At 43.9% G+C, this 57,671-nt stretch carries 57 protein-coding genes, 1 tRNA gene and 1 pseudogene (2 of these 59 cut by a window edge); 32 read left to right on the top strand and 27 right to left on the bottom strand.

Translation table 11 applies throughout. The features are described from left to right. Nucleotides 1-527 carry the 5' portion of an ROK family protein gene (locus tag GA0116948_RS12885; RefSeq protein WP_089712797.1) on the bottom strand. The gene continues 328 nt to the left of window position 1, outside the view, so only the first 527 of its 855 coding nucleotides appear in the window; its start codon is at nucleotides 525-527; the stop codon falls past the left edge of the window. A gap of 292 nt (nucleotides 528-819) precedes the next feature. On the opposite strand from GA0116948_RS12885, the gene GA0116948_RS21070 reads away from it, so the two are divergent. The 4 genes from GA0116948_RS21070 (at nucleotide 820) to GA0116948_RS12865 (ending at nucleotide 4,945) form a co-directional block, all read left to right on the top strand. After that, nucleotides 820-1,011, top strand: coding sequence for a hypothetical protein (locus GA0116948_RS21070; RefSeq protein WP_123891787.1), 192 nt, complete (start codon nucleotides 820-822; stop codon nucleotides 1,009-1,011). A 1,524-nt stretch (nucleotides 1,012-2,535) separates the two neighbouring features. Continuing rightward, nucleotides 2,536-3,165, top strand: a complete 630-nt coding sequence (locus tag GA0116948_RS12875; RefSeq protein WP_123891788.1) for a TetR family transcriptional regulator C-terminal domain-containing protein — start codon at nucleotides 2,536-2,538, stop codon at nucleotides 3,163-3,165. 64 nt (nucleotides 3,166-3,229) lie between these two features. Then, complete coding sequence (locus tag GA0116948_RS12870) at nucleotides 3,230-4,549, top strand: ABC1 kinase family protein (RefSeq protein ID WP_089712791.1); 1,320 nt, start codon at nucleotides 3,230-3,232, stop codon at nucleotides 4,547-4,549. A 93-nt stretch (nucleotides 4,550-4,642) separates the two neighbouring features. Further along, nucleotides 4,643-4,945, top strand: a complete 303-nt coding sequence (locus GA0116948_RS12865; RefSeq protein ID WP_089712789.1) for a hypothetical protein — start codon at nucleotides 4,643-4,645, stop codon at nucleotides 4,943-4,945. Between the two features lie 185 nt (nucleotides 4,946-5,130). On the opposite strand, the gene GA0116948_RS12860 is transcribed toward GA0116948_RS12865, so the two are convergent. The 4 genes from GA0116948_RS12860 to GA0116948_RS12845 form a co-directional block, all read right to left on the bottom strand. Next, nucleotides 5,131-5,481: an RNA polymerase sigma factor gene (locus tag GA0116948_RS12860; RefSeq protein ID WP_089712787.1), complete on the bottom strand. Its 351-nt coding sequence runs from the start codon at nucleotides 5,479-5,481 to the stop codon at nucleotides 5,131-5,133. Nucleotides 5,482-5,612: 131 nt separating this feature from the next. Beyond that, nucleotides 5,613-6,254, bottom strand: coding sequence for a Crp/Fnr family transcriptional regulator (locus GA0116948_RS12855; RefSeq protein ID WP_123891789.1), 642 nt, complete (start codon nucleotides 6,252-6,254; stop codon nucleotides 5,613-5,615). A gap of 187 nt (nucleotides 6,255-6,441) precedes the next feature. Continuing rightward, on the bottom strand, nucleotides 6,442-6,951 hold the full coding sequence (locus GA0116948_RS12850) for a DUF4251 domain-containing protein (protein WP_089712783.1): 510 nt from the start codon (nucleotides 6,949-6,951) through the stop codon (nucleotides 6,442-6,444). A gap of 847 nt (nucleotides 6,952-7,798) precedes the next feature. After that, on the bottom strand, nucleotides 7,799-8,056 hold the full coding sequence (locus GA0116948_RS12845) for a hypothetical protein (protein WP_089712782.1): 258 nt from the start codon (nucleotides 8,054-8,056) through the stop codon (nucleotides 7,799-7,801). A 146-nt stretch (nucleotides 8,057-8,202) separates the two neighbouring features. Here GA0116948_RS12845 and GA0116948_RS12840 point away from each other — a divergent pair, with 146 nt between their 5' ends. Next, nucleotides 8,203-8,724 (top strand): DinB family protein, encoded by a 522-nt coding sequence (locus GA0116948_RS12840; protein WP_089712779.1) that lies wholly within the window; start codon nucleotides 8,203-8,205, stop codon nucleotides 8,722-8,724. A 142-nt stretch (nucleotides 8,725-8,866) separates the two neighbouring features. After that, nucleotides 8,867-9,223 (top strand): annotated as a pseudogene (locus GA0116948_RS12835) (DUF6377 domain-containing protein); the annotation flags it as partial. A 35-nt stretch (nucleotides 9,224-9,258) separates the two neighbouring features. Here GA0116948_RS12835 and GA0116948_RS12830 read toward each other — a convergent pair. Continuing rightward, nucleotides 9,259-9,897 (bottom strand): pseudouridine synthase, encoded by a 639-nt coding sequence (locus GA0116948_RS12830; RefSeq protein ID WP_089712775.1) that lies wholly within the window; start codon nucleotides 9,895-9,897, stop codon nucleotides 9,259-9,261. Between the two features lie 119 nt (nucleotides 9,898-10,016). Between GA0116948_RS12830 and GA0116948_RS12825 the strand changes: the two genes are divergently transcribed. Further along, complete coding sequence (locus GA0116948_RS12825) at nucleotides 10,017-10,382, top strand: hypothetical protein (protein ID WP_089712773.1); 366 nt, start codon at nucleotides 10,017-10,019, stop codon at nucleotides 10,380-10,382. A 219-nt stretch (nucleotides 10,383-10,601) separates the two neighbouring features. On the opposite strand, the gene GA0116948_RS12820 is transcribed toward GA0116948_RS12825, so the two are convergent. Then, nucleotides 10,602-11,132: a GNAT family N-acetyltransferase gene (locus GA0116948_RS12820; RefSeq protein WP_089712771.1), complete on the bottom strand. Its 531-nt coding sequence runs from the start codon at nucleotides 11,130-11,132 to the stop codon at nucleotides 10,602-10,604. 5 nt (nucleotides 11,133-11,137) lie between these two features. After that, on the bottom strand, nucleotides 11,138-11,884 hold the full coding sequence (rluF, locus tag GA0116948_RS12815; RefSeq protein WP_089712769.1) for a 23S rRNA pseudouridine(2604) synthase RluF: 747 nt from the start codon (nucleotides 11,882-11,884) through the stop codon (nucleotides 11,138-11,140). A gap of 158 nt (nucleotides 11,885-12,042) precedes the next feature. On the opposite strand from rluF, the gene GA0116948_RS12810 reads away from it, so the two are divergent. Then, nucleotides 12,043-12,115 (top strand) — tRNA-Lys (locus GA0116948_RS12810). A 169-nt stretch (nucleotides 12,116-12,284) separates the two neighbouring features. Here GA0116948_RS12810 and GA0116948_RS21475 read toward each other — a convergent pair. The 5 genes from GA0116948_RS21475 to GA0116948_RS12795 all read right to left on the bottom strand — a co-directional run bounded on the left by GA0116948_RS21475 (nucleotide 12,285) and on the right by GA0116948_RS12795 (nucleotide 14,446). Continuing rightward, entirely contained in the window at nucleotides 12,285-12,800 is a 516-nt protein-coding gene (locus GA0116948_RS21475; protein ID WP_205686130.1) for a hypothetical protein, read from the bottom strand. Nucleotides 12,801-12,902: 102 nt separating this feature from the next. Further along, the gene (locus GA0116948_RS21470; RefSeq protein WP_205686131.1) at nucleotides 12,903-13,349 is read right to left on the bottom strand and encodes a recombinase family protein; all 447 of its coding nucleotides are present in this window, start codon (nucleotides 13,347-13,349) and stop codon (nucleotides 12,903-12,905) included. A gap of 59 nt (nucleotides 13,350-13,408) precedes the next feature. Next, nucleotides 13,409-13,582, bottom strand: coding sequence for a hypothetical protein (locus GA0116948_RS21465; protein ID WP_205686132.1), 174 nt, complete (start codon nucleotides 13,580-13,582; stop codon nucleotides 13,409-13,411). Between the two features lie 338 nt (nucleotides 13,583-13,920). After that, nucleotides 13,921-14,247 (bottom strand): hypothetical protein, encoded by a 327-nt coding sequence (locus GA0116948_RS21460; RefSeq protein ID WP_205686133.1) that lies wholly within the window; start codon nucleotides 14,245-14,247, stop codon nucleotides 13,921-13,923. Further along, the gene (locus tag GA0116948_RS12795) at nucleotides 14,216-14,446 is read right to left on the bottom strand and encodes a hypothetical protein (RefSeq protein WP_089712767.1); all 231 of its coding nucleotides are present in this window, start codon (nucleotides 14,444-14,446) and stop codon (nucleotides 14,216-14,218) included. The genes GA0116948_RS21460 and GA0116948_RS12795 overlap by 32 nt, the downstream gene beginning before the upstream one ends. A gap of 207 nt (nucleotides 14,447-14,653) precedes the next feature. On the opposite strand from GA0116948_RS12795, the gene GA0116948_RS12790 reads away from it, so the two are divergent. From GA0116948_RS12790 to GA0116948_RS12760, 7 genes are all read left to right on the top strand, one after another. Next, the gene (locus GA0116948_RS12790) at nucleotides 14,654-15,946 is read left to right on the top strand and encodes an AAA family ATPase (protein WP_089712765.1); all 1,293 of its coding nucleotides are present in this window, start codon (nucleotides 14,654-14,656) and stop codon (nucleotides 15,944-15,946) included. Further along, complete coding sequence (locus GA0116948_RS12785; protein ID WP_089712763.1) at nucleotides 15,931-16,620, top strand: RloB family protein; 690 nt, start codon at nucleotides 15,931-15,933, stop codon at nucleotides 16,618-16,620. Before GA0116948_RS12790 ends, GA0116948_RS12785 begins: the two co-directional genes overlap by 16 nt. Before the next feature lie 21 nt (nucleotides 16,621-16,641). Next, nucleotides 16,642-16,989: a hypothetical protein gene (locus tag GA0116948_RS12780; RefSeq protein ID WP_123891790.1), complete on the top strand. Its 348-nt coding sequence runs from the start codon at nucleotides 16,642-16,644 to the stop codon at nucleotides 16,987-16,989. A gap of 146 nt (nucleotides 16,990-17,135) precedes the next feature. Continuing rightward, complete coding sequence (locus GA0116948_RS12775; protein ID WP_089712759.1) at nucleotides 17,136-18,560, top strand: DUF3375 domain-containing protein; 1,425 nt, start codon at nucleotides 17,136-17,138, stop codon at nucleotides 18,558-18,560. A 1-nt stretch (nucleotide 18,561) separates the two neighbouring features. Then, a complete protein-coding gene (locus GA0116948_RS12770) occupies nucleotides 18,562-19,131 on the top strand; it encodes a DUF4194 domain-containing protein (protein WP_089712757.1) in 570 nt (189 codons plus the stop codon). Between the two features lie 9 nt (nucleotides 19,132-19,140). Then, entirely contained in the window at nucleotides 19,141-22,545 is a 3,405-nt protein-coding gene (locus tag GA0116948_RS12765) for an ATP-binding protein (protein ID WP_089712756.1), read from the top strand. Next, nucleotides 22,542-23,714, top strand: a complete 1,173-nt coding sequence (locus GA0116948_RS12760) for a Wadjet anti-phage system protein JetD domain-containing protein (protein ID WP_089712754.1) — start codon at nucleotides 22,542-22,544, stop codon at nucleotides 23,712-23,714. The genes GA0116948_RS12765 and GA0116948_RS12760 overlap by 4 nt, the downstream gene beginning before the upstream one ends. A gap of 530 nt (nucleotides 23,715-24,244) precedes the next feature. On the opposite strand, the gene GA0116948_RS12755 is transcribed toward GA0116948_RS12760, so the two are convergent. Next, nucleotides 24,245-25,816 carry a carboxylesterase/lipase family protein gene (locus GA0116948_RS12755; protein ID WP_089712752.1) on the bottom strand — a complete coding sequence of 524 codons (1,572 nt, stop codon included), beginning with the start codon at nucleotides 25,814-25,816 and terminating at the stop codon, nucleotides 24,245-24,247. A 308-nt stretch (nucleotides 25,817-26,124) separates the two neighbouring features. On the opposite strand from GA0116948_RS12755, the gene GA0116948_RS12750 reads away from it, so the two are divergent. The 4 genes from GA0116948_RS12750 (at nucleotide 26,125) to GA0116948_RS21705 (ending at nucleotide 29,928) form a co-directional block, all read left to right on the top strand. Next, entirely contained in the window at nucleotides 26,125-27,015 is an 891-nt protein-coding gene (locus GA0116948_RS12750) for a LysR substrate-binding domain-containing protein (RefSeq protein WP_089712750.1), read from the top strand. 637 nt (nucleotides 27,016-27,652) lie between these two features. Then, a complete protein-coding gene (locus tag GA0116948_RS12745; RefSeq protein WP_089712860.1) occupies nucleotides 27,653-29,467 on the top strand; it encodes a beta-N-acetylhexosaminidase in 1,815 nt (604 codons plus the stop codon). 193 nt (nucleotides 29,468-29,660) lie between these two features. Further along, nucleotides 29,661-29,813 (top strand): hypothetical protein, encoded by a 153-nt coding sequence (locus GA0116948_RS21280; RefSeq protein ID WP_165798452.1) that lies wholly within the window; start codon nucleotides 29,661-29,663, stop codon nucleotides 29,811-29,813. Continuing rightward, the gene (locus GA0116948_RS21705; protein WP_262487132.1) at nucleotides 29,800-29,928 is read left to right on the top strand and encodes a hypothetical protein; all 129 of its coding nucleotides are present in this window, start codon (nucleotides 29,800-29,802) and stop codon (nucleotides 29,926-29,928) included. Before GA0116948_RS21280 ends, GA0116948_RS21705 begins: the two co-directional genes overlap by 14 nt. Nucleotides 29,929-29,987: 59 nt before the next feature. On the opposite strand, the gene GA0116948_RS12740 is transcribed toward GA0116948_RS21705, so the two are convergent. From GA0116948_RS12740 to GA0116948_RS12730, 3 genes are read right to left on the bottom strand one after another with little or no spacing between them, the layout of a single operon-like run. Further along, entirely contained in the window at nucleotides 29,988-30,659 is a 672-nt protein-coding gene (locus GA0116948_RS12740) for an ATP-binding cassette domain-containing protein (RefSeq protein WP_089712748.1), read from the bottom strand. Beyond that, nucleotides 30,638-30,919, bottom strand: a complete 282-nt coding sequence (locus tag GA0116948_RS12735; protein ID WP_089712746.1) for a hypothetical protein — start codon at nucleotides 30,917-30,919, stop codon at nucleotides 30,638-30,640. Before GA0116948_RS12735 ends, GA0116948_RS12740 begins: the two co-directional genes overlap by 22 nt. Next, nucleotides 30,906-31,163, bottom strand: a complete 258-nt coding sequence (locus tag GA0116948_RS12730) for a hypothetical protein (RefSeq protein ID WP_089712744.1) — start codon at nucleotides 31,161-31,163, stop codon at nucleotides 30,906-30,908. The genes GA0116948_RS12735 and GA0116948_RS12730 overlap by 14 nt, the downstream gene beginning before the upstream one ends. Nucleotides 31,164-31,319: 156 nt before the next feature. Between GA0116948_RS12730 and GA0116948_RS12725 the strand changes: the two genes are divergently transcribed. After that, nucleotides 31,320-31,853: a class I SAM-dependent methyltransferase gene (locus GA0116948_RS12725; RefSeq protein ID WP_123891791.1), complete on the top strand. Its 534-nt coding sequence runs from the start codon at nucleotides 31,320-31,322 to the stop codon at nucleotides 31,851-31,853. A 93-nt stretch (nucleotides 31,854-31,946) separates the two neighbouring features. After that, a complete protein-coding gene (locus GA0116948_RS12720; RefSeq protein WP_089712740.1) occupies nucleotides 31,947-33,128 on the top strand; it encodes a metallophosphoesterase in 1,182 nt (393 codons plus the stop codon). A 162-nt stretch (nucleotides 33,129-33,290) separates the two neighbouring features. Here the strand turns inward: GA0116948_RS12720 and GA0116948_RS12715 are convergent, their stop codons facing one another. From GA0116948_RS12715 to GA0116948_RS12705, 3 genes are all read right to left on the bottom strand, one after another. After that, nucleotides 33,291-33,878, bottom strand: a complete 588-nt coding sequence (locus GA0116948_RS12715; RefSeq protein WP_089712739.1) for a hypothetical protein — start codon at nucleotides 33,876-33,878, stop codon at nucleotides 33,291-33,293. Nucleotides 33,879-34,132: 254 nt separating this feature from the next. Continuing rightward, the gene (locus GA0116948_RS12710; RefSeq protein WP_089712737.1) at nucleotides 34,133-34,888 is read right to left on the bottom strand and encodes a hypothetical protein; all 756 of its coding nucleotides are present in this window, start codon (nucleotides 34,886-34,888) and stop codon (nucleotides 34,133-34,135) included. A gap of 64 nt (nucleotides 34,889-34,952) precedes the next feature. Beyond that, a complete protein-coding gene (locus tag GA0116948_RS12705) occupies nucleotides 34,953-35,663 on the bottom strand; it encodes a DUF3592 domain-containing protein (protein ID WP_089712735.1) in 711 nt (236 codons plus the stop codon). A gap of 271 nt (nucleotides 35,664-35,934) precedes the next feature. Here GA0116948_RS12705 and GA0116948_RS12700 point away from each other — a divergent pair, with 271 nt between their 5' ends. The 7 genes from GA0116948_RS12700 to katE all read left to right on the top strand — a co-directional run bounded on the left by GA0116948_RS12700 (nucleotide 35,935) and on the right by katE (nucleotide 42,481). Continuing rightward, a complete protein-coding gene (locus tag GA0116948_RS12700; protein ID WP_089712732.1) occupies nucleotides 35,935-36,231 on the top strand; it encodes a P-loop NTPase family protein in 297 nt (98 codons plus the stop codon). Between the two features lie 30 nt (nucleotides 36,232-36,261). Continuing rightward, nucleotides 36,262-37,392: a TlpA disulfide reductase family protein gene (locus GA0116948_RS12695; protein ID WP_089712730.1), complete on the top strand. Its 1,131-nt coding sequence runs from the start codon at nucleotides 36,262-36,264 to the stop codon at nucleotides 37,390-37,392. Nucleotides 37,393-37,642: 250 nt separating this feature from the next. After that, nucleotides 37,643-37,873 (top strand): hypothetical protein, encoded by a 231-nt coding sequence (locus tag GA0116948_RS12690; protein WP_089712728.1) that lies wholly within the window; start codon nucleotides 37,643-37,645, stop codon nucleotides 37,871-37,873. A gap of 219 nt (nucleotides 37,874-38,092) precedes the next feature. After that, the gene (locus tag GA0116948_RS12685) at nucleotides 38,093-38,674 is read left to right on the top strand and encodes a PhnA domain-containing protein (protein WP_089712726.1); all 582 of its coding nucleotides are present in this window, start codon (nucleotides 38,093-38,095) and stop codon (nucleotides 38,672-38,674) included. Nucleotides 38,675-38,815: 141 nt separating this feature from the next. Further along, entirely contained in the window at nucleotides 38,816-39,499 is a 684-nt protein-coding gene (locus GA0116948_RS12680; RefSeq protein ID WP_089712724.1) for a DUF6348 family protein, read from the top strand. 130 nt (nucleotides 39,500-39,629) lie between these two features. Next, nucleotides 39,630-40,229 (top strand): YciE/YciF ferroxidase family protein, encoded by a 600-nt coding sequence (locus GA0116948_RS12675; RefSeq protein WP_089712722.1) that lies wholly within the window; start codon nucleotides 39,630-39,632, stop codon nucleotides 40,227-40,229. Nucleotides 40,230-40,273: 44 nt separating this feature from the next. Then, complete coding sequence (gene katE / locus GA0116948_RS12670; protein WP_089712720.1) at nucleotides 40,274-42,481, top strand: catalase HPII; 2,208 nt, start codon at nucleotides 40,274-40,276, stop codon at nucleotides 42,479-42,481. A 170-nt stretch (nucleotides 42,482-42,651) separates the two neighbouring features. On the opposite strand, the gene GA0116948_RS12665 is transcribed toward katE, so the two are convergent. From GA0116948_RS12665 to GA0116948_RS12635, 7 genes are all read right to left on the bottom strand, one after another. Then, entirely contained in the window at nucleotides 42,652-43,851 is a 1,200-nt protein-coding gene (locus GA0116948_RS12665; RefSeq protein ID WP_089712718.1) for an acetate/propionate family kinase, read from the bottom strand. Next, the gene (pta, locus tag GA0116948_RS12660; RefSeq protein WP_089712716.1) at nucleotides 43,848-45,941 is read right to left on the bottom strand and encodes a phosphate acetyltransferase; all 2,094 of its coding nucleotides are present in this window, start codon (nucleotides 45,939-45,941) and stop codon (nucleotides 43,848-43,850) included. Before pta ends, GA0116948_RS12665 begins: the two co-directional genes overlap by 4 nt. Nucleotides 45,942-46,137: 196 nt before the next feature. Beyond that, nucleotides 46,138-46,653, bottom strand: coding sequence for a DUF5118 domain-containing protein (locus GA0116948_RS12655; RefSeq protein WP_089712714.1), 516 nt, complete (start codon nucleotides 46,651-46,653; stop codon nucleotides 46,138-46,140). A 53-nt stretch (nucleotides 46,654-46,706) separates the two neighbouring features. Then, the gene (locus GA0116948_RS12650) at nucleotides 46,707-48,149 is read right to left on the bottom strand and encodes a RagB/SusD family nutrient uptake outer membrane protein (RefSeq protein ID WP_089712712.1); all 1,443 of its coding nucleotides are present in this window, start codon (nucleotides 48,147-48,149) and stop codon (nucleotides 46,707-46,709) included. A gap of 12 nt (nucleotides 48,150-48,161) precedes the next feature. Further along, entirely contained in the window at nucleotides 48,162-51,548 is a 3,387-nt protein-coding gene (locus GA0116948_RS12645; RefSeq protein ID WP_089712710.1) for a SusC/RagA family TonB-linked outer membrane protein, read from the bottom strand. Nucleotides 51,549-51,724: 176 nt separating this feature from the next. Next, nucleotides 51,725-52,867, bottom strand: a complete 1,143-nt coding sequence (locus GA0116948_RS12640) for a FecR family protein (protein WP_089712708.1) — start codon at nucleotides 52,865-52,867, stop codon at nucleotides 51,725-51,727. Nucleotides 52,868-53,035: 168 nt separating this feature from the next. Continuing rightward, nucleotides 53,036-53,608: an RNA polymerase sigma factor gene (locus GA0116948_RS12635; RefSeq protein ID WP_240619201.1), complete on the bottom strand. Its 573-nt coding sequence runs from the start codon at nucleotides 53,606-53,608 to the stop codon at nucleotides 53,036-53,038. 647 nt (nucleotides 53,609-54,255) lie between these two features. Here GA0116948_RS12635 and GA0116948_RS12630 point away from each other — a divergent pair. The 4 genes from GA0116948_RS12630 to GA0116948_RS12615 all read left to right on the top strand — a co-directional run. After that, complete coding sequence (locus tag GA0116948_RS12630) at nucleotides 54,256-54,480, top strand: hypothetical protein (protein WP_089712706.1); 225 nt, start codon at nucleotides 54,256-54,258, stop codon at nucleotides 54,478-54,480. A gap of 241 nt (nucleotides 54,481-54,721) precedes the next feature. Beyond that, nucleotides 54,722-55,231, top strand: a complete 510-nt coding sequence (gene msrB / locus GA0116948_RS12625; RefSeq protein ID WP_089712855.1) for a peptide-methionine (R)-S-oxide reductase MsrB — start codon at nucleotides 54,722-54,724, stop codon at nucleotides 55,229-55,231. 152 nt (nucleotides 55,232-55,383) lie between these two features. After that, nucleotides 55,384-56,127 carry a peptidase associated/transthyretin-like domain-containing protein gene (locus GA0116948_RS12620; RefSeq protein ID WP_123891792.1) on the top strand — a complete coding sequence of 248 codons (744 nt, stop codon included), beginning with the start codon at nucleotides 55,384-55,386 and terminating at the stop codon, nucleotides 56,125-56,127. A gap of 232 nt (nucleotides 56,128-56,359) precedes the next feature. After that, on the top strand, nucleotides 56,360-57,671 hold the 5' portion of the coding sequence (locus GA0116948_RS12615; RefSeq protein WP_089712702.1) for an alpha-L-rhamnosidase-related protein. Its footprint extends 1,040 nt past the window's final position; 1,312 of the gene's 2,352 nt are visible here — the first part of the coding sequence; it begins with the start codon at nucleotides 56,360-56,362; its stop codon lies off the right edge, out of view.

Below are 57,671 nucleotides of genomic sequence, written 5' to 3'. Positions count from 1 at the left end.
TGGCCACTGGCGTAATATTCGTAAAACTGATCCAGGTAAGCCACCATTCCAAACTCACCGGCGCCGCAGTTGGTACCGGAAAACAACTTGTCCTTCACTACAATACCGGCTCCCATACCGGTGCCAATGGCCAGGCCCACTACAGCGTGTACTCCTTTAGCTTTACCGAAATATTTTTCGCCCAACACAAAGCAGTTGGCATCATTATTCACCAGCACCGGCACCTTGTACCGCGCCTCCATGTGGGCTTTCAGCGGCACTTCCCGCCAGGAAGGAATATTTTGCACATCATACACAATACCTTCCTCCACATCCACCACGCTAGGTACCCCTATGCCTATAGCGGAAATACCCGGATGAAATAACTGGTCGGTAACGGAGTAAATATCTTCAAGTACGTGTTCCACCGGGCCGTTGGCCCTGATGCGAGTGGAGGCCAACTGTAACTCCTGCCCAGGCCCGGTCAGGCCTGCTCTTACATTGGTGCCACCGAGGTCTATCCCCAGGATGGTTTGTGATGTTTTCATGTCTTGTTAGTAAATAGAAGGGAACAAGATAGGCGTAATTAGTGAAAAAATATAATCACAGCCTCGCTGTATGTCCTTTTACATAGCATTCCGCCCATTTAGCGCATCATGTTGGGGTAAAAAGCGGTGCATGCTCCCCATATAGATGAATATGCCCCAGCGCCCCTGCCCACAGGCGGCGGGCTGCCACGGCAGGGAACGGCATTTTAACATTTCCTACCGCATCCCTTGGCACAACGCTTGCATAAATATTGACAACGCAACAATATCTTCTCACTATAAAATATACATTATGAAAAAGATTCTTCTCGCATCCCTCTTAGTAGGTGTGGCCGCAGCTGGTGTGATTATCTACCTCTCTAAAAATACGGATGCCCTCGACGAAATTGAAGATGCCGCAGACAGCGCCGAAGGAAAAATTAGCCGGCATGCCCGCAAAGCTGCCCGCACCGCAAAACGCGCGTTGAACGGTGCCTTAAACTAGGATGCGGGTATACTACAGGCATCATCCATCAGCATATAGCCAGTGTACATCTACAGGGATGTTGCTGGCTTTTTTTATGTCATTCCTTTTCTTGTACCTCCCCGAAATTTTATAGCATTTCAGGAAGCTATGATAATGGATTTTAAAAAACGACATGCGTAATAAGCGATCTCATCAAATAGGTAAGCCTCGCTGGCCTGCTTTCTGTTTTCCCGTAAAGTGCTGAATAATTGCTGGCTGCGGGGTCTTCACTGAAAATGGCTATATATTAAGTTTCAAAGCAATTTGTAGGTAGGATAATTTTTCTTCCTTGACCATCTTTAGTATAATGGCCTGGCGCGGGGGTTATTTCAGGAGGGCCTTCCGCAGCAGTTCTGCATACTGGGCGTTTCTTATTTATATTCTGTAGTATTTTATGAGGCTATTGGCTGACGGGCGTACTGATGAGAGACTTTCCATTTTATGGCCAGGTATTGTACCTGATCCAGGATCATGTTCCTAGCTTCACTGTATAGCCAGGATTCAAACCTGATTAAAAAAAGATGCTTCCGGTTTAACCACACTTTCAACAACACTCCTGAAGAATTTCTTCCGCAGTGGTGGTAGATTTTGCATACACTATGGCTACCCGGTAGATGTGGTCTTTATATCATTCAAACAACAGTTGAAAGGCCGAGTGGCTATCTTCAGAAAGCATCGCCAATAATTGATGTACACCCCGGTATACGCCAGAAGTTTTCAATTGTACGATTGCCGGTCTGCCACGTTTCTTGTTAATAGCAATTACATGTTGAAGCTAAAAATTTACGCCTGCCTGCTTTGGGGGTAATTGAATGACATAATGACTATCTGTTTTACAGGTTGCCCCTGATCAAATAAGGATGAACTGAAAGCAATCTTTTTAACTTTATAAATTTCAGGTAACTTCTCAGTACTTTTTATCAATACGCTTAAAATTGTAACGAAGACCCTGCTGCCAGTTGCAGCCGGGCCACCGTTACTTTCCTTCTCTTGTTGGCATGTGTCTTCTGCTGTTTTCAGCTAGTAATCTCTAAGTTGGCTGGCAAATCATCTCTTGTTCACATCATTCTCTCGTTGGCATTCATCTCATGTTGGCATCTGCACGGTTACGATATAGTGGTTGGCATTTGATCAATTCTATTTCCTAATAAAACCCAGTCGAAAGGCAGTAGTGATAAGCACTCTGTACTATTAAAGAACCTTCTAATAAAAAGCGTTCCAGGATAAGCGTTCTCCCAGACTTTTTCCGGATTCGTTGCGGGTAGGTTGTACCCTCTTTAACGCCCTGGTTACTTCTATAACAGGAAACACTAAAAAAAGGGTGATCCCATTTCCCCGTTTTCTGATTTTCTGGCAAAAAATCTTTAAAGAGGCCTCAAAATCCCCGTTTTTATCCAAACAACCTCCTAAAAACACCCTTATTTTAACATCCCGGTAACCAAAACAGCCTTAGCTTTGTATAGCACCCAAGCCTCCCACACCATCCACCGAAAAAATATTCTTATGGAGAAAAAACTCATTCGCGACGCATATAAAATGTATTGGCTGGAAAACGGCAATGCGCCGGTGTCCGTATTCGCACTCAGTAAGAGCCTGAACATACCGGAATCGGAGTTCTACGATCAATATTCTTCCCTGGAGGCTATTGAAAAGGATATCTGGCTGGCCATCTTTAATGATACGCTGGAACAATTGCAAAGTGACGAAACCTACCAGCAGTACAGTGCCTCCGAAAAACTCCTGGCTTTTTACTTCCTATGGGTACAAAATCTGAAAGAAAACCGCAGTTACCTGCTGCTACAAGAACGCCGCATTAAATTGCCCATCCTGCAATATGATCAACTGGACAGTTTCCGCAAAGCCTTCAAGGATTTTGCCGCCGGTATCATTAAAACCGGTTATGTTACCAATGAGATACAGGAACGTAAATACATTTCCGACAAATATGTACACGGCTTCTGGCTGCAAGCACTGTTTGTCTTGAAATACTGGCTGGACGACACCAGCGATCGTTTTGAAATGACAGATGCAGCCATCGAAAAAGCAGTAACCTTGAGCTTCCAGCTCATCGGCACTAACACGCTGGACAGCATCCTGGATTTCGGAAAATTTATCTTCTCCGGCAAACAATAGCCCGGCCCGCTTTTGTGTTTCATGTGACCTTTGCCAGCCGGCCCACGCCAACGCAGTTTGAATTATGAAAGAACAATCCAGCATTCCCACTTCCAAAGTAGAGCGCGCCAGCCGCTTTGTGAGTACCGGCCTTAAAGTAGGCACCAATTATATAAAACATTACACCCGCAAACTCATAGATCCTTCCACGACGAAGGATGCGCTGCATGAAGATAATGCGGAAGATATTTATAATACCCTCAGTAACCTCAAAGGAAGTGCCCTGAAAGCTGCACAAATGCTGAGTATGGACAAAGGCCTGCTGCCAAGGGCCTACACCGATAAGTTTGCCATGTCGCAATACAGCGCTCCGCCCCTGTCCGGACCACTGGTGGTAAATACCTTTCAAAAAACACTGGGCAAAACACCTTCCGCCCTGTTCGACACCTTTGAGCTGAAGGCCAGTAATGCTGCCTCTATTGGACAGGTACACAAGGCTACACTAGCCGGCAAAACCCTGGCGGTAAAGATCCAATACCCGGGAGTTGCCCATAGCGTACGCTCCGATCTTCGCCTCATAAAACCCTTTGCCATGCGTATTGCCGGGCTGAGCGAAGTAGATATGGATCAGTATTTTGAAGAAATTGAGAGCAAACTGCTAGAGGAAACGGACTACCACCTGGAACTAGAACGCTCTATAGAACTTTCTGCCCATTGCGCCCATATCCCTAATTTGGTATTTCCGCGTTACTACCCTGCACTTTCCTCCGACCGAATTATTACCATGGACTGGCTGCCGGGCCTGCACCTGAAGGAATTTTTGCAAACCAACCCCAGCCAGGAGGTACGCAATAAAATAGGACAGGCGTTGTGGGACTTTTACCAATTCCAAATGCACAGCCTGCGCAAAGTTCATGCAGACCCCCATCCCGGCAATTTCTTAATGCAGCCAGATGGAAGGCTGGGTATTTTCGACTTTGGCTGTGTAAAGGAAATTCCTGAAAATTTTTATTATAATTATTTCCAACTCACCGATCCCGAGGTATTGAAAGATGAAACGCGGCGCCGCAAAGTGTATCGCGAATTGGAAATGATACACGATAACGATTCCGAACAGGACATCCTGTTTTATGCAGGCCTGTTCCAACACCTCATTGACCTGCTGACCATCCCTTTCCGGCAGGAGCATTTCGACTTTGGCAACGATGCGTATTTTCAGGAAATGTATGATTATGTAGAATACCTGTCTAACTTGAAGGAATTAAAAGAATCAAAAGTAGCCAGGGGCAGCCGGCATTCACTCTATGTAAATCGCACTTATTTCGGACTGTACACCTTGCTCAACGACCTGCGGGCGCAAGTAATCACTGGTCAGGAACGGATTGGGAAATTCATGCAGCGATAGGCCTACCACCTTACAGGTGCTGCAATGCTATACCTGCTTAAAGCGGGCAAGTAAAAGGCAAATGGCCACTTACTTGCCCGCATATTTTATGGAATGATGATTGCACCATTTGCCAAAAGCAATCTCATGGCACAGGATATACAACAGGTAAGCCAGCGCATCGATGCCCTGCTGGAGCAGGTAAATGCGCAATTTGCGGCGCAGTTTCCAGGCTTGGATGCGCGCAAGCAGGTAAAATACTGGCCGGAAACCTTGGGTGAAAATGAACAAAGAGATACCCTGAACTACACTTTTGCAGCAACTTGTCCTCCCCAGGAAGCATTGCGCATGGCTATCCGTACTGCCCTGGCAGAAGGGGCCGCCCCGGATTATGGCCTGGCATCCACGCATTCCTAGCACACCTTTTATAAGGCTATTCAACAAGGCTCAAACCCAGGCATCCAAAAGATTCAGCAAGATTTTCTTCCTTACTTACAGGGGAAACGCTACGGCACTACTTAGCAAGCAAAATTCGGGGTGTTAGGCGATAAAGGATAGTGACGGTTATAAAATTCCGGATGCACGGACGCCTCAGCCTTAACTTAACTACCACCTGGCAACCCATGTGCCATGGGCGGCAGTTCAAATCCTTCTCCGGTTTGCCGGATCATTTCCAAGTGGGTAATCCGTAACATCCAGGTAAATAATCGTACATCTCCCGGTACAAAGTCACCAATGCCTTTTATAATATGTAAGAAAGCCGCCGACAGGATGGGTGCGGCTACCGATTCAGTTTTAACGGTTTTCAGGATATACCCGTAGAGGGCAGGCGCATACCGGTCGTAACACAGCGCAATCACCGTATGATCGCGTGCGGTAAGTCCGGCTATCCAATCCGCTTCAGTGAATTGCGCCGCATCGTTATATTGTTTGTAATGGTCAGCACCTGACATAGTTGAACATTGGGATAGTTCCCACCAGGCTAGAGCCGGGATAGTGGAACAGGATTTTTACTGTGTAATGTATCTATATTAAAAGTAAATGCTTCTTCCGATGATTTAATGTGACATTGGTCACACAGGCATTAATTATTGGAAGGTTTAACAAGCGAAATGCGACTCCTCGCCATACGCACCAGCCCTTGCCGCTCCATTTGTTTCAGCAGCCGGGATACTACTTCCCGCGATGTATTCATCTCGCGTGCCAACTCCTGGTGCGTCATCGTAATAAAGTTATTGCCAGCGGTTTTGCAGGATTCGCGGATATAATCCAGCAGGCGCTCGTCAAGCTTTTTAAATGCCAGGCTGTCGATGGCTCTAAAAAGGTCTTCAAACTTCTTCTCGCAGGTGTGCAGAATAAACCGGCGGAAAACTACTTGGTTTTCCATCCAGTTTTCCACAAAACTAGACGGGATGGCCAGTAAATGCGTTTCGGTTTCTGTTACCGCCTTAATCTTGCTTTTGTCGCCACCCAGACAGGCCAGTACCGACATGGCGCAGGTTTGCGACTGCTCCACATAATAAAGAAAAATTTCCTTGCCTTCTTCATCTACCCGGTAAATTCTGATAGACCCTTCCAATACAAAGGGTAATATTCTTACGTAGGCATCCGGCACCAGGATCACCTCGTCCGGCGGAATGGTCATGGGAGTGGCGTGTTGTTCAATAACCGATGTCATTTGGTCACCGAAAATGCGAATCAATTGTTGTTGAGTTGTGCTTCTCACGATACTAATGTTGAAGGGGTAAGTTGTGGTGTAAGGTTTTTAAAATTAGCTATAAGGCAATCATCACTCGTTAATATATTGTAATTACTATTATTACTGCAAAATAATCAGAAGTCCAATCTTCCCTAGAAACCCGGCTGGTACCGGAGGGTAATTCGTGTTCTTATACACTTTTCATAGCGGATATTTATTGTTTTATCACCGGCTTAAGATAGCCGTTATAGGAAATAGGCTGCCGGTTTGTACTGGCCACCTGCAAACTGGTACTCCCGTTAGTAAATACAGTTAATACGTATTGCTGCACATCCATTGATTCAATAGGTTTCAAAATGATAGTCCACCCACCCTTTTTGCGACTTTGCTGATCATAGGTTACCGTGGTGGTAAAGTCCAACGGACCTTTACTTGCATCTACCGGAGCCAAGTAGGAACGGCCCACATAAGGTAGGTAAGATATTAAGGTATCTCCATTCAATTTTATAGAGAAATCTGGTGTAACAGTGCGCATGCGGCCTGCCATGGGCATCATTTGTTGTGGTACAAAAATAAATTGACGGTCATGCAGGGCATTGGCTAGCAGCGCACTATCGACAGCGGCGGCCGATTTTTTTTGCTGGGCAGATACGGGAATCTGCAATAACAGAAGTCCCATAACGAACAGGCAAACGTATGGACGCCCACTTTGTCCTGCAATCATAATATTTGGTTTTCGGTACGGTATTATGGATCGGCGTATTCGTTGACAGCTTTAATTTACTAAATAAAAATGATTTCCAATAATTATGTACCAGGTACAGGCATAATGAACATAACTTTGGTGTAGTACAACGGGTACCAACTACCAGATATCTGGTATATAAATAATCTACAACAGCGTCACATGGCCCATTTCGGCAGACAGCCGGGAGAAATCTCTTTAAATATATATTGCTTAAACTATGCGTTAAAACATTTAATTTTTCGGATAAAGCGCTTCACTTTCCAAAGTATTTTGGATAGTTTATAATTACAAAAAGTACCAACATGCCCTCCTGCCCGCTTTATAAAGGCAAACTGATACGTAAGTAATACCTTGTTCACCCGCTATCATCTATTCTTAAAAACGTTCCATTAACACCTGGCACATACAACATAGTATCTTTTTATTCAATACTAGTCCTTGTCCCCTGGCCTGTACAATTTGTAAGCGGCTGAACTAAATTTAAGTATCTGTAACCTTACTTGCATTTCATGCCAACCAGTTATTTCCGGCCTGCTGATGGCTGGGCTTTGCCTGCCGCGACAACCTGTGCGCCTAAACGAACTGGCCGCTGAATTTATGGACTCCTTACTATTTTCAAACGCCCATAAAACATATTGGTTACCACTGCCAAACTGGTATGTGCAATACCAGCCTGTCAGCGCAGAAGCCCAACTGCGCTTTCGGCACCTACCTTTTCCAGCGGCATTTTCAGGGAGCAAAGCTGGGCATCGGAATAAAAAATATCGTCTACCTCGTATTGCGAAAACAAAGGCTGTAGGCTCTTGTTGTGGGAACCATTTACCTATACCCGCAGATCACCTACCGTTATCTGGTCGTTGTAGTAAGCTTCATAAGGCAGGGTGGTATGAAATTCATTACAACGAAAGGTAGTAAGCAACAGTACTTTGACGTTAACGGGATGGTCTTTATCCCCCTTCATGAAAGTATAGACCTCCTGCTGGGAGGCAATGGTGATATTGGTTTTCTCTCCCCCGGCAAATGCGGGTGCAATGGCATTCAGAAAAATGGACAGGAATAAGGCAAAGGGCTTAACACGCATAAAGTAAAAGAATAAGGGACAAAATGATAGTAAATATAATATAAATTTAATATGTAAATAATGTATTATCCCAGGCAACTAAGCAGGGCCATTCCTCACCAGTGAAATGCATTGTTTTACAGGCAGGCATTTTGTACATTAAGGGCATGACCAATGCTATTAGTCTTCCTGAATACTGGATGCGCGGCCCGGTGGCCGGCATACCCGGGCTATTGCAACCGGTGGCCCATGCCTTGTTGCAGGCCAGGGAGGAAGTAAATAAAGTGATGACAGATTTTCCACCCGAGCTTTTGTGGAAGAAACCTGCTGGCATGGCTTCTCCCGGGTTTCACCTCCAACACCTGCGCGGGGTATTGGACCGCCTGGCCACCTATGCCCGTGGAGAAATGCTAAGTCCCACCCAACTGGAAGCCCTGGGCTTTGAAGGAAAGGAAGAACATTCCCTTCACCCTAAAATATTACTGGAGAATTTTAACCGACAGATAGATCTTATGCTGGCTCAACTGGCCAACACAGACGCTGCTACGCTGGAAGATTTCCGGGGCGTGGGCCGGCAACAATTACCCAGTACTGTAATAGGCTTGCTTTTTCATGCTGCAGAACATACGATGCGGCACAATGGCCAACTACTGGTTACGGTGGCAGTACTGAAGGATGCCTTGTTGTAAAACGCGCATCACAAAAAAGACGATTGCAATGATGGCATTGAGATCGGAGGCTCCACCGATCAGCGATCGGTTACTATTTTAATATGGATGCCGCTTTCTTTGCGGGCTGGACAAGCTATAAAAAGTCCCAAAACTATCCGATAAGAAATACAGGCAGCTGCGAATCGTGGTTTATAGCATAGATCCACGCAAAGACAAGGAAGAGTTGCTCCGCAACTTCGACAAAATATTCCTGAAGCTGTTCCCGAATTTCGTGCGGGACATCAATACACTATTTCCGCCGGAAGACCAGATTATACTAAAAAACGGGGAGCTACTGAATACTGACCTGCGCATTTTTGCGCTGATCCGCATCGGGATTACGGAAACGGAGAAGATTGCGCAAATCCTGGAATATGCTGTAAAAACCATCTATTCTTATAAAACGCGGCTGAAAAATAAAGCGCTGGTGCCTAATGAAGTTTTCGAAGAAAGGGTCATGAATTTCAGAACGGTTTGAGGAATGGCTGCCCAATTATATATCTTGTTTCACCACTACTGCCGCAAAGCAGCCGGCTGCCAATTTTCTATCTTCAATTGTGTAAAAAAATCTTCCTCGCCTATTTCCAACACCTGGCCAGGTTGTAAATCTCCCAGCAACAGCGCTTCAATGGAAACCCTGATAAGCCGCAGGCACCGGTGGCCCGCGTTGCTGACCATTTTGCGTACCTGGTGGTATTTGCCTTCGGTAAGGGTGATGCGCAGCCAGGTAACCTTACCATAGTCTGGCGGCTCACCCAGGCGGGCAAATAAGTGGGCAGGGGGGGATACGATCTGCACGTTGCAGGGAGGCGTAGTATAAAACAGTCCACCCTTAATACGGATAGGAATGCCAGTTTGCAACAAGAGCAGCTTCTCTGCCGTTACAGCATGTTTTACTTTTACGAGATAAGTGCGTTCGTGGGGCACCTTACTATTAAACAGCAGCCGGGTAACCCGTTGGTTAGTAGTGAGCAACAACAATCCTTCGGAGTCTTTATCCAGCCGGCCAATGGCATGCGTACCTTCCGGGAAAGGAAAGTCCAATGCCCCCAGCATGGGCAGGTGCTGCTCGCCTTCGAAGCGGGTCATGAACTGCGACAACATGCCATGAGGCTTGTTGATGACAAAATATCGGTGGCGGGTGTTGTGCATAAACAGCAAAATTAAGGTATAAATTGTTTGTCATCGCTTGATGCCCTTGGTACAGACTGTACAAATTCATGGTTTTGCAGGTGACACCTGATTTGCGGGCGTTAAGAAACTCCTGCACCATGTACGCATTATTACTTTATGCTGCGGCCTTGCCGTATACATCAGTGGGCGTACGCACCACCAATACCCACCCTGGCCCTGGCACCAGCCTGGTAACGGGCGCCATGGTGGTAAAAATAGCGGACGAAACCATCCACACCGGCATGTTGCGGGGCAGCATCCGGCAAGGCGTCATTAAAGCACGATGGCTATTTTCCCAGGAAGACATACCAGATAGTATCGATGTAAATTTTAAACTGCAAGGCAACAAACTGATACAGCAACGCTACCACCTCCACACCAACACCCGGATAGAAACCATGCCCTACACCAGCGCTTTTGCCCTGGAATATATGCCATTGGCCTGCTTGCTGCCATTACAATAGAAACATTTATACCGTAAAGTGGGAAGATCACTGCCGGCTGTAATGCTATTGCTACCTAAGCAGATACTAACAGCAAGGCCTACACGCCATTTTACGGTATACCTGTACACTTCCCAACCATCCTAGTAGTCTGGTCTGCCAGCCGTTGTAAACGGGTGAAATAGCCAGTATACCCGATTGATAAACTACATTCAAGGGCAGCCGTTTGGATGAAGATATTTAGATTTTAGATGACAAGGGAAAAGTAGCGGTAAACAACATCATAGGTTTTACTTCACTGGGCAAATGAATCAATTCCTGGTAGCGGAAGCCGGTTCTTTCCAGCAGGCGGATGCAGCGTTCATTGGCAGGAAAGGTGAAGGCATATAACTGCGGAAACCCTAAAATGCTGCGGGCATAATCCATACAGGCGGTAAGGGCTTCGCGCGCAAAGCCCTGTCCTTCAAATGCCGGCAGAAAGGCAAATCCCACATCTGGCGCAACCAGGAAGGGCCGCCTAAAAAAGCCACACATGCCGATGGGCATTTTTTCCTGTTTCCCATACACCAGCCAGGGACCATAACCGTAGGCCTGGTAGCTTTGAAAGGGTACGTTTTGCAGATAGTTTTGCGCCGCAGTAAGATCGGTGATATGACGATCGCCGATGAATTGTATCCAGGTGGGGGTATTCAATAGTCGATGAATGAATACATCGTCTGTCAGCACAAACCGGCGCAGGGCTAGTCTGGGCGTATCAATAAAGTAGCGCATAGGTTTTATTCATCCATGCCATCGGTGAAGCTGCTACCCTTTTCGGTATTACTGCTGCTGGCCACCATGGCGTTCAGTGTATTGATCTCGTCGGTGGTGAAGAACCGCCACTTGCCAGGGGCCAGGTCTTTGAGCGTCATGCTCATGACACGGGTACGGCGCAGCGACTTCACATTGTAGCCCAGCGCTTCGCACATGCGGCGTATCTGCCGGTTTAATCCTTGAACAAGAATGATGCGAAACTGCTGCGCACCTTCCTGCTGCACGAAACATGGTTTGGTATAAACCCCCAGGATGCGCACACCACTGCGCATGGCTTTAATAAATTCCAGGTTAATGGGCTTATCTACCGTTACTACGTATTCTTTTTCGTGCTGGTTACCGGCACGCAATATTTTGTTCACAATATCACCATCGTTGGTCAGGAAAATCAATCCTTCTGATAATTTATCCAACCGACCGATGGGGAATATGCGGGATTTAAAATTAACGTAATCGATGATATTGGTTTTGTCTTTCTGATCGGTAGTACAGGTAATGCCTTTCGGTTTGTTGAGGGCTATATACACCGTAGCTTGCTTCTTCTTTAACCGTTCGCCATCAATTTCCACTACGTCGCCCTCCTCTACCCGATTGCCTTTTGAAGCTACATTATCGTTGATGGTAACGCGGCCCTGTTCTATATATTTATCAGCTTCCCGGCGACTACAGAAACCGGTATCGCTGATGTACTTATTAATGCTTTTGTCCATACAGGTATTGAAATGAGCTTACTACCAGCGAAATTACAAAAAAATGAGGGGCGCTTTCGGATGCATTGGAGCGCATGCAAAAAAAGTCTAAAATTATTTGGATGGAATGAAATAATGTCTATTTTTGCAGCCGCTTAAGCATACACAAATAAGCATAAGAACCGGTAGCTCAGTTGGTAGAGCAATACACTTTTAATGTATGGGTCTTGGGTTCGAGTCCCAACCGGTTCACCTCTTGGGACAAGTCAGAAAACATTTGATTTGTCCCATTTTTTTTGCATTGTAAAGCCTTATCAAACAGTAACAAAAGCCTCAATGCTTCGTTAACTCTTGTGGTTCGATAACGAAATCCGTTAAAAGTCAATTTTTCGGGCAACATCGAACCAACTATCTTTCTTTGCTAGGTTACAGTACCTTGCTCATATAAAGTATCCAGTTGCGATATATTTGAAATGGCCATATCCAGCAGAGTTTCAATGTTGATGGATGGACTTGCGGTGGCAGTTAACTTAGCTTCCATCCGGTTAATCTTCTCTTCTGTTTCGGATTCTATTGTCCGGTAATCGTCAGCCTCAATATCTCCTGTAAGTAACAACTCCCTCGCCTTAGATAATCTTCTGTTAGATTCCTCTAACTGTACTTTTAATTGCTGTACATCCGAACGCTGGTTTCTGGTCTTGCTTTTGTAAACCGTCGAAATAGCCTCTTTATAAAGTTTCAGTGAGCGCAACGGCCTTACATATTTTCTTATTTCATCGACAATCAATTCATTGGCTTCAGGAGCCTTATGCCTGAAGCCACAGGTAGCCGAACAATGGTAATAATGATAGTAATTTGTACGCCCTTTAGAGGCACTACCGGTAAGCAGCTCCGCATCGAGGACACAAAATGAAGCCACGTAGCGGCAGATTTCCATCAACAGCTATCTTTGTCCTCATTATCTTTTTGCGTCCATCTAATACATCCTGTGCATCATAAAACAACGCTTCAGAAATAAGCGGCTCATGCAACCCTTGTACTAAAAACTTTCTTCATCTTTATACTTCGCTATGAAGACCTTTCCGCCATAGACAGGATTACGGATAAAATTCCAAAATGTATTTTTGCTGCATTTCAGCCCTTTTGCCCGCGCCTCTTTCCATATCTGTTCTGTATTTAACTTACCGGCTGCGAGCTCACTAAACGCCCATCGCATTATTTCGGCTTCATCATCCTTAATTGCGATATATTTTTTACCTGTTTCTGTAACCTTACTACTATAACCCAGAGGAGCGATACCTATTACACGGCCTTCTTTCTTTGCCCTGCGCATACCGTGGAACACATTCAGTGCCCTGCGGTCGTTTTCAACTTCAGGTGCCGCGAGATAAAAAGCAAGCATCATCTTGTTTTCAGGAATCGAAAGGTCTAATGGTTGTTCGACCGCCTGGGGCTCAACGCCTAATCTTCGCAGTGTACTGATCATCTGATTACGGGAAGCTGGTTGCTCATTATACAGCATTTTAAGTTTTACAATTCATTAGCTTAGTTATACCGATGGCGTTTGCCTTTCTTTTTTTTGTTCGCAGCCTTGGGTATCTCAGGGCCATCATCTTCAGCAACTCCCTGCCTTTCATTTTTACCATCCTGTTTAACCGAATGGCATTCGCCTTCAGCCTGTTTTTCTGATTTCGACTGGCGGTTGTCAAGCCTCTGCATGCCGCTGTCATAAATATTGATCGTCTTAAATTGAGGTTGGCTTCGATGTATTGCTTTTGTTCAGTGCTGCCGTTTTTAAACGTAGCGGACTGGAGGTTGACCTTTCTGAGGGAATCTATCAGGTTTGCCTTAAAGTCATCATTGCCCAACTCTTTGATCGGATGTTTGCTCAATACTGCCTCCAGGTCATATCCATAATTTTCATGGTAGTGTTTCAGCTTAAAGTTGCCGTTATCATCGCTTTGCTTAAAGTCGGCCTGTAACCAGGCATTGTAAAGCTGGCCTTCCTTGCTGGTCAGGTCTTTATTGACTTATCTGCCCTCCATGAGGTTATAAGCTTACTTCAAAGTGATATTGCTGCCTTTGTTGATGTAAAAGGTCTGCTCCATTTTCTCCGCGCTGTTTCCGAGCAATGGTGATTTAGGAATATTCTGTATTTCTTTGTCTAAGATTCCAAGTTCTTGTGGTTCCGCATAAAATCCAAATGCTTTTCTCCTTTGCATTAATTTTACTGTTGCGAGTTCTATAATGTCGCGGAGATCATTGGCATTTGAGACTGGTGCGCTTTCAACCCGACGATTTGAATTTCTGTAATAAAGCATGTTTGCTTTCAATTCGCCATCCACATCACACTTAGAAAAAACCGGGATTTCTTTGAATGACATTACTTTTATCACGACATATATCCATTGGATAACTTACTTTGATCTCAACTGCTGGGTCAGTATATTTTAACATCTGATCTTTCATTATATCAACTTTATAAGAGTTAATATTAGCTTCGCTAACACCCTCAGCAAAAAAATTAAAGACATCTTCCCGTACACCTATAATAATATACCCACCATCCTTAAGATTTGACATGGCAATAAAATCTTAAGCCATTTTCTTTGCGTTCCATGAACAATCTTGTTTGAAATCAAGATCTGGGCTTTCTGTCTGTGCTTCTATGAGCTGTTCAAGTTCTTGCGTGGCAATAAAAATGGTTTAAAATGAGATATTTCCTCAATAATAGGCAAAAACATAAATAATATTTGTATCTTTGAGAAAATTTCTCATAAACAACCTATCATGCTACTCGAATTTTCTGTCGGCAATTATCTTTCATTTAAAACAAAAACGACACTTAGTTTATTGGCTACCCCCATAAAGGAGCATTTAGATACGAATATATTTTCCTCAAACCGCTACGATTTATTGAAGGGTGCTGTTATATATGGTGCGAATGCTAGTGGTAAAAGTAATTTTATTAAAGCTATGTCGACTATGCGAAGATTGGTCCTACAATCTTTTGAACAGTCATCAGCGGACGAATTAGATGTTATTCCGTTTCTATTAAATGTAGAAACTGAGAATACTCCCTCGTCTTTTGAGGCCATCTTTATAATTGATAATGTCCGCTATAGATATGGATTTGAAGTAGATAATAGAGCAGTGCATGCTGAATGGCTTTTTGAGGCACCAAAGCAAGCTGAAAAACCCCTATTTATCCGCGAAAATGATGGCATTGAAGTGATGAAGGGGTTTCCCGAAGGAAAAGATTTAGAAGAGCGCACAAGGGATAATGCTTTATTCCTAGCAGTAGCAGATCAATTCAATGGTAAGATTGCAAAAAAAATCATGCAATGGTATAATAATTTTTTCACTATTTCCGGCTTGAGCCATGAAGGATATAAAGGGGTAACATTCGGTATGCTGGAGAACAAACTCACCAGTTCCACCCTGCTTAATTTCTATAAAAAGTTAGATTTAGGCTTTGATGATATCAGCATCAGTAAGAAGCCTTTTGATCCTAAAGAACTTCCCAACGATATGCCGGAAAGTTTAGTAAAACAATTGGTTACTGATCTGGAAGGAGCATTTAAGATTGATATCAAAACCATCCATAAAAAATACAACTCTAAAGGTAAGCTTGTTGGCAATGTGGAATTTGACATGCGAAGCCAGGAATCTTCCGGTACGAACAAGCTTTTCAACATCTCCGGGCCTGTTTTCGATGTGCTGAATGATGGCGGTGTATTAGTTATTGATGAATTAGACGCAAGTTTGCACCCCCTATTAACACTTGCTGTTACTAAACTTTTCAACTCAAAAGAGTTTAACCAGAATAACGCACAGCTGATTTTTGCTACGCACGATACAAATTTATTGTATTATGGTAACTACCGGAGAGATCAGATTTATTTCGTTGAAAAAGATTCATACGGGTCATCTGATATGTATTCATTAGTAGAGTATAAAGAGGAAGGGAAAACTATACGTAAAGACCGCTCATTCGAAAAAGATTATATAGAAGGTCGTTATGGTGCTATTCCGTTTATTGGAAACCTATCAAATGTTGTTACGGAATGGCAAGAAAAATAAAAATCCCTAATGAGCGGTTAAAGCGATTTGCCAGGGAAGAGCAAAAACGAAAAAAAGATATACGATCTAAACGTAAATACTACCTTATAGTATGTGAGGGTGAAGCTACGGAGCCTAACTATTTTGAGGGACTGAAAAAAGATTTGCCTAAAGGGGTATTGACTGCTTACCAAATAGATATTGCTGGAACTGGAAGAAATACCCAGTCCCTGGTAGATGAGGCGTTTCGATTACAAAGTGCTTATGAAAAAAATACGACACGTAAAGTAGAAAGGTTGTGGGTAGTTTTTGATCGCGACAGCTTCTCAGCACAAGATTTTAACGCGACTATACAGCGTTGCAGTAATTCATCTTTGGGTTGCGCTTGGAGCAATGAAGCTTTCGAATTATGGTATCTATTGCATTTCCAATATTACGAGAACTCAATGTCTCGACAAGTTTATAAAGAGATGATCGAAAGTCATTTGAAACCAACCTTAGGTGAAGGTTTTCGATATGAAAAGAATAGTGAGCAGATGTACGCACTCCTAAAAGAATATGGAAGCTTAGAAGATGCGATGAGGAATGCTAAGAGATTAGCAGAACGATTTGCGGATAAAAAGGATTATGCAAATCATAATCCTTGTACAATGGTGTGGAAGCTGGTAGAGGAATTGTTAAAACTGAAAAATTAGATTATTAATATATATGTCATTATGAGTTATCACGACCCAATCCGTCAATCGAAATATTTAAGACAAACCTTATCTCAGGATAAGAAACCTGTGGGCTTTTTTATTTCGGCTGGATGTCCTTTAGCTGTTTCTATGCAAGAAGGCAAATGGCCATTGATTCCTGATGTTGCTGATTTAACCAAATATATTAAAGATAAAATCGACAAAGAAACATCGGTCATTGAGGGCGCTCCTCGAAGTTTAGCAGATATTTATTCGCAACTTATCGAGGAGGTGATAAAAACTGGAAAGACGAACCTGATTAACCGGGCAAGCCCGGCCAATCAGATAGCGCTTGAAAAACTAAGAAAACTTATTTATCGGTCCTGAACTGGGGGCCATTATAATTAAAGAAGTTTCTTGAGCAAGGCACATTAACTAAAGAAGACCTACTAAGCTATTACCACGGAGATGATGTGCGAGACAAATATCGAATAGTTGAAAAAGATATTGAGACTATGCTATAATAAGAAATAATGAACTACGAAAAAGCCTTATCTTTCTATAAAAACGACAAAACACTCCAGTTGTTGCGGGCGGAGCACTTCCCTCTGCTGGTCAGTTTTTTTCATCTGGTATTTAAACAGCAAGATAAGATCTCGTATTTACAGACGGAATTACAAGGTATTTTAGGAGATTACATCTTTTCACTACAACGGCAAGGTATCAGTGACTATAGTAAAACTCCCGTAGATTATTTGCATAAATGGGCGGAGCAAGGTTATTTACGAAGGTATTACGAAAGAGCGGACGAACCGGTATATGAACTTTCACCTGCTACGGAAAATGCATTGAAATGGCTGGAAGATCTGAATAAACAGCAATTCGTTGGAACGCACAGCCGACTCATCCAATTCTTCCATTTATTGCAACAGATAGTCAACACGACTTCCGGGCCTTATGAGCGTATCCAACAATTACAGGAGGAACGAAATAAGATTGACAAGGAAATCGAACAGATACGTCAGGGCAATTTCGCAAAGCCGTCCAGTACTCAAATAAAAGAAAACTATTTTTTAGCTGAAGAAACTGCGAAGCGTTTACTTTCTGATTTCCGGCAGGTAGAGGAAAATTTCAGGGAACTGGATACTCAGACCCGTCAAACCATTATTAAAAGCAGCTTAGCAAAAGCGGACTTACTTGACAATGTATTTCAGCAACAAGATTTCCTTTGGAACACCGATCAGGGAAAAAGTTTTAAGGCTTTCTGGGAGTTTTTGATGAGCGAGCAAATGCAGGAGGAACTGGAAGTATTATTGGAAAAGATCAACAACATACCTGCGATTTCTGAGATCAAAAAAGAACAAACCGTCGATAGGATAAAAACGAATCTCGTAGATGCTGGAGACAAGGTAAATCGTAGCAATGACGGATTAATTGAACAGCTCAGAAAATTTGTAGAGCAAAAAAATCTTTCTGAAAGCAGGCATATTCTTCATAGCATTGAGCAAATAGAAAGCCTGTTATTAGAGCATAAGGAATTCATTGATCAGCAGGAAATCTGGATGGAGATCGATGGTCTTTATAGGCCTTCATTTACAATGGATCGACCGCTTTTTAATCCACCAGTTAAAGTAGCCTTTCAGGATACAACCATTTCCGATGGGATTTCAACAGCAGATACCGACATGCTATTTGAACAATTTTATGTAGATATAGAGCTATTACGAAATAATGTAAAATCCCTGCTAAGAAACCATTCCCAGATTGCCCTCTCAGATCTACTAAATCACTATAAGCCTACCAAGGGAGTTGCTGAAATATTAGGCTACATGCAAATAGCTACAAATGAGGGTAAGCATTTCGTGAACCGCGATCAAAAGGAATATTTAATTATAGAAAATACGGCTACCGGTAAAACATATCGTATGCAAACCCCCGTCATCATCTTTAACCGATAAAATGGAATATAAATACGCTACAAGCCTCATTGCCTTATTAAAAGGAATAGTATATAACCATCAAAAAGAGGTATGGGAAAACTTATTGCAGTTTGAACCTGATATCAAGAAATATTTCGTACCGGTCGGACTCGAATTGTTCCTTGATAAAAGCGAAGGCTATGCGTTTCTACGGCAAAAGGAATGGGAGGAAGACGAGGTGCAATTGCCTAAAATGGCAGATAAACGGCAGCTTAATTTTCTGACCTCTTTAGTCTGCATCGTCTTAAGAAAATTCTTATTGGAGCATGATGCGCAGGGAGGTTCAGTGCGTTCTATCATTAGCGAACAGGAGATTATTAATCGCGTAAAAGTGTTTTTGCCAAGTGCTAATGATGAGGCGAAGCAACAGGAAAAGATAACGACAACGATTAATCGGGTAATAGACATTGGGTTTCTTAGAAAACTGGAAGACCAGGATAAAAATTATGAAATACACCGGATCATCAAGGGGTTTGTAAATGCGGATGTTGTAAACGATACTTTAAAAAGGTTCCAGAGCTATGCATTGGAAAAACAAGCAACTGAATAAGCTTTGATTATGGAGGAAATTTTTAATACCATACCGGACGAGGCCAATTTGGCGGGTTACCGACTTCAATATTTGGAAGTGCTCAATTGGGGTACATTTAACAAGGTTCGCTGGCAAATACAACCCAATGGACAGAATGCATTATTGACAGGAGATATAGGTTCAGGAAAATCTACCCTCGTGGATGCTTTGACCTGCCTTCTGGTGCCGCATAATAAGATTGTTTTTAATAAAGCGGCTGGGGCTGAAGGAAAAGAAAGAAATCTATTGAGTTATGTGAGGGGAGAATTCAAAAAAGAAAAGGAAGAAATTACCAAAACCGCGAAGAAAGTCTACCTGCGTGCAGATGACAATACATATACCGTAATTATTGGAAATTTTCATAACCAGGGTTATAATGAACACATTTGTCTTGCACAGTTCTTTTGGATAGGTAAAGAAGGAAAGGTAGAGAAACTGCTTATAATCAGCACCACGCCATTAAATATAAAGGATGATTTTCGGAATTTTACAGATATTAATGATCTGAGAAAGAAACTGCGAAATACGGATGGTGTGCAATTATTTAACGATAATTTCTCTCAATACAGCGAACATTTCCGGAGGCTTTTTGGAATGAACAGCGACAAGGCAATTGACCTGTTTTATCAAACTGTTTCAATGAAATCAGTTAGCAGTCTTACAGATTTTGTCCGTGAACAAATGTTGGAGAATACAGATGTGAAAGAGCAAATTAATGCTTTACTTAAACGGTTTGATGACCTTAACAAAGCCCATGCAGCAGTTGTACATACAAGGGAACAATACCTGATCTTGAAACCATTAACAGAAGCATGCATTGAATATGGAAATGTTACCAGGCAAATAGAGGATATCGAAGCCATGCTGGAAGTGATGCCAGTGTGGTTTGCCGAAAAGAAGTGGCAACTGCTGGTTCAGGCCATTGAAGATAATAATAATGAATTGGAAAAGGTGCAACAACAGCAGCAAAAAGTTTCACTGGAGCTGGATGGATTGGAAAACCGCAGGCAGACCATTATTCACGATATAGCCAATAATGGTGGAAAACGAATAGAGCAGATTGCCGGGGAAATTAAGCGGCATGAACAGGATAAAGGAACCAAGCAGAAGGAATTCGATGATTATGATCGTATTGCGTTGCAGGCCGGACTTAAAAGCGTGCAGGATGAGCATGAATTTGAAGAAAACATAAATAAAGCAAAGGAACTTGATAAAGAATGCGGGCAGCTTGAAGAGAGCCTCAGGGAGCAGCGTGACAACCAGGTGAGCGAACTTCGCAAGCAGGAAACAGAATATCTCCTGGAGCAAAAGGAACTTCAATCCTTAAAAGACCGTAAAACACAGATACCGGCATGGCTTGTAGGATTTCGTTCGCAATTATGTTATGATTTGCGTATCAATGAAGAAGATCTGCCTTTTGCAGGAGAACTATTGAAGGTTAATGAAGAAGAAACTCCATGGGAAGGCGCTATAGAAAAACTGCTACATGATTTGGGGATTAGCCTTCTGGTTCCTAAAAATCATTATCGAAGCGTAAGCAATTATGTAAATAACAACCCATTAAAGGGAGCTGACGGGCGGGGTATTAAATTAACTTACCTGGAGGCAGATTTGCATAATAGTAGTCGTATAATTAAGGATTTAGATCAAGACAGTATCGCTTACAAAATTGACATTAAACCTGATACACCATTTTACGATTGGCTGGAAGTTTATATACAGCGGAGCTTTGGAGACTATATCTGTACCGATGTAAGTGGCTTACAGCAGGTGTCTTTTGGTATTACGCAACAGGGTTTAATAAAAAGCGGACGTATAAGACATACAAAAGATGACCGCAAACGTATTGATGACAGACGCAACTATGTGTTGGGGTGGAGCAATACAGAAAAAATTAAAGTGTTGGAAGCTTCGGTTAATATGCTCGAAAAAAAGATCGATGAGCTACAAATCAAACGCAGGAACATTGAAACAAAAGAGAAAAAAAACAAAGATATAAAACAACTATTAGGGTTATTGCTTTATGTCAAAGATTTTTCCCGCATCAATTGGCAGTATCATGTGGCTAAAATTTACGATCTGGAACAGGAACGTAACGAATTGCTTCATAACAATGATCTTCTTGCTCAATTGCAACGTAATAAAAATGAGGTTGATCAACAAATCATTGATGCCAAAGCAAAGGAAAATCAATTAACGGAAAAAGTTGGAGGATTGAAAAACACTCTGCAAAACCATGAAGAACAGCAGCGGGCAGCGTATCAGCAAAAAGAACAGTTAGCCTTACCTCTTAAAGCAAAGTGGTATCCGTTGATTGAAGAAAAACTGACTGATATAAAAATTACGCTAAGAGGTATCGATAATAGGCAGGAAGAGTTTCGTAAGCAATTTCAAGGTGAAGGTGGCGAATTAAAAAAGCTGCGTGGTCGCCAGATGGGCTATCGCTCTTCCATTGAAAAACGGATGCGGGAAATCAAGGAACACTCCAGAGCTGAGTATAGCGAAATTGCCGAAAGTATTGATGCCCGGACAGAATATATTAAAAAGTTTGAACAAATCGTTTCCGAAGATTTAAAAAGGCATGAAGAGCGGTTCAAGGAAGAACTGAACAAAAATGTCATCAACAGCATCGCTGTGTTTGATAGCCAGTTGCAGAAACACGAAACGGATATCAAACAGAAAATTCGCACCATTAACCAACATCTATCGGAAATAGTTTATAACGCTTCACAGGATACCTACATCACCATTTTAATGGACGCCACTCCGAATAAAGAGGTACGTCTTTTCAGGGAAGAATTAAAAAAATGCTATATCCATTCGTTCAGCAGCAATAACGATCTGTACACAGAAGAAAAATATGAACAGGTCAAAAAAATATTGGATCGTTTTGCCAGCATGGAAAATGCTGATCGAGATTGGACTTCAACTGTCACGGATGTACGCCAATGGTTTGAGTTCAACGCAAGCGAACGTTTCAGGTTGGATGAAACTGAAAAAGAATTTTATGAAGGTTCAGGAGGCAAGAGCGGCGGACAGAAGGAAAAACTAGCCTACACCATTCTTGCCAGTGCATTGGCCTACCAGTTTGGGTTGCAGTTTGGAGAAAGCAAGAGCAGGAGTTTTCGTTTTGTTGTGATTGATGAAGCTTTCGGCAGAGGTAGCGATGAAAGCACGCGTTACGGGCTTGAATTGTTTAAAAAACTCAACCTCCAACTACTTATTGTTACACCACTGCAAAAAATACATGTAATAGAAGGTCATGTGAATTCATTTCACTTTGTAAGCAACAGAGAAGGAAACAATTCGCAGGTCAGTAACTTCACCAAAGAAGAATACGAAAGCGAACGCAATAAGCACAGCAGTATTTTCCAAAATACATCGGGTATATGATCAGTCCTGTTGAAATAAAAAAGCAGGCTTTGAGATGGTGGAAGCCGCTATTGCAAAGTTATATTTTGGAGGAGCCATTTTTCCCAAAAAGTATTGATCGTATCGGTAAAGTTAAATCTGGTCATATCACAGCGCGGTTTGAAATGCTGCTAGCGGAAATAGAAGAACTTTACCGCTATTCCAAAAACCAAACCGGAAAAGGCTATCTTGTTCAGACCGCCGGGCGGAATTTTAGACGAACAGGGAGCCATGAACTGCCAGACGCCATTGTTTTTGAAACCATTGATGATTATATATATTTCATAGGTTATAAAAAGGAATGGAGTATCTTCCTGGAAAACTATAGCACAATTATGAACATCACTCCAAGATTGAAAGACTGGGCTTTGAATAATTGTTTATGGTTAACGGATAAGGATATCGGGTGGAATGATGTGCTTAAGGTTTGCCAGTATTTTATTGAAACTCCTAGACCTGATCTTTATTTACGTCAATTGCCCATAGAAATTCATACAAAATTTATTGAGGAAAATAATGCGTTAATCCAATCTTTGCTTGACTTCCTTATTCCTGACCACATACGTTCACTTACACAAAAACGTTTTGCGGAACGTTTCTTTTTAAAATATGACGAACCTTTGATCAGGATGCGATTTCTGGAAGAAAACCAACAAGCAAACTTCAAGTTCAGGGATATCAGCATCCCCCTCTCAGATTTTGAAAAATTGGAATTGCTTGCGAAAAACGTTTTGATTGCAGAGAATAAAATGAACTTTTTGACCTTACCATTGATGCATTCCACCGTTGCGATATGGAGCGGTGGTGGCTTTAACATAGCATATCTCAAAAACGCGGATTGGCTATTGAACAAAAAAATTATTTATTGGGGTGACATTGATGAACATGGCTTTCAAATATTGCATCAGTTAAGAACTTACCATCCACATGCCAAAAGCGTAATGATGGACAGGACGACTTACGAGACATTTAATATTTATGCGGTGAGCGGATCACGTAATAAATCTCAAAATTTAAACCTATTGACTAAGGACGAAAATGACCTTTTCCAATATTTGAAAACGTTGGATAGCAACAACAGGCTAGAGCAAGAAAAAATTTCTCAGGTATATGCTGATAACTGTTTAAAAAGTGCTGTGGGAACCTCTTAAAATAAAATGAATGCACCACATGTTGTTGATTTTCCTTTTCATTATACGTTATCTAAGCAGCTAGAAGCTCACTAAGCAACTTCAGATCCTCGAATAAATGGTTCGAGTCCCAACCGGTTCACAAACGAGGATACTGTTTAAGTATCCTCGTTTCTATTTCAAGGCTATGTAGTTCATAGTTTATGTACTACTCAATAAAAAGTTGTTGTTCCAAATCAATATAGTTATTTCCTGTTTTTTAAATTCTTATTTATATCATAAGAACGGCTGTTAAATTACTGTTTTAAGAAAATGTTTATAATTTGTTTAGCAAACATAACATCAAGTTTAGTGGTCTTAATGAATAATTACCGGAACGAAAAATACCACATGCTTCAAAATTAGTTCCGGCACAATCCGTCCCGGTTCACTACCACCTTTCCACTATCCCATAAAGCAACCCATGTTGGAAACGTTCACCAAGGCCTTGTAAATCAAGCGGTCCATTTTATTTGAGGTGGTAGAGCAATTAAAATAATGATATCAAAAAATTAAAAATAGTTAGCCTCCCAAAACATTCTTCTTTCATGTTCAGGATCATTAACCAGTTCGATTGGGTCATTAAATATCATCGTCTTACGATCGGTTGTTGTATAGGCAGGCCATTGCAGTTGGGCCGATGAAGGATTGCCAGACCGTGCAAAATTTGCCCAGGCATTCGACATTACTGCTGTAAGACGGTCGCGTGATGGTCCTTTGGCAAGGATTTCTTCCCCAAACTCTGTGTTGCCAAACACAAAAGGAATCTCAATACCATGCGGCGATTTTAAGCACTTACCTAAAGCAGATGATTGATAATCCATCCGGTACATAAAAACTGGAGCCGCCTGCTGTTTTGATTTGCTTTCCGCAGTTACTACAGAACCATACCAGTAAGTGGCATCGCTAAGCACTGCTTCCAGTACATATGCTGGCGACGCATCCGGTAACAACTGTTTATAAAAGCTGTAAGCTTTGTCACCAACCTTTACCACCCTTGCGGCATGTTGCCTAGCTTGCTCCTCGCTATAATTTAACCATAGCGGGTTACCAATCAGAAACGTAGTCATTTCATTAAGGTCTGTACCAATTAAAAGGGGAATGTTTGCGCTATCAGCAGGAGCTTTGGGATAAAAAGGGTCCGTTAATACATTACGCCCGTCAACGGCTGGCGCCACTACAGATGAAAAATTGTTCACCGGAAATTCTACCTCGGAAACAACCTTAAAAATTTCATAGAGGGGTAACTCTTGAAATTTGGAAGCGTTATCCTTTGTTATGCCCAGTTTATCCGCTACCAGTTGGCTTACCTTTTTTGACGCGGCTAATGGAATGATGCGTTCCGCCGATCCACTTTGAACGATCGCTTTATGGAAAAGACCCTGTGCTTCAGGCATAGCCATTAATACACTTACTTTCCTGCCACCGCCGCTTTGCCCGAAAATGGTTACATTACCGGGATCTCCCCCAAATGCTGCAATATGCTGTTGAACCCATTTTAATGCCAGCACAATATCCAGCATTCCTGCATTGGCAGCATCCGCAAACGCTTCATCAAACTCGCCCAGGTTCAAAAAACCAGCAGCACCCAGGCGGTGATTTAAGGTCACGACCACCACCCCTTCTTTTTTACAAAGAAAGCTGCCGTCAAAAGCGACCGAAGCGCTGGAGCCCACCGAGAAACCGCCACCATGCAGCCACACCATTACAGGGCGTTTTTTGTTATCGGTACCAGACGTAAAAACATTAAGGTAAAGGCAGTCTTCGTCAAATTGTACCGGTATGGCAGAAAGGCCTGCCAAATCCAGCATAGCTTGAATTACACCGTTCACCTCAGCATTGTCAACCTTGGCGGCTGCATTAGCCCCACCCATTTTTAGAATGCCTTGGGGAGCTGAGTTTCCATAGTTAACAGCTTCCAGCACGCCTTGCCAAGGAGCCTTTGGAACAGGTGGTTTAAATCTGTTTACTCCTCCTGTTGATTCTCCATAGGGAATTCCCTTAAAGTTGAAACAGTCGTTTTCTGCTTTTCCCTGTAGCTTTCCCGCTACCGTATTGATGATTGGAGATAAGTTCATGTTCATGATGATAATTAAGTATTTTTATTTATTAAACAGGCATTTAATTTATCTCAATAACCGTTCCGCATTGGCCGCACCATAAGGCATTATCAGGTTATTTACCGGTAATTAAATATTGCTATATTCAAGGGTAGGTACAAGGTTTAGTAGTTTACTATATAACGAATCATGTTAATTTTCTTGTACGGATAATTATCGGCTAATGGCCGTTTATTGCTTAAATGCATTAATCCTTCCGGTAAGGCCAAAGGTCCTTCCTATTTTTCAATATACTAAACGATTAATTTCAATAGAAATCATTGATATTATCAATGATTAAAGTATTTTTGGAAATGGAGTTACGCCAATTGAAATATTTTATAAAGGCAGCCGAATTATTAAATTTTACGGCGGCAGCAGAGGCCTGTTTTATCACACAGGGTACGTTATCCCAACAGCTGAAACAGCTGGAAAACGATTTAAACATGCTGCTTTTTGACAGAATCGGAAAGCGGGTTAAACTGACGGAGGCGGGCAAGGTCTTTTTACCATTTGCACAACACACCGTCGCAGCATCCCAGCAGGGTAAACAAGCGCTAAATGATCTGCAGAATTTAAAAACGGGTGAACTGAAGATTGGAGCCACCCATGCACTAATACCCAGGTTAACGCCGGCACTCATCGCTTTCTCCGAAAAATTTCCAGGAATTATCGTATCCGTAGAATTTGGCACATCGGAAGTTTTATTGGGGCAATTAGAAGAGGGCCTGATTGACTTTGTTTTACTGCTGGGCAAAGTGAGCAAACCGGAACAGGTTGTTTCTTATCCACTGTTTACGTCCCAGCTTTCTTTGATTGTTAAAAACACCCATCCGCTGGCAGGCCGCCGCAAAATATCATTTAAGGATATTGTTCAGGTGCCACTTGTTTTGCCAGGTAAAGGTTTCCACACGAGAAAGTTTATAAATAAGATAATACAACAGGAGCAATTGAAGCTTGACATGCGGATGGAATTAAACGATATCCATACACTGGTTAACTTGGTAAAAACAGGGAAATGGGCTACGATACTTACTGCAGCAACTGTATCGAAACAGGAAGGATTAAAAGCAATACCAATAGGAGGTAAAGACAACGTGATGAAAGCATCCCTGATTTGGCCTAAAGATGCTTATCGCAAAAAATCCGCGATTGAATTGGGGAAATTGTTAATGGAGAAATAAAAAACGAAAAGTGAATGCCATCGTTTTTAATGATGCCTAGTGTGGTATTGGGCTTGTCATTTAAATTCACAATAAGCACTAATCGCAAAATCTTCTCTTAAAATATCTTTTATGAGCCATATTCGACTTAGACCACTGTTTAATTGAATAGAAATACCCATTTAATTTTTTAAATTTTTTACCTATGTACCTGCAATATGGCAGTATATATTTTGCGACAGCAATTTTCTATTTTGCAAAGTGAACTTGCCATGGACATCAGGACCTCCTCCTGGGTAAAATAGCTGGCTTACAGAACGCCCCCAACCGGGGTGATGGCCCGCTAGCTGATTGCAACCATAGCCCACACTGAGTACAGCTCTTGTAGTATGGATCCACAGATGGATGCTACTGCTGAAGCTCACAATATTTTATACAGCGAGCCGCTTCTTACTGGAATGCACTGTTATAGTTTTTTCTCAATGCCGTGGTATTAAATTATCAATTATGCGCTTTAATTTAGTACCTATTAAATAAAGCAAGATTAAATTCCTAGAAGGTAAAAAACAACCATCATCAGTATATGAATAATAATTTTTACATAAGCCGAACACGATATTTATTCGTTTTACTTTGGGTGTTTACCTGCTACACCGGTATGGCACAAATAAAACCAACTATTTTACCAGAACCGGTATCCGCCATTGCTGGTACGGGGGCATTCATCATTGACGAGCATACTTCCCTCATCATACCGCCGGATAATCCTGAACTTATGAGGTTGGGCCACCGTGTTAATGAATGGATCAACTCGTTGACAGGATATACCTTACCTGTAAAATATAAAGCAGCTGCCTCGGAGCGCTCTATCAAGATAATACTAAACCCCACGCTTAAAACTACCAGTAATGAGGAGGGTTACCAGCTTTCTATTACGAATAATGAATTAAAGCTGCAGGCACGTGAAACGGCAGGTATATTTTATGGTTTACAAACAATACGCCAACTGCTTCCTCTTTCAAATGAAGCCGGCAAGAGTTCATGTAGCCTGCCCATCATAGAAATTGTGGACTACCCCCGGTTTAAATGGAGAGGGCTGATGCTGGATGTAAGCAGACATTTTTTTTCGAAAGATTTCGTGAAAAAATATATTGATGACATGGCCCGCTATAAATTCAACATTTTCCATTGGCATTTAGCTGATGACCAGGGATGGCGCATAGAAATAAAATCTTTTCCGCGCCTAACGGAGGTTGGTGCTTGGCGGGTGCCCAGAACTGGGCAGTGGTGGTCATTTGAACCACCCCAAAAAGATGAAAAAGCTACTTATGGAGGATATTATACACAACAGGACATAAGGGAAATAGTTGCATATGCCGCCGAAAGGCATATCACCATTGTACCGGAGATCGATGTTCCCGGCCATTCACTGGCAGCCATTGCTGCTTATCCCTACTTGTCAGACACGAAAAACAATTATTACGTAAACCCAGGAAGTAAATTCTACAATATAGATGACAATACGTTAAATCCAGCAGACGAACGCGTGTACACTTTCCTTGAAAAAGTTTTTACAGAAATAGCGGCTTTGTTCCCGGGAGATTATATCCATATTGGTGGCGATGAATGTACAAAGCAATTCTGGAAACGTTCGACCATGATACAGCATTTTATGAAACAACAAGGGATACAAGACGAACAGGCACTGCAGAGCTACTTTATCAAAAGAGTAGAAAAAATCCTGAAAAAAAATCAGAAAAAATTAATCGGATGGGACGAAATCCTGGAAGGAGGATTGGCGCCGGAAGCAACGGTAATGAGCTGGCGGGGCATACAGGGAGGCATAGATGCCGCCAAACAAGGCCACCAGGTTATTTTTACACCCAGCGAAAATACTTACCTCGATTTATACCAGGGCGATCCGCAATTAGAACCCGATACATACAGTATGCTGCGTTTGAAAACAGCCTATCAATGGAACCCGGTACCTGCAGGCATAGACAGCACGCTGGTGCTGGGAGGCCAAGGCAATTTATGGACCGAGTCTGTACCAACCGAACGGCATGCAGAATACATGACATGGCCTCGCTCCCTGGCACTATCCGAAATTTTTTGGTCGCCATCATCCAAACAAAGCTGGACTTCTTTCCAGGAAAAATTAGCATACCACTACAAAATTTTAGATGCAGCACACATCAATTATTCCAGGGCAGCTTATGATGTACTTGCAACAGCCAAAAAAGATCAGCAGCAACAATTACTTGCATATCTTAGTACTGATATCGACAACCTTGATATTTATTATACCCTGGACAATACAAACCCTGACACCTCTTCTGCCCATTATACCGGAACGCCTATCCTTATTCCCAAAGGCATCTATCAATTGAGGGCACAGTCTTTCAACGGCAATACCGCCGTGGGGAAAATTTTGATTGTACCGCGCGATGTATTGGAAAAGAGGGCTAAATAACATGTTGGTTTGTCAAAAAATATGTTGTGAACTTGTTTAACCATGCGGCTTATCTTTTAAACATTCCTACCTGGTCATTCTAAAAAGTGTACAATTTTACTACTCACATATATTTTTTATCAAAATACGAACTGGGATTTAACAAATATAAAATTTTTCACTTCTTTTAACTGGCTATCATAAAAGTTGGATTATGACGGCATTAGAAGTAAGTACGGGCGCGTACTATACGGATATTATCGATAAAGAAGATCATAGGCTGTGGCAAATACAACAAATAGAAAATGGCAACAGCGTATTTGAAGGTACCGCTTACTCACAATGGAACGGGATTGAGTGGGATTAATATCTCCATCTACAATACGGCCAACGCCTCTACCGGCGCAACGGCTGACATAGCATCCAAAGCCACTATTCAAAAGGATGGCGATAAAGTAAAGGTTAGCCTGAAAGAGATATAATGATACGGCGATTTAAACCATAACCCTCCTTACTGTTTAGCAGCATGGGGCGTTAGCGATCAGGGCTTCCTCGGCGGCAGATAGCCCAGCCGCACCAAATCTGCGGTGGTGGATGCCGCGCGGGTTACGCCCATATCCATCACTATCAAATTGTCCGACACATCATTCACGTCCCGGTAATAATGATCGGTTACAATGAAACCTTTCGTGGCCCGCATTTCCTGGATGACTGCCTTGATGTTTTCTTTCTGTAAGGGATCTACCATAGAGAAAGGTTCGTCTAATAAAATAAAGTGCTGGAAAGAATGGATTGTCATTAAAAACTGTAAATACTTCTGCTCTCCCAGAGATAGGTGGCGTATTTTTTTAGTGACCAGCTTATACATGCCGGCCGTCCCCAATATACGATCTTGCGAAAGGGCATCTTCATATACCAATTGCACCAGTGAACTTACCGTAATATCTTTGGGCAATGTAATATCCTGCGGGCTGTAGGCGATGGCATGCCGGTGCGCCTGGCGCAGTTCCAGCAGGGCCCCGTCCAAACGCACATGGGCCATGGTGGGCCGTTGTATGCCAAACAATATTTTCAGCAAGGTAGACTTACCACTGCCATTACGGCCCAGCAATCCTATTACCTGGCCGGTGCGGCATTCCAGCTTTACTTCTTTCAAAATAATTTTACGGCGCACCCGGAACTCCACCGCATCTATCTCCAAATGGTGAAACATACACGCAATAAATAAATGATGAAACAAAGGGCGGCATTGATGATCCAGGCCCTGGAAAAGAGTGCCCACTTAGACCATCCCGCGTTGCGGTAAAAATAATATTCGATCTCCTGGAAGTAATGGAATACCCCTAAAGATACAAACATGCCCAGCGTGGCAGAAAGCCCCAGTGCAATGTTCAGGGTACTTATCAACCACACTAACACAAAAAACAGTACATTAAATCTGGTGATGTCCAGTAAATATTTATAAAAGATCATGGGCCATACAACTATTCGTAAGATTGATCCAGGCCCTGGAAAAGAGTGCCCACTTAGACCATCCCGCGTTGCGGTAAAAGTAATATTCGATCTCCTGGAAGTAATGGAATACCCCTAAAGATACAAACATGCCCAGCGTGGCAGAAAGCCCCAGTGCAATGTTCAGGGTACTTATCAACCACACTAACACAAAAAACAGTACATTAAATCTGGTGATGTCCAGTAAATATTTATAAAAGATCATGGGCCATACAACTATTCGTAAGATATTTCTTTATAGAACAGTTATGCTCCTGTCTGATAATTTTAACATTTATTTTCCATACTATAATTTAGCCAATTTACAGTCTCCTCTTTTATCCATCGATTGTATGTCAAAGGCCTGGCTTACCTTTGCGCCATGCGTTTATCAGCAGCTATCCAACTTCTTGATCATCCTGCCCTTCGAAGCATCATTGCCACCAGCCCGGTATGCTGGGCCGATCTCGGGTGCGGGGAAGGCCTTTTTACGGAAGCGCTCGCACATTTGCTACCCCGCCGCAGCGCCGTATATGGCGTAGATCTGCGGCCCAAATTACACAGCGATGTGGTGAATGGGGTGTCACTCATACCCTTCTATGCCGATTTTATCCGGATGCCCTTGCCTACAGAGGTAGATGGCTTTCTCCTGGCAAACGCCCTGCATTATGTAGAAGACAAGCCCGCCTTCTTTGGAACCTTAACTACTTATTATCGTAATTCCCCCCAAAAAGGCCCGTTGCTGATCGTTGAATATGATACCGACCGCCCTGTAGAACAATGGGTACCCTGGCCGGTAAGCTTTGCCTCCCTACGGCCCTTGCTACAGGCCGCCGGATGGGCTTCTGTTCAGCAATTGGGAACAGTGCAATCGGTGTATGGTGGCACCATGTATGCGGCGCTGGCATTGCCCTGATTATAAATGACCCAGCTATTGCCGGAGCGTACAATATTCTCCTTCTTCATACGTCTACCTACAGCAAGCGCCCATTACGCGCATTTTAAACTCATGGCAAAAAGACTTTATCTGGTTATTGTATTATGGCTCATGGCCGATCTTTATTTCTACCAGGCACTGCGCACCCTGTCAGGATCCGGCACTTTTTTATGGGTTTATTGGCTGGTAGATGGTTTATTGATGGGTGGCCTGGTAGCCGCTATTTTCCTGCCCCGTGGCTCCCGCTTGCAGCAGACCTTATTTTCCTGGCTGATGGGCGGCATATTGCTGGCATTTATTCCCCGCTTATTTTCAACGCCGCTACTCCTATTAGAAGACATCACCCGGCTGTTCCGTGGCTTTCCACCGAGATCAGTTTGGATAAGTGAGCTTGTGCTGGCATTGGCAGCAGTTATTTTTTTTATAGTATTGTTTGGCATTACGCGGGGCCGACATTTTTATAAAGTAAGGCGGGAAACTATCAGCTTCCCTGATTTGCCGGAAGCGTTCAACGGGTTTACCATCACCCAGATCACGGACGTACATTCCGGAAGCTTTACCAATGCAGCAGGGGTGCAAAAGGGGCTGGATCTTGTAAATGCCCAGCATAGCGATGTTATTCTATTTACGGGAGACCTGGTCAATAATAGGGCCACAGAAATGGATAGATGGATACCTGCCTTTGCAGGATTAAAAGCGCCCTTGGGCAAATTTTCGGTATTAGGCAATCATGATTACGGTGATTATGTGCAATGGGAATCGCCCGAAGCCAAGCAGGCCAACCTGGATCGCTTGAAGGAGGTACATACAGAAATTGGCTTCCGCCTGTTGCTGGACGAGGCCATCACCCTTAAAAAGGGCGGAGCGTCGATCGTGTTACTCGGCGTAGAAAACTGGGGCAAAGGGGGCTTCCACCAATACGGCGACCTGAAAAAAGCCTCCAGCGGTGTGCCGGAGAATGCTTTTAAGATCCTGCTATCGCATGATCCTTCTCACTGGGAGGGCGTAACGCTTGGCCATGATCAACATATCCACCTTACCCTCTCGGGGCACACGCATGGCATGCAATTCGGCATCGAATTGTTTGGTTTTAAATGGAGCCCCATCAAGTATGTTTATAAACAATGGGCCGGGCTATACCGGCAAGCAGGGCGTTTCCTCTACGTAAATCGTGGCTTTGGTTTCCTGGGGCTAAAGGGAAGAATTGGTATATGGCCGGAAATAACCGTCATTACTTTAAAACGGGACGCATAATTTTCCAACAAAAAGTATTAATCCTACCCCACTACAATGTGCATAAAACATCTACTCGGAATGTAAATAAGAAAGGCTTCAATAGCATACATTGAAGCCTTTCTTATGGTAGCTGCCTATTCAAAAAAACAGCCACCACATAATATTACGATCTACAAAAAATCACTTGGCTTTTTTAGCCACAAATTTGCCAAGCACCTTCCCTGCTTTGGCATATGCTTCGCCAATGCGGATTCCGGTAGCAAATATTCCTTTGCCACCCTCAATATCATTGAGCATGATTTTGCTAAGGACTTTCTTTTTATCGGCAGCATCATAAAAAATAATTTCCAGGTTCACGGCTGCTTTGCCGGAAGCAACCGCCACACTATAACCTACTTCAATGAAAGTGGTGTGTACCTCCATGATATATTTAGCAGTAGAGTCTTCACTTACCTTTATATCTGAATATTTGCTGAACAGTTCATTAAATTTTGGCTGGTAATGGACCTGCCTGTCATTATACCAGCTTTCTTCCCAGGCAACTCCGGTCCCAGGGGTTTTGGCTTCTTTTTCTGTTTTTCTTCTTTTAATGTAGGTGGCTTCCTTTCCATCTTTGCCTACCGTAAGGTTGTCGTAATTGTAGGTGACCGTTATTTCTTTCACACCTTTGAGGAACTTTAAATCGCCTTTAACCAGGTCTTGTGCCTGTAATTGAGTGCCTGCGGCCATTGACCCTGCCAGCAGCATCCATACAAAGAATCTTTTCATAAATAAGGGATAAAAAATATGCGTTAAAAAAAGGAAAACGGGATTAAAAAATGTTCAATACGCAGGGTTAATATCGGGCGCCTCCCCCTTGCTGACCAACCATTGAAATCAGGCATTCCGCCTGGTTTGCTACCAATAGAACATTGTATGGTTGCAAATAAAATACATTATAACGACATATTAAAATATTTAATACGTTTTAAAAAAATACCGGGCAGATGGTCGGTACCTGGTACTTGGGTTAAATACCAGCGCTAAAATTTAATTAGCAATTTTTCACTCGTAAGTTGATTGTCTTTGTAATATTCAAAATACCAAGCCCCGTTTCTTTTCAGCACAATGCCATGCGCGGATGCCTTTTCGGCAATGAAATAATCCTGTGCAGAAGTTTTGAGCAGCGTTAATACTATTTTAGGAATAGTATCGATAAGCTGGTACCCGTTCGCATTGGCCTGGGCATATAATGTGCCGGTGGCGTCCTTTGTTACTGCCGCTGCAGGGATTACGGCAGGAGCCGGTGCCGCTGTGGGAGCCGGTGCTACCGCTACCGTTTGCGCAGCTGTGGGCACTTCATTAATAGTTCCGTTATATGCATATGGAACGCCATCCAGGGAGGTAAAGGCGTCTTTCAGAGCCAGGTTAAAAGCAGGCTCATAATCTTTCTCCCTGCTTTTGCCTTCTTTACTTTTAAAAATTATATTGCCCTTACAATCTTTTAATAACAGGGTAAGGTTGGTAACAAACAATCCCTTTTTCTGCACTACTTCGGCTGTCAGCGCATTACACCGGTTGCCCGCCAGTGCGGTAGGTAGGGCGGCATTATCAAAATAAGTGGTGAACCCTTTTTCTTCCAACATGGTTTTGGTCACCGTATTTAATCCATACTGGTCGTTCTCTTTGGAAAAATTGAATTTTTCGGGTATCAGTACATATTTATAATCATTGATCGTTTGCTGGGCATGCCCGGCCAATGAAACGAGTGAAAAAAATAAGAACACATATCTTTTCATAATATAATTTGTATGCTAATGAAGGCGAATACAGGGCGGTAAGCTGCTGAATGGCTACTACATTTTAGTCGAGGAATGCTATATCCACATAATATTTCTTTGGGTTATTGCCATCTATATAAACGTCTAACTTTTTTTGCTGTGCTAATACAGCCGAAGGATCTGACCAGACATTTCCACTCTTGAAAGAGTGTGTAATGCCAGTGAGTGGATCTTTCCAGGCGCAGCGGATTACGTAAGGGTGAATTCTGTTTACCATAACGTAGGGATTTATCTCCACTCCCACCAAATCTGCCTGAACCAGCTGGCCTTTTTGTTTCAGGCTTTCGGCTCCGGAACGTCTTAATCTGGTCACAACCTGTGCTATTCCTCCCACCATACTGAACACAAATCCTAAAGCGCCCAGCACCATGGCACCAAAGTATTCGCTCCAGCCCCCTAGTGTTGGATCATCGGGATGCTTAGGGTCAAAATAAACATCCACCGATTCTCCCACTTTGTATGCCGGTGGATTGGAAGAGAAATTAGACACATAATGATGGGTGGCACCTGCGTTGTCGGTATAACGGATCACCGGTTTATAGGTAGTAGTATGGCTGCTCGATGCACTACTACCGCCGCTTTTACTGAGCAGGTCTTCCACTACGCCGGTGGTCTTCACCGCACTGGCTTTAAAGGAGTGTACATGGAAATAGATAAACAAAGCACCTCCTAAAAAAAGCAGGCCAATGATGAGGAAAATATTAAAAACAAGTATTACAGAACGGTTTTTCATACACTAACTTTATTATAACATTAGAGTACAAGATAATAAAACCCTGGACAGCCTGCATATGCGCCCCCTTCAAATCTTCTTTTTTTTGCTATTTTAAAGCGCCGATTGGGCGAATAATTGGTAGGAATTGAAGAGAGATGCAGGTTTACAACATGAAAAAGTGCTCCTGTAACAATAAAAAGCAGGAGATGAAGCCGCGCTTAAGATGCTTTACCATGCCTATAGCGGCCAGCTTTATGTGAACCTGCTCACACCCGTAAAGGACTAGCATGTGGCCGAAGAAATAGCGGTAATTATTGACGGATCTATAAAGGCCCCAATCCCGGAAGCTTGCTCAAAGAGCAATCATAATTTTTTCATAATTTCTACCCATATCATAGAAGTAGGTGAGGCGCTGAGCGAAAAATGTGATAACTTCCGGTTTTTTTACATGCCAACCATCATGGACGGAGTGCGGCCACGGTATACCTATCAGCTGACAAAAGGCATCACCACGGACCGGCAAGGCATGTTGATCATCGAAAATGAGGGCATTATCGGCTTATTAAACGCCAGGACCCCTGATTAATATGTTATCATTAACCAACTTAATATGCACATGAAAAATCTTGTTATCCTGGCTGCGGCATGCTTGCCGCTTACTGCCCTGGCACAAGGCAAATTTGTCTTGAAGGGGGAAGTAAAAAACCCAACAGTAACCCGGGCAGATCTCTTTTTCGTACCACCCGGCGGCCCACTGACCCACGATTCTGCGGTAGTGACAAATGGTAAATTTACCTTCAGCGGCGCACTGTCCGATATCGCGGAAGCTAGGTTAAACCTGAGCCACGATGGCAAACCGGCGCTCTTGCAGCAGCCCACAGACTCCAAAGCATTTTATCTGGAGCCTAAAACACTTTCCATTGTATCTACCACCGATTCGATCAAGAATGCCCACCTGGAACATTCTCCGCTGAACGATGTAAATGAACAATACATGGCCTCCATGAAACCGGCAAACATGCGCATGGATTCCCTGCAAAAAGACTATGCCAGCAAAACGCCCGAACAGCGCAATGATGAAGCCTACATACATTCCCTACAGGAACGCCAACAGGATATTCAACAGGAAATGACCGCCGTAAGCGAAAAGTTTTACCAAACGCACTTGCAGTCTTACATAGGCTTGGTAGCCTTCACTAACGTGGCAGACGTGGATAATAAAACGGAGGAGGTAAAAGCCAATTTCGCCAAATTTTCCCCGGAAGTAAAAGCCTCCACGCTGGGGAAAAACTTTTCCAAACAGATAGAGGCCAAAATGGCTACCGCAGTTGGCCAAATAGCGCCCGACTTTGCTTCCAAAGATCCCCAGGACAAATCGGTAAAACTGTCTGACTTCAAAGGCAAATATGTACTCCTCGATTTCTGGGCATCCTGGTGCGGACCCTGCCGTGCGGAAAACCCGAATGTAGTAGCAGTGTATTCAAAATTTAAGGACAAAAACTTTACGGTACTGGGCGTATCGCTGGATCGCCCCGGCGCTAAAGATGCCTGGACGAAAGCCATTGAAAAAGACGGACTGGCCTGGACACAGGTATCCGACCTGCAATTCTGGGATAGCCCTATTGCAAAGCAATACGGCATCCAATCTATCCCAGCCAATTTCCTGATAGACCCCACAGGGAAAATCGTTGCCAAAAATATGCGTGGCGAAGCACTGGAAAACAAATTGGCAGAATTGCTTAAATAATTAGCACTCCTAACTTTTAATAAAAAGAGGTTACCTCCTGCACAACGGAAGAGGTAGCCTCTTTTTATTTAGACTATCATATAAAAAAACACCAAGCAGCCCCATCCTCTTCTTGCTACAGCACCGTATTCTTCCCACTGTGCATTGACCACCACCCCCATCCATGGCCGGTTGAGCAAATACTCATTGGCATTAAAATTGAAATGGACCAAACTGTCACTCACTCATAATCACATCTAAATCTTGCACCATGAGTTTAACAACACCAAACGAAGGAAACTTAACAAAGAAGATTGAACAACAAACTGCAAAAATACCGTCTGTTGTTTTTTTAGGCGCTGCAATTTTATCGATGGCAGCATCCCTCACCCTGAAATGTACTAAACAACACAAAACAGCTTTGTTCGTGGGCCAATGGGCTGCACCATTTTTATTGCTTGGCATTTACAATAAGATCGTGAAAACGGAAGGACATGATTAATTGGTATTGTTGTATTTAAAAAGGGACTAAAACTGGTATGATCCATTTTTTTAGTCCCTTTTTTATGCCCGGAAACGTGGAAAAAGTTAATCGGTTTTCCCACTCCAATTTTCCTCATAATGCCACACCCGCCCCACCTTGTTTTTCCGGACGATTATTATTTTTTTTCTGTGAGCAAATATTTAACACTTTTGTACCCTCAACAATATTTGGAACGATATGAATCTTGCAGCATTGCAGAAAAGAAGTAATCATGTATGCGAACTTTGCGCCGCCACCGGGGCATTACAGGTGTATGAAGTACCTCCCACCGCCAGTAATATACCCGACCGGGAAATTTACATTTGTAACAAATGCCTGGCACAAATAGAACAGAAAGAAGAGATCGACAGCAACCACTGGCAGTGCCTCAGCACCGCTATGTGGAGCGAAGTGCCTGCTGTGCAGGTAGTTGCCTGGCGCCTGCTAAACCGCCTGCGTAATGAAAGCTGGGCAGCCGATAACCTGGACCTGATGTACCTGGATGATGCCACCCTTGCATGGGCCAAAGCAACCGGTGAACATGAAAGCGACCATACCCTGTCTTTACACAAAGACGCTAACGGCCAACTGCTGGCAAACGGCGATACCATTATTCTAACCAAATCGCTGGACGTTAAAGGATCGTCGGTAAATGCACGCCTGGGCACGGTGGTAAAAAACATTCGCCTCGACGCCAACGATACCAACTATGTGGAAGGTAAAATAGAAGGACAAAGCATTATGATCAAAACAATATACGTGCGCAAGCAAGGTGTTTAGCCTTTTATCCTACCTATCTGCCATGCTCATATAGGGGGGGGGGGTAAAGCAATGCTGTATCGCTTTACCCCTTTTTAAAACAGGCATAGCGTTAACAGGACCCGTTAATGGTTATTCTATTTATCTTTACATATTCTACTAATGGACCCGGATAAATACCTACTGCAAACACTCGCCAAAAGGCTCATGGCCCAAGGGTATGCCATAAAGCTTTCGCCGGTGAAAAATGAACTCACCGTGGCCGGAACGCTGGATATTGCCACCACCATCATACATTCTCCAGACTATCACCCCAGTCTTTTACACTTACTGGTGGTCACCAAAAATGAGACTTATTTTCCGGAAGGCATCACTGAAAACATGATCGGCACGGGTAGCTCCTTGCCTGACCAGGTAGATATGGTAGTAAACAATTACCTGCTCACTACCTTTCCCGCCATTACCGACAGTTTCCTGGATGGCCACGATCCGGAGATAGATTTTGCAGACAGTAAAAATATTTTATGGCATCCCAGGCCCGGCAGCCTTACCCTGCAAGGCAAGTGGACCGAAGAACCAGCCGGAGAGCCAATCCTGGATCTACTAAAGGAAAAGCTGCAACATACTTTACCTAATAAAAAACTGAACTGGTTGAAGGTACATGTAAATCGCTTCCAGGATCATGAGATCATTGCCGAATGCCTGCTAAACAATACCCCGTGGCCAGAAGGCCTGGAGGAAGTGCGCTGCTATGCCCGTCAATGGCCACACCCCGGCACCTTCCTGGGTCAAAAACAATTTTTCCTATTTCGCCGCTGCGACCAACACGACGAAAAGCCACTGTGATAAACAGGTGGGTGCTTTCCTTACTGCATCCTACCATGCAGATAACACTCCTTACAGAAGTCTTTTTCAGTGGCCACTAAAATCCTATTGGCACAGGATTTTCAGCATCTACTAACAAAATCTAATAATTATGGCTACTGTAAGTAAAAAAAGATCTCCATCAAAAGCAGTGCCTGCTGAGAAACCTGGCACCCCTAAATCCTTTCCTGTAAAGGATCAGCAGGCTACTCACAACCCTGAACCAGCTTTGCTTGCACTCTTTACAGATGAGCTAAAAGACATTTATTGGGCGGAAAACAAATTGGTTAAAACATTGCCCAACATGCAAAAGGCCGCAACAGCGCAGGCATTAAAATCCGCAATTGGCAAACACCTGGAACAAACGAAGGAACATGTAGCCCGGCTGGAAAAAGTATTTTCAATATTGGGCAAAAAAGCCCAGGCAAAAAAATGCGATGCCATGGAAGGGCTGGCTATGGAAGGCGAAAGTATTATTGAAGACACCGACGAAGGCACTGCTACGCGGGATGCTGGCATTATCATGGCCTCCCAGAAAGTCGAACATTATGAAATTGCTACCTACAGCGCATTGCAACAAATAGCCACCGTGTTGGGCCTTACTAACATTGCCAGCCTGCTGGCCACCACGCTGGAAGAAGAAAAGCAAACCGCTACCTCGCTTACTTCCATCGCGGAAAAGAATGTTTACGATAAGGCACTCGGAGAATAAGCAATCGTTTTCCCATTCCACTCACTCCCATCAAACACGTTACCATGGCAAAAAAACAAAGTGCCGACGGCACGCCGCACCCCGTGACTAATCCTAACAACACCGAAAATGCTAAAACAAAAGATTTACAGTCTAATACATCCGACGCTACAGATCAGCCAATGACCACCAACCATGGCGTAAAAATAAGTGACGATCAAAACTCCCTCAAAGCCGGCGATCGCGGGCCTTCATTACTGGAAGATTTTATTTTACGCGAAAAGATCACGCATTTCGATCATGAAAGAATACCGGAAAGAGTGGTACATGCTCGTGGTTCGGCAGCGCATGGTGTGTTTAAAGTATACCAATCGCAAGCCGCACTTACCAAGGCCGGCTTCCTCACTAACCCGGATATTGAAACGCCCGTATTTGTACGTTTCTCTACCGTAGCCGGCTCGCGCGGCTCTTCCGACCTGGCCCGGGATGCACGCGGCTTTGCGGTAAAGTTTTATACCCAGGAAGGAAATTTTGACCTGGTGGGCAACAACATACCAGTGTTCTTTATCCAGGACGCTATTAAATTTCCGGACCTCATACACGCTGTAAAACCGGAGCCGGATAATGAAATGCCCCAAGCCGCCAGCGCACACGATACCTTCTGGGACTTTATTTCACTCCTACCGGAAAGCGCCCATATGATCACCTGGGTAATGAGCGACCGCGCCATTCCCCGGAGCTACCGTATGATGGAAGGTTTTGGCGTACACACCTTCCGGCTGGTAAATGCAGAAGGGGTGTCACACTTTGTAAAGTTTCATTGGAAACCCTTATTAGGCGTACATTCCATAGCCTGGGACGAGGCGCAGATCATTTCTGGCAAAGACCCCGACTTTCACCGCCGGGATTTATGGAATGCAATAGAAAGCGGCAGTTATCCTGAATGGGAATTGGGCATACAAGTAGTGCCGGAAGCAGACGAGCATAAGTTTGATTTTGACCTGCTGGACCCCACCAAACTTATTCCCGAAGAACTGGTACCCGTGCAGCGTATTGGAAAAATGACGCTGAACCGTAACCCGGATAATTTTTTTGCCGAAACCGAACAAGTAGCTTTTCATATAGGCCACATTGTACCGGGTATAGACTTCACCAACGATCCGCTGCTGCAAGGCCGGTTGTTTTCGTATACCGATACGCAACTACTCCGTTTAGGCGGCCCTAATTTTCACGAAATCCCCATCAACCGCCCCATCGCTCCAGCACATAACAACCAGCGTGATGGCCATATGCGCCAGGAGATTAACCGTGGCAAAGCTAGTTACCATCCCAATTCGCTGGGAGGTGGCTGCCCCTTCCAGTCTGGCAAAATGCAGGGTGGTTTTACCTCCTACCCCGAACGCATAGACGCGCACAAGGTGCGGGAACGCAGTCCTAGTTTCTTAGATCACTTTAGCCAGGCCACCCTGTTTTACAACAGCCAAAGCGAGCCGGAAAAAAATCACATTATAGATGCTTTCAGTTTTGAACTGGGTAAGGTACAGTCAGTACCTATTCGGGAAAGAATGCTGCGCATTTTAGCAAAGGTAGACAGCGGGCTGGCCACCCATGTTGCATATGCCTTACGCCTGCACATTCCCAAGCAAAGCAATGAACCGCTGAACCAGGCCGTACCGGCAGATGCAGCCCCCGGCAGTTATGAACCGGTGGTGAAAGCCCCTTCGCAAGCTACCTCCGCGGCTTTGAGCATGGCCCACACGGTGAAAGACAACATCCGTACCCGGCAAGTAGCCATCCTGGCGGCAGATGGTGTAGACGCTACTTCGCTACTTACCATTAAAGACGCCCTCACGGCCCAGGGCGCCGTGGTGGAGGTAATAGCTCCCCGCCAAGGTTATATTATCGCAACAGACGACCAGCAGATACCCGTGGATAAAAGCCTGCTCACTACGGCATCGGTATTTTATGACGCCGTATACGTACCCGCCGGTACCAATAGTGTAGCCACGCTGGAAGCAGAGGCAGACGCCATCCATTTTCTGAATGAAGCCTTTAAACACTGTAAGGCCATTGCAGCAGATAAAGGCGCCTTGCAGGTGATAGAGGCTACTTATTTCAGCCGTAAACTACCACCAGACAATTCGGATGAAACGGTAAAAAGCCAGGGCATTGTGATCAGTGACAACCTTAAAAAGCTGGCCACGCAATTTATTGCCGCCATTGCCCAACACCGGTTCTGGGAACGCGAAAAGCCCCGGAAGATACCTGCTTAAATAACGAAAGAGGCTGTCCAATTGAACAGCCTCTTTTTGTTAGTAATTCGTTAGGAATACAAACCATCCTTAAATATTCGATGCCAATTCACCGCACCGCCCCTACCCACCACAGTAAGGGCAAATGCGCCCTGGCAGGCAGTTGAACAGGCCCCACAACCAGCCCTTGCTTATTCTTCCAGCAAAGTGCGACACTGCCGGGCTATTTCCAATTCTTCATTGGTGGGTACTACCAGCACCTTTGTTTTGGCATCGTGTGCGCTGATGTCGCGTATGCCTGGCTCGCGGGTGGCGTTGCGGGTGGCATCCAACGCTATACCCAGGAAATCCATGTCTTTACAAACCAATTCCCGCACCAGCGGATCGTTCTCCCCTACACCTGCCGTAAACACAATGGCATCCAGTCCATTCATGGCGGCGGCATAAGCGCCGATAAACTTCTTAATCCGATAGGCATACAGTGCGTAGGCAAGTTGCGCCTGCGGATCGCCAGCCTGCAACTGCTGGGTGATGTCCCGCATATCGCTGTGGCCTGTGAGTCCCGTCATGCCGCTTTGCTTATTCAGTAAGGTGCTGAGCTGCGCGGCGCTAAACTGCTTTTGCTCCATGAGGTATAACAATACAGATGCGTCGATGCTGCCGCTGCGGGTACCCATTACCAGCCCATCCAGCGGAGTAAGGCCCATGCTGGTATCTATGCTGCGCCCAGCTTGCACTGCCGCCATGCTACAGCCATTGCCCAGGTGAATGGTGATGAGCCGCGCATCTGGCTTACCCAGGAAAGACATCGCCTTGCCAGACACGTACTGATGGCTGATGCCGTGAAAGCCATATACCCGGATGCCGAAATCCTTATAAAACGATTCCGGGATGGCGTAATGAAAGGCTTTTGCCGGGAGGGTCTGGTGAAAAGCGGTATCAAAAACAGCTATCTGAATGGCTTGCGGAAATATTTTTTCCGCCACTTCAATGCCTTTGTAATGCCCGGGATTATGCAAAGGCGCCAGTGGGTACAGGTCTTTTATTTTGGCCTTCACGTCGGGGGTGATTACGGTGGTGCGGGTCAATGTTTCGCCCCCATGCACCACCCGATGTCCTACCACACCGATCTCGCCGGCGTGGTGTATTACGGCAATATCCGGCCGGGTAAGGAGCTCTCCTATTTCCAGCATACCGGCTTCGTGATCTGCCACGGGCCGGTCTATGTTAATGACTACTTCCTGGCCATCACGCAAAAATTTGTGGGTGATATGCCCATCGGCCAGCCCTATTCTTTCTACCAGCCCACTACACAGCGGGGCTTCGTTGGTGGCGGTAAACAATTGGTATTTAATAGAACTGCTACCGGAATTAATTACAAATATGTTCATGCAGGTTGACTTTGAATAGCGGTGATAATAACGGTATTAAACACATCATCTACGGTGCAGCCGCGACTCAGGTCGTTCACCGGTTTGTTAAGACCTTGCAACATAGGTCCAATGGCCAGTGCGCCGGTTTCCCGCTGCACAGCTTTGTAGGTATTATTGCCAGTGTTAAGGTCAGGGAAAATAAGTACGCTAGCCTGTCCGGCCACTTCCGATCCGGGCAGTTTTTGCCGGCCCACGGCGGGATCTACGGCGGCATCATATTGAATGGGGCCTTCCACCTTCAGGTCTGGGCGCTGTGCCCTCACCAGTTGGGTGGCCCTGCGCACCTTGTCTACATCTTCCCCTTCGCCGGAAGTACCGGAAGAATAAGAGAGCATGGCAATGCGGGGCGTAATGCCAAAGCGGGCGCCATTGTCTGCCGAGGAGATGGCAATCTCCGCCAGTTGCTCCGCAGTAGGATTAGGATTTACTGCACAATCGCCGAATACAGATACCCGGTCTGCCAAACACATAAAAAAGATGGAAGATACGGTGCTAATACCCGGTCTTGTTTTAATGAACTGCAAGGCGGGCCGTATGGTGTGCTGGGTAGTATGCACAGCGCCGGACACCATGCCATCTGCATGTCCCTTGTACACCATCATGGTGCCGAAATACGACACATCCGTCATCAGGTCGCGGGCGGTTTCCAGGGTGAGGTTTTTATTTTTGCGCAGCTCATACAGGGTGTTCACATAATCGTCGTACTGCGCGGAGGTGGCGGGATCTATAATGGGTACTGTGTTCACATCCAGGTCTATGCCCAGCCGTTTCACCGACGCGGCAATGTCGGTTACATTGCCCAGCAGCACCAGGTTCACCAGTTGCTGTGCCAGCAGGCGGGCGGCGGCTATCAGGATGCGATCGTCATTCCCTTCCGGCAGCACGATGGTTTTCTTTTCGCGCTTGGCCCACTGTGCCAACTGGTATTGGAACATGTGGGGGGTCATGGCGTCGGAGTGATAGGTGATGATCTTTTTATCGAGGGCGGCAACATCTATGAAGCGGTTAAAGGTTTCGATGGCCAGTTGTATTTTATGCGGATTATCTGGTGTAATGCGGGCTTTCACCTGGGCTACTTCGTGCGTCGTTTCAAACGTGCCGGTGCGCACGGCCATAATAGGCACTACGTTTTGCAGGCCTTCTATGAGCCGCATCACCGGCGCTTCGGGTATAGTGTCTGCGGTAAGTACAATACCGGCTACACGGGGGTAGCTGGAAGAAAGATTGGCTTGCAGGGAACTGATAATTATATCGCCCCGGTCGCCGGGAGTTACGATGAGTACATTTTCTTTGAGGTAGTGCAGGAAATTGGGCACCTGCATGGCGCCGGTCACGAAATGATCTACCTGGTTGCCCAGGTATTCCTGCCCAAATAACAAGCGGCCTTTCAGTTGAGCAAAAACATCGCCTACCGTAGGATTTTGCAGGGCCGCGTCCATGGGTACCACGGCGGCCAGCACCCCTTCCGGCAATTGTGCCGCCAGCAGTTGCCGCACGGAGGCTTCCTGTTCCGGTGCCACCTTATTGGCCACCACGGCCAATACCTGTATATCATGCTCCTGGTAAGCGCGGCAAAAGTTGAGTCCTTCCTGTATAATTTCTGCCGGGGTTTTGTTTTCGCCAGAGATCAGCAGCAAAGCGGGTGTGTTCAGGTTCTTGGCAATGAGGCGGTTGGTCTCAAACTCAAACGCGGCACCCTGGCCCACATAGTCGCTGCCTTCCACCACGATAAAATCGTATTGGGCTTCCAGGGCTTTATAGCGGGTAATGATGGCATCGATCATGGCACCCTGGCGCTGGTCTTTGAGCTGCTGCATGGTTTCCTGCCGGGTAAAAACGTATGACGCGGCGTAGGTTTGCTTCAGTTGAAAATAAGAAAGAACAGTACTGATATGCGGATCTGGCTGTTCCGGTGTATCGGAGAGTACCACGGGTTTTAAGTAACCTATCTTTTGGGTTCTACCCAGCAGCATATCTGCTAGCCCAAGGATGATCATAGATTTACCGCTGTACGGCTCTGCGGAGGCAATAAAAATGCTCTTTGTCAAAACAGTAATTTTTAAGATAAGCCCACCAAAGGGGCGGGCATCCTTTCCTGGCGAACCAACTTTGTGCCACCGAAATTAAGTTAATATCAGATGGAACGAATAGCAACTACCCTTTGTGCATAAAATACAATGGATATCCCACGCTCTTGGCGCTATTATTGCGCCGTTGCCATGGCCAGGCCATGACCAGGACGTTTTATTTATGGGTGACAGAGTCCTGATGATAAGCTTTAATATCAAATGTAAGCGCTATCGGTTGGATATTTGAATTGAGGATTGTTTTATACATTGACGAAGTGCTGTCAAGCGAAAAATCAATGTTAGAAACCTTTCTCATAAATAAACGGTCGTTCGGACCTTTTTCAAAACGTACATCTGTACTGTTGATCAAATCGCCTGCATAACCAGTCATCCGGTCTTTAGATCGCATATTCGCTCCAGCTTTAGATATTCGATTCACGATCAATATTTCTCGGCCTATAATACTGTCCGGCACCTCGAAGTAAGTTTTATCATCCAGCTGGTATACGATAAAAAGCCCAACAGAAGTTTTAGCTTTACTAGTTATAATGTTATTAAATGGCTGTGGCCCTTTTTTTTCGGCTGGGGTATTACTTTTTGTGGCAGGAAGGGAGGTGTCAGCTGTTGAAGCATAAACATGTACAAAACCGATACAAAGAAACAGCAGTATTATGATGATTTTTTTTTCCATTTGTTTTATAGAATATTAATTATTTATTACGATTATATAAATCTGCATAGTTTTTAATTATAGCCAGGTGTTTGAGTTAAATTAGGATCCGCTATGATGTCATTAGTTGGAATTGGCCAGTACTTCATATAACTATACCAAACACCTCCTTTTGCCGGGGCAACAACAGACATCACTTCATCCAGTTTTCCGGTCCGTTTTAGATCATAGAAGCGGTTTCCTTCTTCACCAAAAAATTCAACCTGGCGTTCGTGTAATATGGCTGTTAACAAGCCATCCGCAGTGGTGGCTTTTGTGGCGTCTAAACCTGCCCGCGATCTGATGGTATTAAGATCTTCCGTTGCCCCATCCATCTTGCTTAAATGTGCTCTTGCTTCGGCACGAATCAGGTATTGTTCAGCAAGGCGAAATAAAGTATAGTATTCAACGGGCGCGGTTTGCGCAGTGTTGGTCTTATACTTGTAGTAATAATAATAATCTGTGGCAGGACTCCCCCCACTTTCCGGTACACTGGATACGCCTATCCAGGTGGTAAAGCGTTTGTCGCCTGGTTCAAAAGCATTCAACAAGAAGGTATTCAGGTAAAAGTATATGCCGGCTTGTGCGGGCGTTTTTCCAATAGCAATTATATAGGTAATGGCATCATTAACAATATAGCTGCTTCCCAGAGGGGCCAGACCGAGAATAATTTCCTTACTGGTTGCCAGAAAAGTTTGGGATAGAGGTTCCAGATGATAAGCAGAATTATTAATTAATAAAGTTGATTGGATTTCGGCATTTGTCCAATCGTCATTATAAAGATAGGCCCTGGCTAAAAGTGCTGTTGCAGCTCCTTTGTTTGGAAGGGTCCGTTGGGTTGTAACCAAACCTGATGGTAAATAATAGTCATCTGTTAGCAGGGATTGTGCTTGTTGCAGATCGGCTATGATCAGTTCCATCACATCATTTATGGGCTTTCTTGATAGTGTTTTGTTCAACGAAGCATCAGATGATGTAACAATAGGAATTTCCCCATAGCTATTTGTTAATAAAAAATAGAAATAGGCCCTTAAGAAATAGGCCTGACCAAGCCATTGGTTTTTTTGTACGATGGTACTGGGCGCGTTTTTCATCCCTTCAATCACCAGATTGCATGTCCTTATCTGAGCATACCATAATATCCATAAAGTTGAGCCGCCGCTGGTTTCATCATATATGCCGGAATATAAGTTATTATATTGCATTGAAGTGGTTTGAAACGGGCGCAATTCATCTGTATACAAACCATAGTTTAAACCTAGCTGGTAAGAAGTGCTTATCATGTATAAATAGACCGGATTTAAAACCGCTGAAACAGCTTTATCATTGGCAAAAGCCTGATCTGCAGCAACCACGGTTGATGGCAGCGGTGTATCTATTAGTTTTTGGCAACCGGTACTACCACACAGCATCGATATAATTGCTATACCTGGAATTATTTTCCCGGCGTTCGGAAATTTTATCCTTAGTGAATTCATTTTATAAAAGTGTTAAATGTTAGTACTTATACCGAAAACGAAAACGCGTAATGGTGCCGTAACCGCTGACTGTGTTTCCGGATCAAGATTGCGGTACTTTGTAATGGTTAGTAAATTTTGCCCTTCCATGTATATTTTGAAATTGTTAAAACTTGTTTTTTTGAAAATAACATTACTCAGATCATAAGCAATATGAAGATTGGCCAGCCGTGCGTATGTACCGTTAACATATGCCCCGTTACTAGCAGCATAGTAATTGAACGATACCTGATTTTTTATGCTTTGTGTATACATTGGCAAGGTGGTAACATCTCCCGGGTGCTGCCATCTGCCAGTGTAATCAACTAATGGATTATTGTTCATTACACCCGGAAGCCCGGCTTGAGATTGCCAGTTTTTTGCCTTTTGATTTTTGAAGGAAATAAAGGCGTCTACATTAAACTTTTTATAGGTAAAGGAATTCTCTAGTCCGCCGTAATATTTGGGCGAAAGGTCGATGGTAAGATATTGATCATTACTAAAACCAGATGTCAACACTTTATCGCCATAATTGGGATTATGAGTAGAAGTGACACCATTTTTATCGGTAAAAAGATACCGACCGGTATTCGGATCAATGCCGGCATAATTATATACAGTAACAAAATTGGTAGTTTGCCCTATAATATAACCGGGTAACAAGGGGGCCAATGCCGCTTGCCCACCAGGAAAAGACAATAGCTTTGTACGGTCAAAACTAATATTGAATTTTGTAATCCACTTGAAGTTCTTGGTGGCAATATTTTGTGTAGTTAAATTCAATTCTATCCCTGATGAGCGTACAACAGAAGGATAATTGGCAATAATACCCTGATAGCCGCTTATACTCGGGATAAGTGCGGTAAGTAATTGATCTGATGCCATACTACGGTAAAAAGTAGGTTCAAAAACTATCCGATCCTTAACAAAACCTAGTTCAAAACCAATCTCTGATTTTTTATTGGTTTCCCAATGAAGATTGGGATTTGCCGGCAAACTGTTAGCTATTAACTGAGGTTGGCCCAGGTAGCCATTTTGTAAAAGTGTATAGGTATTCAGATATTGGTAGGGAGATATTGCATCGCCACCCGTAAGGCCATAGCTTGCCCTTATTTTGCCAAAACTGAGTACATTTAAATGATCTTGGAACCAACTTTCCTCAGTAAATAACCATGCGGCTCCAATGGAACCGAATTGGCCGAACCGGTGGGATACCCCGAATTTGGTGGAACCTTCATCACGGCCATTTATATTAACAATGTATTTGTTATCCCAATTAAAATTAATAGTAGAAAAAATACCTAGCGATTTATCCGGGTTGTCTGCATAAGTGGTACTTACGTTGGCCTGTGGTGCAAAAGAGGGATTAACCAGCAGCGCATCCGAAATAAAATTAGCACCGGTTATCGTTTGATTTGCTGCCTTTTGGGATAAAAATGTTCCCCCTGCAGTTATTTGCAAAGTGCCTTTTTTTGCCACTTTATGAGTATAGCTTAAATTGGGATCAACTGTGTAGGTAATGTTATTGGTGATATTAATCCTGCTATTGTTTGTAACACTACCTGCTAAAACCAACACAGGATTATATACGGTTGTAGGGTTAGCACTTAAAATTTTTTGGTCCATGGATGTATATCCTATCGTAACATTAATTGAGAAGTCTTTAAACGGCCGGTAAGAAAGGTTTAAAGACGAAATTAACTGCTTGGTGTTGTTAAAATAAATCTTGTTTACTGAGGCTGCAGGGTTACTTCCGGTGGACCAGTTTAAACTGCCATCAGCATTGTAAGTAGACGGAGCATCAGGAGCAAAAAGCACTCCGCTTCCTGAAGAAAAATCATAGGCAACCATGTCATTGTGATCTGCGTGATAACTAGCCCTCATGCCCAAGGAAAACTTTTTATTCAAACTCGAGGTATTAACAGCCAAATTGATAGTACCTGACATGTCTTTACCTTTGCCAAGTTGAATGCTGTGCATATCGCTAAAAACTCCGCCAAGCAGAAAGGATGAAATTTCATTACCACCACCATAGGAAATATTCGCTCGCTGGTTCCATCCATATTTACCTGATAACTCTTTTTGCCAATTGGTATATTTGGTGGTATCGTAAGAGAGAAGGTCAGGGGCATTGGCAATGGTTGGTACAATATTATCATTTTTGAATGCCTCACGCCTCATAGTAAGATATTGTGACGTATTCATCCTTTTAAGTACTTTACCGTTTGCTTGCACACCAGTATAAGTGTTTACTGTTAATGTTGGTCTACCTGGTTTTCCTTTTTTAGTGGTGATAATGATTACGCCGTATGCCCCCCGGGAACCATAAATTGCAGTAGCATCGGCATCTTTGAGTACGTTTACACTTTCTATAATTGAAGGATCTAGAAAATTAAGCGGATTTCCTCCCTGCGTTGCATTAGCAGTTGCTGTTTGTCCTGAAAAGCCAAGGTCTGTAATACCCGGAGGCATCTGGTTGGGATAAATAATACCGTCTACTACAATAAGTGGTGGAGCCTGGCTACTGGAAAATGTTGTTTTACCTCTTATATTGACGGAGAATGATCCGCCTGGTAATCCCGTGTTCTGCGTTATATTAAGGCCAACAACGCGGCCTTCAATCGCCTGTAAAACATTGGGAACAGGATTTTTTTCTATTTCCTTGCTGGTGATGGTAGTGATATTACCTGTAGATAATCTTTTGGTGGTTGTGCCGTAAGCGATGACTTGTACCTGGTCTAAATCATTGCTCCTGGCCTTCATTACAATGTCACCCAGATTAATTGCTACTAACTTGGTTACAGTGTTATGCCCGATGTATGAAATTGAAATCTCCGCTTTCGGATCAACATTCCTTAACAGGAAAGCACCATCCTGCCCGGAAATCGTTACAATACGTGATGCCACAGGTGTGTTATTTACAACAATTGTTGCGCCTAAGAGGGGAGCGCCTGTTTCATTAATGATACGTCCGTGTACATCAATAAGATTAGGTTTATTGACAGTTGCATCATTTGCCTGCAATATTTTTTTGCTGATTACAATGCCCTTATCATTAATTGTGTAGGAAAGGTTCATTCCCTTTAATACCTCTGAAAGTACTTGATCAATTGGAGCATTCTTAAATTCAGCCAATACTTTACGGTGACTATCTAGCGTTTTATCTGGATAAAATACTTCGTAACCAGTTTGTTTGGTTATTTCCTTGAAGAGCGTTTTTAATGTAACGTTTGATTGGTTAAACGTTAGACGTTGCGCAAAGGATGGAACTGCCTGGAAGAGAAGTGATATTATGCTGATGAGGGCAAATTTCATAACAGGCAAATTTATATGCCATGGCACATTTTGTATAATGCCTGTTTTGAAAGCATTAAATTTCATATTGCTGGTAATTTTGGTTGATAAGTAGTTTACTATGGACTGTGCCGATTTTAGGAATCGGTTGACTCAAAACATTGAACCGATTGGTGTTAATGCACTATACGGTTTTAAAAATCAGGTTGGCGGCTAGTGTGTTGATCGTAAATTTTTATCCATTATTTTAGATTTTAAGTAAATTATTTAGGCTGTTGTGCAGGCAATACAATAATTTTTCCTGCCTGAATATTAAAGTCTACTTCATTTGTGCGTTTTAAGCGATCTAATACCCTTGAAAAGTCGGATAGCTTAGAGATAGTTCCACTGAAGGTTATTTTTTTCAGGTCATCTGATTGGAAAACAACATCTACATTATACCACCGGCTGATACTTCGCATAATATTTTCCAATGATTCGCCAGAGAACATAAAATAACCATTCTTCCATGCAATGGCTTCTTCCATGTCGGCTTCATTTACAGCAATTTTTTCTGTTTCAATTTCTGTTATGGCTTCCTGTCCGGGCTTAAGTATGGCTGCTTGGCCTCCCTTTGTTATTTTAACGCTGCCCTGTAACAGGGTGGTTTTGGTTTTAGGCTCATCCTTGTACGCCTTGATGTTAAACTGCGTGCCTAAATCTTCTATAGTTTGCCCCTGGACGGTTACCTTAAAAGGTTGGGATGAGTTATGTTTTACCACAAAAAACGCTTCACCGGTAAGTGTAACCTTTCGCTCGCTTCCATTGAATGCAGCAGGATAGGTAATAGAAGAAGATGCGTTTATCCATACATCTGTACCATCAGCTAAAATTAAGTGGTATTGGCCGCCCCTAGGCGTAGACACTGTGTTGTATAAGTCTGCGGGCGTTGCATCTTGATCACCTGGCCTATATACTAGTGAGCCTTCACTAGTTTTATTCACAATAGTATTTCCCTGCCGGCCAATTTGGCCGTTCTTTGCATCGGTTAATATCACTTGTTCACCGTTGGCGAGGGTTAAAACAGCTTTATTGCTTCCGGGTAGTATTTCCTTATTCTTGACAATTAAGTGGTTATCAGGCTTATGGTACAGAAAGAAATAACTACTTACTATTAGCATTACCAACAAGGAAGCTGCTGCGGCAAGTGTGGGCAATAAACGGTATACGAGCTTTTTTTGCTTATCGTGTACGGGTAGCGCATTCCAGATATCAGTAAGTATATTATCTATTTCCTCGGCAGAAAGGTCAACTTTTCCGTGTGCACTGCGATGAATATACCAGCTTTCCAGTAAAGCTTTCTCTTTATCGGTGCAGTTACCTTCTATATATTTTTTCAGTAAATCTTTTGCGTTGATATTTTCCATACACTGCCCAGGATTTTATCCCGATGTATATGTATGACGAACAGAGGAGGCGTTGGGCGTAGATGAAAATAAAAAAAAACAAAAAATTATGACGAGTTAGGCGGCTTACTCCTATTTGACGGTTTTTTTTAATAAACTGTTATTTTATTAAAGCGATCTCATGCTTAACTACAGGAAGTAAATAAGATAGGTAAATACGCCTAATTTTAAGCGTAACATTTTAAGTGCATTATTGACCTGTTTTTTAACTGTCTTTTCGGACAGACCGAGTTTCTCGGCTATTTGGCGATGTGTTAAATTACCTTTTCTGCTTAATTCGAAAACCTCTCGCATTTTAGGGGGTAGCGCAGCAATCTCCCCTTCAATAATAGCCCGGAGTTCTTTTTCCCGAACCAGCTGATCCGTGATCATATCACCTTGAGAAATAAATGTCTGTAATGAAGATATGTACTCGGTTTCTACTTTTTTTCGTGCGATCAGATCAAAAATCTTGTTTCTTACTGCAGCATAAAGATAGGACGAGAGACTGACTGTTAAATTAAGCTGTTCACGTTTAGTCCACAAACGGGCGAAGATTTCCTGCACAACATCTTTAGCTTCTTCTTTTTCCCGAAGAAGGCGATAGGCATGAATAAATAATATGCCTTTAAAACGTTGATAGATTTCAGCATACGCATCCTTATCGCTATTGTTTAAAAGCATTACCAGGTCATTATCCGCCACTTTATTGTAATCAATCAATCCTTTTTATTTGAAACGAATATAGCAAAAAATAAATTTTAAAAAAGTACTGAAATAAGCGGGAGATTTTATCAAGTTAAAATAACAGTAATAGTAAAAAGTGCGAAAAACGTGTATCTGTAGGGGATTTTAAGCGATTTTCAATTAAGCTTTATAGACAGTTAAAAGGATTAAAAAGGTGAATTTTATTGGTTGGGGTATATTTGTAGTGGCAGGGGTGGTCTTAAACCTTTTGGCCAAAGCACCTAAATAGTGTGCCTTTTTTGGTGTCCAGCCGGTTCCTATTCATAATGCATAGAATTATCCGTCTTGTCGTTCTTAAGGTAATTTTTGAATAAGCCACTTGTTTGCAAACTTGCCCTTCTGCTAAAAAAGAAGTCACCTTTTTGAAGGACTTTTCTTTACACATTAGTTGTAGGTAATGAATGGCCTGGGGGTTAATGTTATGTAGGACGTATGCTATGGATCAATGCAACCATCCTACTTTAAGATAACAATTCAATAGGTAATACATCGGTTTACAATGTATTTTTGTCACCCTCTTTTCCCGTCCTGAATGTAGATTGATAGACCTGCATGCGGATGTAACCTACTCCGAATCTTACGTGAATTATTAAATTTCTATATCGCTACAAACAGGAAAGAGCTTGCTTGTACAGTTCGCTGCGCGGGCCTGGGGTGCGGGAAGCTGCGCCATTGAAGCGTTTGAGCAGGTAACGGGCCAGCAGTTTACAAACCATATCCATGTACTGGAAAATGTATCTGTAGCCTACCATCCGCAGTTTGGATTGCAATTGCAGCTCAACGATATTGAAGCCGCTTACACCCTAGGCCGTATAGAGCAGCAGCGGCATTGGCCACCATCACTATAACAGTATTGCCGATATAATGGTCCATATGCAGACTAAAACACCTACGGAGCCCAAGATAGGTAAATGCCCTGTTTTTTGCCGGGCCAGCGCAGGGTATTATCGGCAGGTACTGGGCGGCCCGGGAAGTATGGACAAGTATCCAGGAGAAATTTTTATTGCCGGCTTGTATTCTTTGTTGCAACTTTACAGACCGGCCTTTTCCCGGCATGTGTTATGCGGTAGCGCAAAAAAAATAAATAGCATGAAAGTTTTCCTAGCCATCCTCCTTTTGCTGGGCACCGGCCTAACCGCCTGTAGTCAATCGCCGGCGGCCAATACGCCCAATCCCTACTATTCCCGGACAGATACCTCCAAACTGAATGTACCGGACGCCACCTGGAAAAAAATACTCCCGGCAGACCTTTACGCGGTAGCCCGGGAAGCCAATACAGAAAGGGCCTTTACCGGCAAATACTGGAACTCGGATGAAAAGGGCACCTATTACTGCGCCGTATGCGGGAATGCCCTGTTCCGGTCTACGGCCAAGTTTTCCAGCGAATGCGGATGGCCCAGTTTCTTTGAGCCGCTCCGTAAAGACGCCACCCTTTACCTGCAAGACCATACCTACGGCATGGACCGTACAGAGGTGCGCTGCGGGCGCTGTGGCTCCCACCTGGGTCACATTTTCGACGATGGTCCCCCACCTACCTACAAACGGTATTGCATGAATTCTATCTCGCTTGATTTTGAACCGGATAGGAAAAAGAAATAGCGCCTCCCCGCTAGTGCCGTAGCGGTTTTTGAAGCGTGGCAGGAAAAAGGTTCCTGCTTTTAACCATAGAAATATTTGTTAATATTTATCGCTGGTTTGCTTATCTTTTTAACCTGTCTTAGATTGGGGCGGAAATGGACCCTGCGAATCTCTTGAAAACAACCACGCTACTTGTCACCCTGCTCTTCCTACAACTGGCCGCCGCTGCACAGCAGCAGCTAGTAAAGGGTACCGTGTACGAACGTTCTGCAAGATTTGGCATGGTGGGAGTCAGCGTAATGAGTACTTCCGGCAGAGGTACCGTTACCGATTCGCTGGGCCATTACAGTATTCGCCTGCCCGTAACAGACTCTATCAGTTTTTCTTACCAGGGCAAAGCTACGATGAAATTTCCCGTGCGCGAACTAGCCCCCAATCATCCCTTCGATATGAGCCTGCACGTGGATATTCACGTGCTGCCCACGGTGGTGGTGCAATCGCAACGCATTCACAACTACCGGCAAGACTCTATAGAGAACCGGGAGGAATATGCCAAAGTATTTAATTACCAGCGGGATTACCTTACGGCGGTAAATGGAGGGGCGGGCATTAACCTGGATCTTTTGTTTAGCCTCAAAAAAGCCAAACGCATGGAGCGCTTCCGCGAAAGGCTGGAAGCAGATGAGCGGGAAAAATATGTAGATCACCGCTTTAACAAAGACCTTATCCGGCAGATTACCGGCTTGCAACCGCCTGCTATCGATACTTTTATGGTAATATACCGCCCTAGTTTTGAAATGCTGCAAACTTTTGAGAACGATTACGACTACTATAAATATATACAGGACTGGGGTGAAACCTTTGGCCAGGAATGGCGTCGGCGCTATCATAAGTCGGCCTATACTAAATCGTACTAGCCGCGCGCTAACAGCCGGCCCTTCCCTTTTATAAACAAATGACACCGTGTTGCAAGAAACCTGCGTAGCAACCCCCATTTTTATTTATTATTTTTGCGCCGGCCATCGCTGACGGCGGGTTTCCGCAGGCGCTGTTTCTTTCCCATGGACTGCCATGGCAGCAGGAAGGGGCAGGACGCCGGCCATATACAGAACAATTATATTTGGAGTTACGCTAATGCCACGTTTATCTATGAAAAGATACCTTGCTGTATTACTTGCCTGTTATTATTTTTTATCCGCACAAACCATCTATGCCCAGCTGCCCGATGCAGCCAATCATCCCTGGAATGCCGATTGGATTGCTGCGCCCAATGATCCGGGCCATGCATATGGGGTGTATTACTTCCGTAAGAACATAAACCTGACCAGTAAACCCTCCACATTTATCATCCATGTGTCGGCAGACAACCGTTATAAACTGTATGTAAACGGTACGCTGGTATCGTTGGGTCCTGCGCGGGGCGATGCCTATGCCTGGAATTATGAAACGGTAGACCTGGCCCCTTACCTGACGGCGGGCAGTAACACCGTGGCCGCGCTGGTGTATAACGAGGCCGATGTGCGCCCCGAGGCGCAGATCAGTTTCCGCACCGGGTTTATCTTACAGGGCAATACCAGCGCAGAAGAATTGCTCAATACTAATCCCTCCTGGAAATGCATCCGCGATGCCGGGCATCAGCCGGTACCGGGTTGGTTTTTTGCCGCTAGCAAAGGAGAGTGGGTAGATATGCACCACGCTATAAAGGGTAATTGGGCCGCCCGCGATTATGACGACGGGGCCTGGCCTGCTGCCGCTAAGGTGGCGGATGGCCGGCTCAAAGGCACTGCCTGGGGCATAGAATGGGCTCTGGTACCTTCTACCCTGCCCGCCAGGGAAATAACCTACCAACGCCTGGCTGCACTTCGTATAGCCGATGGGGTGAGTGTACCGGCCACCTTCCCGGCGCAACAAACAGCTGTTACCATCCCCGCCCATACCACGGCTACTTTGTTGCTGGATCAGACGTTTGAAACGAATGCGTATGTAACGTTTAATTTCAGCGGCGGCAAAGACGCCGGCATATCTTTAGGCTATGCAGAAGCACTCTATGAGCCAGGCAGCCATGGCGAACGCAAAGGCAATCGCAATGACGTAACAGGCAAGGAGTTCATAGGCCGTACCGACAGCCTGCTGTCTGACGGAAGTCTGGGGCAAACCTTCACTACGTTGAACTTCCGCACCTACCGCTACATCCGGGTGGTGGTACATACCCAAAACGATCCGCTGGTGATAGATGACCTGTATGGCAACTTCACCGCCTACCCTTTTACCCGCAATGCCGTATTTAATACAGACAACAAAGAGATTTCCCAAATGCTGGACATTGGCTGGCGCACTGCCCGGCTGAATGCCTGGGAAACTTATACAGACTGTCCTTATTACGAACAATTGCAATACGTAGGTGATACCCGCATTCAAGCTATCATCTCTTATTACAACACCAGCGACGACCGGCTGGCGC

Origin of the sequence: Chitinophaga costaii (assembly GCF_900094705.1) — a bacterium.
GTDB lineage: Bacteria > Bacteroidota > Bacteroidia > Chitinophagales > Chitinophagaceae > Chitinophaga > Chitinophaga costaii.
The sequence above is the reverse complement of the archived record's forward strand: the minus strand, read 5'-3'. Positions and strand labels throughout refer to the sequence as shown.

Excerpts from the sequence above, each read along its gene's own strand:
- GA0116948_RS12850 (WP_089712783.1), bottom strand. The coding sequence starts at position 6,951 with ATGATTGCAGGACAAAGTGGGCGTCCATACGTTTGCCTGTTCGTTATG.
- GA0116948_RS12715 (WP_089712739.1), bottom strand. The coding sequence starts at position 33,878 with ATGAAAAGATTCTTTGTATGGATGCTGCTGGCAGGGTCAATGGCCGCA.
- GA0116948_RS12750 (WP_089712750.1), top strand. The coding sequence starts at position 26,125 with ATGATTAAAGTATTTTTGGAAATGGAGTTACGCCAATTGAAATATTTT.
- GA0116948_RS12755 (WP_089712752.1), bottom strand. The coding sequence starts at position 25,816 with ATGAACATGAACTTATCTCCAATCATCAATACGGTAGCGGGAAAGCTA.
- rluF (WP_089712769.1), bottom strand. The coding sequence starts at position 11,884 with ATGGACAAAAGCATTAATAAGTACATCAGCGATACCGGTTTCTGTAGT.
- GA0116948_RS12840 (WP_089712779.1), top strand. The coding sequence starts at position 8,203 with ATGACCAATGCTATTAGTCTTCCTGAATACTGGATGCGCGGCCCGGTG.
- GA0116948_RS12650 (WP_089712712.1), bottom strand. The coding sequence starts at position 48,149 with ATGAATTCACTAAGGATAAAATTTCCGAACGCCGGGAAAATAATTCCA.
- GA0116948_RS12845 (WP_089712782.1), bottom strand. The coding sequence starts at position 8,056 with ATGCGTGTTAAGCCCTTTGCCTTATTCCTGTCCATTTTTCTGAATGCC.
- GA0116948_RS12690 (WP_089712728.1), top strand. The coding sequence starts at position 37,643 with ATGAGTTTAACAACACCAAACGAAGGAAACTTAACAAAGAAGATTGAA.
- GA0116948_RS12705 (WP_089712735.1), bottom strand. The coding sequence starts at position 35,663 with ATGAAAAACCGTTCTGTAATACTTGTTTTTAATATTTTCCTCATCATT.
- GA0116948_RS21475 (WP_205686130.1), bottom strand. The coding sequence starts at position 12,800 with ATGGAAATCTGCCGCTACGTGGCTTCATTTTGTGTCCTCGATGCGGAG.
- katE (WP_089712720.1), top strand. The coding sequence starts at position 40,274 with ATGGCAAAAAAACAAAGTGCCGACGGCACGCCGCACCCCGTGACTAAT.
- GA0116948_RS12865 (WP_089712789.1), top strand. The coding sequence starts at position 4,643 with ATGATGATTGCACCATTTGCCAAAAGCAATCTCATGGCACAGGATATA.
- GA0116948_RS12820 (WP_089712771.1), bottom strand. The coding sequence starts at position 11,132 with ATGCGCTACTTTATTGATACGCCCAGACTAGCCCTGCGCCGGTTTGTG.
- GA0116948_RS12740 (WP_089712748.1), bottom strand. The coding sequence starts at position 30,659 with ATGTTTCACCATTTGGAGATAGATGCGGTGGAGTTCCGGGTGCGCCGT.
- GA0116948_RS12665 (WP_089712718.1), bottom strand. The coding sequence starts at position 43,851 with ATGAACATATTTGTAATTAATTCCGGTAGCAGTTCTATTAAATACCAA.
- GA0116948_RS12745 (WP_089712860.1), top strand. The coding sequence starts at position 27,653 with ATGGCACAAATAAAACCAACTATTTTACCAGAACCGGTATCCGCCATT.
- GA0116948_RS12725 (WP_123891791.1), top strand. The coding sequence starts at position 31,320 with ATGCGTTTATCAGCAGCTATCCAACTTCTTGATCATCCTGCCCTTCGA.
- GA0116948_RS21465 (WP_205686132.1), bottom strand. The coding sequence starts at position 13,582 with ATGCAGAGGCTTGACAACCGCCAGTCGAAATCAGAAAAACAGGCTGAA.
- GA0116948_RS12765 (WP_089712756.1), top strand. The coding sequence starts at position 19,141 with ATGGAGGAAATTTTTAATACCATACCGGACGAGGCCAATTTGGCGGGT.
- msrB (WP_089712855.1), top strand. The coding sequence starts at position 54,722 with ATGAAAGTTTTCCTAGCCATCCTCCTTTTGCTGGGCACCGGCCTAACC.
- GA0116948_RS12830 (WP_089712775.1), bottom strand. The coding sequence starts at position 9,897 with ATGCACAACACCCGCCACCGATATTTTGTCATCAACAAGCCTCATGGC.
- GA0116948_RS12645 (WP_089712710.1), bottom strand. The coding sequence starts at position 51,548 with ATGAAATTTAATGCTTTCAAAACAGGCATTATACAAAATGTGCCATGG.
- GA0116948_RS12860 (WP_089712787.1), bottom strand. The coding sequence starts at position 5,481 with ATGTCAGGTGCTGACCATTACAAACAATATAACGATGCGGCGCAATTC.
- GA0116948_RS12685 (WP_089712726.1), top strand. The coding sequence starts at position 38,093 with ATGAATCTTGCAGCATTGCAGAAAAGAAGTAATCATGTATGCGAACTT.
- GA0116948_RS12785 (WP_089712763.1), top strand. The coding sequence starts at position 15,931 with ATGGCAAGAAAAATAAAAATCCCTAATGAGCGGTTAAAGCGATTTGCC.
- GA0116948_RS12825 (WP_089712773.1), top strand. The coding sequence starts at position 10,017 with ATGTACGCATTATTACTTTATGCTGCGGCCTTGCCGTATACATCAGTG.
- GA0116948_RS21460 (WP_205686133.1), bottom strand. The coding sequence starts at position 14,247 with ATGTCATTCAAAGAAATCCCGGTTTTTTCTAAGTGTGATGTGGATGGC.
- GA0116948_RS12655 (WP_089712714.1), bottom strand. The coding sequence starts at position 46,653 with ATGGAAAAAAAAATCATCATAATACTGCTGTTTCTTTGTATCGGTTTT.
- GA0116948_RS12730 (WP_089712744.1), bottom strand. The coding sequence starts at position 31,163 with ATGATCTTTTATAAATATTTACTGGACATCACCAGATTTAATGTACTG.
- GA0116948_RS12675 (WP_089712722.1), top strand. The coding sequence starts at position 39,630 with ATGGCTACTGTAAGTAAAAAAAGATCTCCATCAAAAGCAGTGCCTGCT.
- GA0116948_RS12875 (WP_123891788.1), top strand. The coding sequence starts at position 2,536 with ATGGAGAAAAAACTCATTCGCGACGCATATAAAATGTATTGGCTGGAA.
- GA0116948_RS12870 (WP_089712791.1), top strand. The coding sequence starts at position 3,230 with ATGAAAGAACAATCCAGCATTCCCACTTCCAAAGTAGAGCGCGCCAGC.
- GA0116948_RS21280 (WP_165798452.1), top strand. The coding sequence starts at position 29,661 with ATGACGGCATTAGAAGTAAGTACGGGCGCGTACTATACGGATATTATC.
- GA0116948_RS12680 (WP_089712724.1), top strand. The coding sequence starts at position 38,816 with ATGGACCCGGATAAATACCTACTGCAAACACTCGCCAAAAGGCTCATG.
- GA0116948_RS21070 (WP_123891787.1), top strand. The coding sequence starts at position 820 with ATGAAAAAGATTCTTCTCGCATCCCTCTTAGTAGGTGTGGCCGCAGCT.
- GA0116948_RS12775 (WP_089712759.1), top strand. The coding sequence starts at position 17,136 with ATGAACTACGAAAAAGCCTTATCTTTCTATAAAAACGACAAAACACTC.
- GA0116948_RS12795 (WP_089712767.1), bottom strand. The coding sequence starts at position 14,446 with ATGTCAAATCTTAAGGATGGTGGGTATATTATTATAGGTGTACGGGAA.
- GA0116948_RS12640 (WP_089712708.1), bottom strand. The coding sequence starts at position 52,867 with ATGGAAAATATCAACGCAAAAGATTTACTGAAAAAATATATAGAAGGT.
- GA0116948_RS12780 (WP_123891790.1), top strand. The coding sequence starts at position 16,642 with ATGAGTTATCACGACCCAATCCGTCAATCGAAATATTTAAGACAAACC.
- GA0116948_RS12770 (WP_089712757.1), top strand. The coding sequence starts at position 18,562 with ATGGAATATAAATACGCTACAAGCCTCATTGCCTTATTAAAAGGAATA.
- GA0116948_RS12710 (WP_089712737.1), bottom strand. The coding sequence starts at position 34,888 with ATGAAAAGATATGTGTTCTTATTTTTTTCACTCGTTTCATTGGCCGGG.
- GA0116948_RS12695 (WP_089712730.1), top strand. The coding sequence starts at position 36,262 with ATGAAAAATCTTGTTATCCTGGCTGCGGCATGCTTGCCGCTTACTGCC.
- GA0116948_RS12735 (WP_089712746.1), bottom strand. The coding sequence starts at position 30,919 with ATGATCTTTTATAAATATTTACTGGACATCACCAGATTTAATGTACTG.
- GA0116948_RS12760 (WP_089712754.1), top strand. The coding sequence starts at position 22,542 with ATGATCAGTCCTGTTGAAATAAAAAAGCAGGCTTTGAGATGGTGGAAG.
- GA0116948_RS12720 (WP_089712740.1), top strand. The coding sequence starts at position 31,947 with ATGGCAAAAAGACTTTATCTGGTTATTGTATTATGGCTCATGGCCGAT.
- GA0116948_RS12790 (WP_089712765.1), top strand. The coding sequence starts at position 14,654 with ATGCTACTCGAATTTTCTGTCGGCAATTATCTTTCATTTAAAACAAAA.
- GA0116948_RS21470 (WP_205686131.1), bottom strand. The coding sequence starts at position 13,349 with ATGATCAGTACACTGCGAAGATTAGGCGTTGAGCCCCAGGCGGTCGAA.